Below are 56,859 nucleotides of genomic sequence, written 5' to 3' on the forward strand. Positions count from 1 at the left end.
CCGGCGGAAAATCGGCATGGTGTTCCAGGAGCCGAGTCTCTTCGACGCGAACGTGCGCCGCAACGTCACGTACGGCCTGCGCGTTCGACAGTCGTGGCACGACCGTCTCCGCCACGAAGTCGCGAGTCTCGTCGGCCAGACGAACGGAACCAGCGATGCTATCGACGCCCTCGAGACGGTCGGCATGGCCGAGCAAGCAGAACAGGACGCCTCGTCGCTTTCGGGCGGCGAAGCCCAGCGGGTCGCCTTTGCCCGTGCGCTCGCGTACGACCCCGACGTTCTCCTGCTCGACGAACCCACGTCCGACCTCGATCCACGGAACACGGCGGTCATCGAGGACGCCGTCCAGCAGGCCCGAAATCGCGGGATCGGCGTCGCAGTCGCGACCCACGACATGCATCAGGCCGAACGCATCGCGGATCGGGTGGCCGTCCTGCTCGGAACCGACGTCATCGAGGTCGGCGAGACGGAGCAGATGTTCGACGATCCGGCGGACGAACGGACGCGGAAGTTCATCGACGGAGAACTGATCTACTGATGGCCATCGAGAAAGGATACACCACGACGCTCTCGGTCGACGACGTCACGATCGACCGCCGCGACGTCGAGATGCTCGAGGCGATCGACGAACACGGTTCGATGCACGCTGCAGCCGACGCACTCGGCCGATCCTACGCACGGCTCCAGAATCGGATCGTCGAGATCGAAGACGCCGTCGGGACGATCACCGAGCGTCGACGTGGGGGCAGCGGCGGCGGCGGGACGGAACTCACCGAGACGGCACGCAAACTTCGCCGGCAGTTCGAGCGCCACGACGCCGAACTCGGCGGCGTTGCACGGGTCACCGAGTCCGTCGTCACCGGCACCGTCCAGAAGCGAACGGGCGAACTCGCGACCGTCGACACGCCGATCGGTCCGGTCGTGGCGCTGGTTCCCGCAGAGGCCACGATGGTCCAGGTAAGCGTTCGCTCCGACGCGGTCGTCCTGACCGATCCCATCGACACACCGGACCCCGACGGGACCAGTCTCCGGAACAGCTTCACTGGCACCGTCTCCGGGACCGAGTCCGGTGATGCGATCGTCAGGGTGACGGTTGCGCTCGAGGGCAACACCGACGAGGACGGCGACGGGGTCGAACTACAGGCGCTGGTCACGCAGGCCAGCGCGGATCGACTCTCCCTCGAGCCTGGCCGGGAGGTCGTCGCGTCGTTCAAGGCGACGGCTGCACGGGCGACCCGGATCGACGGCGACTCGTAGCGGATGGGAACGGTTACAAACTGGCCGCTGCTTATCGCGTGCATGTCGCGACTTCTCGAGACGGATCGGGAACGAATCGTCGCCCTGTTCGATCGCCACCTCGAGGCCGGCCTCCATCACGGTGCACAGCTCGCGGTTTTCGTCGACGGTGATCTCGTCGTCGACCACGCCGGCGGCGTGACGGGGCCAGACGGCGAACCGACGACGACGAACACTCGCTACGTTCTCTTCTCCTGTACGAAACCGTACGCGGCCGCGACGTTGCACAGCCTCGTCGACGAGGGAGCACTCGCGTACGACGACCGCGTCGTCGACCACTGGCCCGAGTTCGCCGACGAGGGCAGCGAGAAGGCAGAGATCACGGTCAGGCACGTCCTCAGTCACATGGCTGGCCTCCCACAATGTGGAATCGAGAGCCAGCCCGACGCGTGGACCGACTGGGAGACCGTCGTCGAGGCGCTCGAGGACGCAGAGCCAACCTACCCACCGGGCGAACGAGCGGCCTACCACTCGATCACGTTCGGCTGGCTGGTCGGCGAACTCGTCCGCCGGGTGTCCGGGGAACGGATCGAGGACGCCGCCGCCCGGCGCGTGTTCGAACCACTCGGAATGGACGAGACGGGAATCGGACTCCGGGACGACGAACCGGACGACGCCGCGACGCTCGTCGGATTCGAGTCGTTCGATCGCTGTCGGGACCCTGGGGAAGGACTCGGCGATCACCGGCTGGTCGCGGAGCCGTTCAACGAAGAGCGAGTTCGGCGAGCCGTCATCCCGGCGTCGAACGGGATCGGCACCGCTCGAGACATGGCCCGGTTCTACGCCTGTCTCGGAAACGGCGGCGAACTCGACGGCACTCGGATCCTCTCCGAGGAAGCAGTCGACGCGATGACGACGCTCGAGGCCGAGACCGACGCCGACGGCACCCTCTCGCGGCCGGCCAGGTTCGGCCTCGGCGTCTGGAAGGGCGGAACGACAGTGGATCCGTTCGGCTCCCTGACCCCCGACCACGTGTTCGGTCACGCCGGCCTCGGCAGCAGCGTCGGCTGGGCCGACCCCGAAGCCGACGTCGCGTTCGCCTACGTGACAAACGGCGTCCGGGACGGCTCGTACGAACACGTCGCTCGAGTGCGGGACCTCGCGAACGCGGTTCGACTCGCAGTGGCGTAGCTCGCAGACGCGGAAACCCGGTGAAACAGCCATACGCCTCGAGCGGATAGCGGGTGTATGGCCGATCTCCGGAGCGTCCTCGCGGCGTTGGCCGTCGTCGGCTGGACGGGAACTGCCGTCTCGCAACTTACCGTCCTGCGAACGACCGAGGAACGGGAACGGATCGAGTGGACCGAGCGACGGAATCAGTTCCTGTTGCTCTCGAGTCTCTCGACGAACGCGCTGGTCTTCGCGACAGCGTATCGATACGCGAAGGCGCTTCAGACGCGGAGAGCGTGAATCTCGCCAGTGTTTCTTTGTAGGATCCCGTCCTACGTCCGGTATGGCGATCGACCTTCAGGAGTTCGTGGCCGAGGAACTCTGGCTCCTGATCGGGATCGTGACGTTCGCGCTCATCAGTCTCGTGGGGATACTCGGTCTCGAGGCGGTCGCGGGGATACTCGCGATCGTCGGCTGGTTCTTTCTCGCGCCGATCTTCCTGTTCTGGGGCGAAGAGATCGCCGACTGGTGGTTCGAAGCGGAACCCACGACGACAGCCACGACCGATCGCTCGTCCGAAGACGACGCTATCGACGAACTCAAACGCCAGTACGCGGAGGGGCGGATCGACGACGAGGAGTTCGAACACCGCCTCGAGCGCCTCGTCGGTGTCGAAGAGGCACTCGAGGACGTATTTTCCGGCGGTCGGACGAGCGAATCGATGAACGAGGAACTGGAACGAGAGCGCGAGCGGTAATTGCTGCCGTCCGTATCAGGGATTGACTTCCCAGTTCTGGACGGCAACCGTCTCACCCTCGGGAATTCCCTCGCGGTCGTCGTCGACGACCACCCAGCCGTCCGCCAGCGCGACGCTCGAGAGTACGCCGGAGCCGCTGGCTCGAGTCGGGGTCGCCCCGAACGCGGGTTCGTCCTCCTCGGCGTCGCGCTCCTCGAGTTGCACTCGCGCGAACGTTCGCGTCCCGGGTTCGCTGGGGATCTTGCGCTCGAGGACCGCCTGCGTGGTCGGATGGGGTTCGGGGGTGGTCCCCTCGAGCCAGCGCAGCGTCGGTCGGAGGAACTGGACGGCGTTGACGATGCAGGCGACGGGATAGCCGGGGAGCGCGAGGACGGGGGTGTCCTCGACGATGCCGAGACAGACGGGATGGCCGGGTTTGAGGCCGACGCCGTGGACGAGCACCTCACCCAGGTCGTCGATGACCTCCGGCAGGAGGTCGCGTTCGCCGACCGAAGAGCCGCCGGTGGTGACGACGACGTCTTTCGTCAAGTCGCGCTGGATCGCCACCCGCAGCGACTCGGGGTCGTCGGTGACGATGTCCCGGTAGGTCGCCCGGCCACCCCAGCGTTCGACCAGTCTCGAGACGGTGAGGCCGTTGGTCTCGATCACTTCCCCAGGGCCGGGATCGCCATCGACGAGTTCCTCGCCCGTGGGGACGACACCGACGGTCGGTCGCTTCGCGACGTCGACGCGAGCGTATCCCGCCGAGCGAAGGAGGCCCAGATCCGACGGCCGGAGCCGATGGCCCGCGTCGTAGAGCTGTTGGCCTTCATCGACGTCTTCACCGATCGGTGCGACGTTTTCGCCCTCGGCGACGGCGTCCTCGACCTCGAGTTCGCCGGTCGCCTCGACTCGGTCGACGCGTTCGATCATCACGACGGCGTTCGCGCCGTCTGGAAGTGCGCTGCCGGTGTGGACGCGGGCCGCTGCCCCCGGATCGACGGTCGTCCCCTCGTCTTCGGCGCTGCCGGCCGTCCGAAGCACCTCGGGCGACCGTTCGCTGGCTCCGAAGGTGTCCTCGGCGCGCACGGCGTAGCCGTCCATCGCGGCCCGCCGGTAGTGGGGGACGTTCCGTGCCGACTCGAGGGGCGCGGCCAGAACGCGTCCGTCCGCGCGCTCGACCTCGAGAGTCTCGGTCCCGGTGGCAGGGGTCCCGTCGCCCGCTCGCTCGACGGCGTCCCGGAGCACCTGCCGCGCCTCGTCGACCGGCGTCCGGACCTTGAATCCGGCCTCCGTGCGCTCGCTATCGGTTCCTTTCATACCCTGAATCGGGGCGTCCGAGGGCAAAAGCGTAGGGGACCCGGTGGCAGAACTCGTTCTCGTGAATCGGTCGCTACCGCGGCCTTTTTCGTATCGGCGTTCGAACCAGTAGCTATGTCAGCGCTCCGCGACGCGTTGCGGGATCTCTCCGGTGACGTCTTCTTCGACCTGCTCGAGAGCGACGAGGCCTACCTGCTCGTCGTCGACGTGCCGGGGGTTACCGCCGACTCGATCGACCTCACCATCGAGGACGGCACGCTCTACGTCGACGCCCAGCGAGAGAAGGACCTCCCGGGCGACTACCAGTATCTCGAGGAGAACCGGTCGCTCCTTTTCGACGTCTCGCTGCCGGTTCCCGACGACGCAATCGCCGCCGACGCGTCGACGTCGGTCGATCGTGGCGTCCTCGAGTTGACGCTCCCCAAGCAGGCCCCCGACGGAAAGACGACGATCGAAGTGGTCGACGACGAGGACCGCGACACTCACGACCTACCCGAAAGCGAGGAGACGATCGACGACGAACCGAGGTGACCGAGACTGCCCGCCTTCCGTGCGTACAAACGGTTCGTCCTCGTCGCCTGGCAGTTTCTCCCCCTGTTGCTCGCGTACGCCCGTGACCGTCGTCGGTTCCTCCTGTTCGGGCGTCGAAGACGGGTCGATCCCGAGACACACCGTTATCGTGCCGAAGTCCTGCTCGAGTCGCTGCTCACGCTCGGGCCGACGTTCATCAAACTCGGACAGTTACTGTCGACTCGACCGGACGTGTTGCCCCCGGCGTACATCGACGTGCTCTCGTCGCTGCAGGACGACGTCCCGCCGGCCGACTGGGAAGAAGCGAAGGTGGTGCTCGAAGAAGAACTCGGCTCCGTCGACGATCGGTTCGTCTCGTTCGATACCGATCCGATAAGCGGCGCGAGTCTCGGGCAGGTGTATCGTGCCCGGATCGACGGCGACGGTGACGACGACGGAACGCAGGACGTCGCAGTGAAGGTCCGCCGACCCGGTGTCGAGGAACTCGTCGAGGCCGACCTGCGGGTCATCCACTGGTCGCTACCGATCCTGCTGTACTTCGTCGACGACGCCCGGGCGTTCTCGCTCGAGAACCTCGCCGACGAGTTCTCGAAGACGATCCGCGAGGAGATGGATTACGAGCGCGAGGCGAAGATGCTCCGGGAGATCCAGGCCAACGTCGGTACCGACGACCGTTACGTCGTCCCGGACGTGGTCGACGGCTACTCGAACTCTCGCGTGCTCACGATGGAGTACGTCGGTGGAACGAAGATCAACGACGTCGAGGAACTCGATCGACGCGATATCGACCGCAGCAAGATCGCCGAGGACCTCCAGTGGGCGTATATGCAGATGATCATCGACGACGGCGTCTTCCACGCCGATCCACACCCCGGGAACCTGGCCGTAACCGACGACGGGCGAATCGTCTTCTACGACTTCGGGATGTCCGGCCGGGTCGACGAGTTCGTCCAGGAGAAGATCGTCGACTTCTACATCGCGGTCGCGAACCAAGACATCGACGCGATCCTCGACGCGCTGATCGAAATCGGGACGCTCTCGCCGGAGGCCGACCGCGCGGTGATGGCCGAGGTGATGGAACTGGCCATCCAGGACGCTCGCGGCGAGGACATCGAGCAGTACCGCGTCCAGCAGATCATCGGCCAGGTCGAGGACTCGATCTACGAGTTCCCGCTGCGACTGCCCAAGAACCTCGCGCTCGTCCTCCGGGTCGCGACCGTCGTCGAGGGCGTCTGTGTGACGCTGGATTCGAACTACGACTTCATCGCAACGGCGACCGACTACCTCGTCGAACAGGGGTATCGCGAGGAGTCGATTCGCCAGTACGTAAGCGAGTCGGGAGAGCAGATCCGTCGCTCCGCCGAATCGCTGACCCGAATCACCCCCAAGACCGAACGCGCCCTCGACCGACTCGACCGGGACGACCTCTACGTCCGCATCGGCGTCGAGGACTCGAAGAGCGTCTTCGAGAACCTCGCGAAGCGACTGATCTACGGCATGTTGCTCACGATGTCGCTGTTCTCGATGGGCGTACTCTACGCGCTGGAAGCACCGGAGGCGTCGCTCGTCGCCGCGGCGTTCTCGGTCGTCGTGGCGATTCAGCTCTATCGGTCGTTCCGCCAGTCGCGATCGATCCGCGCGCGCCCGCAGTTCACGCGCCAGAGTCTCCGCCAGCGCCGCGGAGAGGAGTGACACGTCCGGGCCAACGCTCTTTTCGCTGGCCGATGACGGCTGCGTATGAGCTACGAGCGACTCGCCGACCTCCCGCTGACAGTCGATAGCGTCTCGACGGAGCAACTCGAGCGAGAGACCTCGAGCGACTTCGTTCGCGTGACGACGACGGTGATGCTCGCCGGACAGAACGGCGACGGGCAGCACGTATCGGGCCTCGGCGAGGACGTCACCTACGAGGCCGATGAACACGACCGACTCGCCGAGACGGGGCTGCCCGAACTGGCCGGCGAGTACACCCTCGAGTCGTTTTCCGAAACGGTCGCCGATCTGGACCTCTTCCCCGCGAGAGCACCCGATCGCGAGGAGTTTCGAAACTATCGGCGCTGGGCTCTCGAGAGCGCGGCGCTGGACCTCGCCTGCCGGCAGGCCGAAACGGATCTCGCGAGTCGGCTCGATCGCTCCCTCGAGCCGGTAACTTTCGTCGCGAGTACCCGACTCGGCGATCCACCGACGACCGACCGCCTCGAGCGACTGCGCGAACGCGTCCCCGACCTCGAGTTCAAACTCGATCCGACGCCGGAGTGGGACCGCGAACTCGTCGAGGCCATGGACGACGCCGTCGGCGCGGAGAACGTCCGAATCCTCGACCTGAAGGGGCAGTACGAGGGGACCGACGTCGACGTCCCCGCCGATCCGGAGCTGTACGCGCTCGTGCTCGAGGGGTTCCCCGAGGCCGTCGTCGAGGACCCCGCGCTGACCGAGGAGACGCGACCGCTGTTCGACGACCCCGACGTCCGCGAGCGAGTGTCGTGGGACGCGCCGATCCACGGCCGCGAGGACGTCGAGGACCTCCCGTGGGAACCCGGCTGGCTGAACGTCAAACCCTCGCGCTTTGGCTCGCTCGAGTCGCTACTCGAGACGATCGAGTACTGCGAGGAGCGCGATATCCGGCTGTACGGCGGCGGCCAGTTCGAACTCGGCGTCGGCCGCGGCCAGCTCCAGACGCTCGCCGCGCTGTTCTATCCCGACGCGCCGAACGACGTCGCGCCCGGCCCCTACAACGATCCCGAGGTCGGCGAGACGTTGCCGGCGAGTCCACTCGAGCCACCGGCAGAACTGGACGGATTCCGCTGGCCGTCGGCGTAGTTAGGCTGCTTGACGTCAGCCCGGGTCGGGACTGTTTTCGTCCCCGCGACGCTATCGCTGCCCATGCAGATCGAACCCTTCGGCCTCGAGCGGTGGTTCGCCGAGTACGAACACGATGCCGACATCATGCTGGCGGAAAGCGGCGTTCGGAGTCTCTCTGCGGATCGGTTCGACACCGATCCCGGGAAACTGGGATACGTAATCCCGACCGACGGCGGCCTCGATATCCGGGCGCGGATTGGCGAGCGATACGACCGAACGGCCGAGGAAGTCGTCTGTACTACCGGCACGCAAGAGGCGAACTTCCTCGCGTTCCTGTCCGTTCTCGGGAGTGATTCGCCGCCCGGCCTCGAGTCCTCATCCTCGAGCGGTGACGCCCACGCCGTCGTCGTCACGCCGACCTACCAGTCGCTCCACGCGGTTCCCGACGCCTTCGGCGAGGTGACGCGGGTGCCGCTCGAGCCGACGAACTGGGAACTGGACCCCGACGCCGTCGCCGACGCGATTCGCCCGGAGACGCGCCTGATCGTGCTGAACAACCCGAACAACCCGACCGGGCGGTACCACCCGCTCGAGACGGTCGAGACGCTGTACGATCTCGCCGCAGACAACGACGCCTATCTGCTCTGTGACGAGGTGTACCGACTGCTCGCGGAGGATCCGCTGCCGCCGGTCGCCAGCATGGGCCCACACGGGCTCTCGACGGCCAGCCTCTCGAAAGCCTACGGCCTCGCAGGACTGCGATTCGGCTGGCTCGCCGGCGATCGGGCAGTCGTCGAGACGGCCTGCCAGTGGAAGGACTACACGACCATCTCGCCCGGGATTTTCAGCCAGCACGTCGCACAGCAGGCGCTCGAGGAGAGCGAATCGATCCTCGAGGAGAACCGCGACCACGTCGAACGAAACCACGAGATCACGCAGGCGTTCCTCGAGCGCCACGGCCTCGAGTGGTACGACCCCGTCGGCGTCAACGGCTTCGTGACGGTACCGGACGGCTTCGAGAACGGGAAAGCGTTCTGTCGGACCGTCCTCGAGGAAGCGAGCGTCGTCCTCGCGCCCGGGGAGTTCTTCGGTCATCCGGACAGGTTCCGGATCGGGTTCGGGTTACCGACCGACGAACTCGAGGACGGGTTAGCGCGGATCGAGCGCGTGCTCGAGGGCTGAAATCGTCAGCGAAGACAGCGACCGAACAGTTCCGTCTCGCAGTCAGTAATTCCGTACAGTGTGGAGCCGTCGTTCACGTAGAGCCAGCCGTCGCCGACTGCGACGGAGGTCCGCACTCGTTGTCCCGTATCGTATCGCGTCCGAACGTCCCCGGTCTCCCGGTCGATGACCACCAGATCGGCTCCACCGACGTAGATCCGATCGCCGACGACGGCAGGCGTTCCGGTGCGGACGACGACACCCTCGTCCTCGCCGATAGCGTCGTCGTCGATCTCCCTCGAGATCAGTTGTCGACCCGTGTTTTCCCAGCGATGCTCGCCCGTTGCAGTGTCTCTCGCCAGTAGTCGACCGTCAGCATCGTAGTAGACGGTATCCTCGGTCGCCGCCAGATGCCGCGGAGCACCACCGTCGTACCGGTCCTCGACCTGCCACCGGATCTCGCCGGTGTCCGCCTCGAGTGCCGTCGCACCGTACTCGTCGTTACCGTCCCAGGTCGTCACGAACACCGCGTCGTCCGCGACCGTCGGCGTGCTGTCGACGTCCAGCGGGACGCTCCACAGTTCCGTCCCGTCCGCCGTCGAGAGAGCCTTGACCCCCTCGCGGAGTTCCGTGAGATAGACGACGCCGTCCGCTATCGCGGGCGAGAAGACGATCCGCCCGTCCCAGTCGTCGAACTCGTAACGCCAGCGTTCGGTCCCGTCCTCGAGGTCGATCGCGTAGAATACCGGCTCCTGTTCGTCGGGGCCGAGCTGTCGGTAGTGGCCGGTGTAGACGGTATCGTCGCCGATGGCAGGTGCGATCGGCCAGTGGGTGGACTGTCCGTCGCTGACGTTGTCGAAGCACCAGCGTTCGGTTCCGTCGATTCCGACGGCACAGAGCCCGTTTGCGGTCTGAACGAGGATCGTCTCGCCCGCCAGGACGAGCGAGTCGGCGTGGTGATACGTATCGCCGCCCACGCGGGTAGTCGTCGCCGCAGCAGTCCACTGACTGTCGCCCGTCGCCGCGTCGAACGCCTCGATCGTGACCGTTCGGTCGACTTCCGGACCGGTCCGTGGTCCGTCGGTGTAGGCGACGTAGACTGTCCCGTCCTCGAGTAGCGGTGACGTTCTCGGGGGGCTGAATCCTGCAATCGACCGTTCCCACTCGACTGTCAGCGGGCCTCGAGGACCGGACCGATCGTCGTCGACGACTCCTGTCTGGGTGCTGTCGTATCCTGGGTGTGGCCACGATCCACGGACCGTCGGGTCGTCGCGTGACCCGACACAGCCTGCGAGAGTCAGCGTGCCGCAGGCTGCGAGGAGGGCGCGTCTGGAGGGCATCGCTCGTAGCGATTCGTCGGTCAGCTATAAGTTTTCATACTCCGACGGGTTTCCGTCAGCCGGCTACCGCAGACATCGGTCAAACAGTTCGGTCCGACACTCGACCAGCGCCTCGAGTGTGCCCTCCTCGAGCGAGGCGATAACCACGTCGTCCGCTATCGCGGGCGACGCCCTCGTCCAGACGTCGCCGACTCGCTCCCGCAACTCGCCGGCTTCCCGGTCGACGGCGAACAGCGAGGTTCCAGTAACGTAGAGCGTATCTCCGGCGACAGTCGGCACACCCCTGTAGACGTGGTCCTCGTCCGAAGAGTCACTTCCATCGATCGTCCAGATCGAATCGCCCGTGGCCGCGTCTCGAGCGACGAGTCGGTCCATCGCGGCGTAGTAAACGGTCCCGTCGGCGACGGCGGTACCGCTGGGGACGACGGCGTCGTCGTCCATTCGCGTCCACCGTCGTTCCCCCGTTTCGGCAGAGAGGGCGGCGACGCCGCTTTCGTCGGCGGCGGTTCCGACAAATACGCTCCCGTCTGCGACCGTCGGAGCACTGTAGACGGGAAGGCGCTCGCGCCACAGTTCCGTCCCGTCAGCGGCGTCGATCGCCTCGACTCCGCCGCCACCTATCGCGGCGTAGACGACGCCGTCGTCGACTGCCGGCGGGTAGACGAGGTATTCGTCCCAGTCGCCGATCTCGTAACGCCAGCGCAGCTCGCCGTCCTCGAGGTCGATCGCGTAGAACTCCGGTTCGCTTTGCTCTCGTCCGTGACGATGAAAGCCAGTGTAGACGACCCCGTCGCCGACACCTGGCTGTGCGGCAACGGAACCGAGTTGGCCGTCTCCGACGTTGTCGAACCGCCAACGCTCGGTTCCAGCGTCCTCGGTGTCGCCTCTCTCGAGAGCCACCAGTCCGTTTGCGGTCTGGAGCAACACAGCGTCGTCGGCGATCGCGAGCGAATCGGTGTGACTGTGCGTTTCCTGCATCTGCGCGGTCGTGGTCGTGACCGTCGTCGTCCACTGGCGTGCTCCCGTCTCGGCGTCGACCGCATCGAGGACGGCGGCCTGTTCGCCGTCGGCTCGCTGTTCGGTGTACGCGAGAAAGACAGTGCCGTCGACCATCACTGGCGAACAATCCGGGCTGCCGTAGCCCGCGTTCGCGTCGTACGTCCACGCAGTCGTCAGCGGTGAATCGGGGCCGTCGGTCCGCGTCGCGGTTCGAGCGTCATCGCGGCCGCGCTGGGACCAGGTGGCGTCGTCCGACGGGTCGGTGTATCGCGTCGAACAACCGGCGAGGACCGCACTGCCACAGGCCGCAAGGAGCGTGCGTCTGGAGGGCATCGATAGAAGCGACGTTCGAACACTCGCCTGATAAGTTTTGTCGGTCACTCGACGAATCGGCCCGATCGTCCGATCAACACTCCTTCCAGAGCGTCCCGACCTCGTCGTCGCGTTCGTCCACCTGTTCGACGTCCTTCCGGAGGTCGAACGCGCGATACGTCTCCTCCTCGAGCAACCGATCTGCAAACGCCGCGGGAATCGTCACGCGTCGACACTCGCCCTCCACGAGCAGGCCGTCCGGACCGAACGAGAACTCGAGGTCGTACCGTGTGACGTCGCGACCGTCGAGTTCCGGGTGGATCGCCTCGAGGACGTCCGCGACGTAGTCGAAGACGAGTTTCATCCCCGGCGTGTCGGCCGTCTCGAGGTCGATCCGGACGACGGGAACGAGTTGGTCGCCGTCGCGAGTGTCGATCCGTCGAACCCGCGGCGACCGCTCGAGGTGCGTCCCTCGGCCCGCAGGGAGTTCGCCCGCGAGCCTCGACTCGAGAGTGGCGGCGAGTTCGGATTCGCGTCGAAATCGCCGGCGGTACGCTACCGTTCCGACGAGACCCGCCACGAGCAACACAGCGAGCACAACGATCTCGAGTCGGCCGTCTAGCATCGCTCGAGCAGTCGTTCGTGTCGCGTCCGGGAGACGATTTCGCTTTCCGCGTTTGCGTCGAGTGACCTGTTACCGCGCCGAATACTGCCGGAAGATATTCCAAACGGTTTATGCCCGTCGGTTGATTACCCCGGGACATGGCGAAACAGCAAAACGAAGTTCGCGACCTCCAGGAAGGTAGCTACGTGATGATCGACGATGCGCCGTGTAAGATCAACTCTTACTCGACGGCAAAACCCGGTAAACACGGCAGCGCCAAGGCTCGCATCGAGGCCGAAGGCGTCTTCGACGGGAAGAAGCGCTCGCTCTCCCAGCCAGTCGACGCGAAGATCTGGGTCCCGATCATCGAGCGCAAACAGGGTCAGGTCGTCTCCGTCGACGGCTCGGACATGCAGGTCATGGACCTAGAGACCTACGAGACCCTCACGATGCGCGTCCCCGAGGACGCCGACCCATCGCCCGACGAGAACATCGAATACCTCGAGATGGAAGACCAGCGAAAGATCGTCTAATGTTTCCCGGGGCGACTGACGAACGCGGGGGGAGCGACGCGGGAGACGATACCCGTGACGGAGCGAACTTCGTGGTCGTCGGTGCGCCTCTGGACGCGACGACGACCTTTCAGCCGGGGACCCGATTCGGCCCCCGGCGCATCCGGACGTTTGCGGAGACGTTCGACGATTACGACCGGCGGACCGACCAGTACTTTTCCGAACTCGGCGTCGTCGACCGTGGCGACGTTCGTGCCTGGGACGACATTCCCGAGTACCTCGAGTGGCTCGAAGGAACCCTGCGAGATGCCGTCTGGGACGAGGCCGTCCCCCTGCTGCTCGGAGGCGAACACACAGTCTCGCTCGCCGGCGCACGCGCCGTCGAACCCGAGGTGTTCGTCTGTCTGGACGCCCACCTCGACCTGCGCGACACCTACGACGGCAACGACCTCTCCCACGCCTGCGTTACCCGACGTATCCTCGAACTCGAGGGCGTCGAGGAGGCGATAATTCTCGGTGCCAGAACCGGCAGCGAGGAGGAGTGGGAGCGAGCCGAAGCGGACGACGTCACCGTCGTTCCCCCCGAGGAGGTCGCCGACTTCTCGTTCGGCGACCGACTCGAGGGCCGCGAGGTCTACCTGAGCGTCGACATCGACGGCGCCGATCCCGCCTACGCGCCGGGAACGGGAACGATGGAGCCGTTCGGCCTCGAGCCCCGCGAGATGCGCGACGTCGTTCGCGAGGTCGCACCGCAGGCAAACGGGTTCGACGTCGTCGAAGTCAACGATCGCGACGACGGACAGGCGGCGTCGCTCGCTGGCAAGTTGACCCGGGAGTTCGTGTTCTCGAGTGTGGCCCGGGACGAGAACTGACGCGCTCTCGTTTTCGTGTTCGGTTTCGTGTGTTCACTGCTCCAGAAGCGACTCGAACACCTTCCCCTGGGCCTTCCGGAGGTGCTGATGGAACGTCGGCGACGCGATTTCGAGCGAGTCGGCGACCTCTTCGCCGGTCGCGTTCCGCGGCCACTCGAACAGTCCAGCGTGGTAGGCGGCCTCGAGTGTCGCCCGCTGTCGGTCGGTGAGGTCGGACGTCAGTACCTGGTGTACGCGGTCGTCGACGTTTTCCCGCGTGATCTGACGTCGCATCACCATCTCGGCTGCGGGATACGTCGACTGAACGGTGTCGATGACTCGCCTGACGTTTACCGTCGGCGAGAGATGGAGCGTCATCCGGTAGTCGCCGTCCTCGAAGACGGCGCGGTCGACGGTGCCGCCGATCGATGCGATCGTCGACAGCACCGGCGGTTTGGAGAGTCGGACCTCGAACGTCACCTCTCGTCCTTCAGTCCGGAACGTGACGTCAGTCCAGTGCGGGATCGTCTCGACGAGCCGTTCGACGGTGTCGACGTCGTTCGGACCCGCAGTGCCGTAGACGAGGTACGTTTCGTCCTCGAGCGCGACCGTGTGATCGAGCGTGATGTGGACGTCGGTTGGGTCGCCGACGTCGATCCCGAGGTCGTCGAACGTATCGTGAATGCGAAACTCGAGTTCGACGATCTCGTCGCTCATCAGCGCCTGTTTGCGCTCGGTGGCGACGATCGCGTGGCCGACGATCTCTCCTAGCTGGCTAATCACCGTTCCTTCTCCGCCTTCGAACGCGTGTGGGCGGTCGGCGTAGACGTTCAATACGCCGTAGACGGTCCCGCCGTTGACGATCGGGATCGCTGCCGACGAACGAAAGCCGTAGGTTTCGGCTACCTCCCGCCAGGGCTCGTATCTGGGATCGTTCCAGATGTCGTGAGTCGTCTGGATTTCTCCGGTCCGAAGTGCTCTTCCCGTCGGTCCCCCGCTGTGCTCGTCGTCCGGATCGACCGAGATGGTGGCGTCGTCGAGGTACCCCTCGACGCCGGCTTCGGTTCGCAGGGTTACCGTCTGCGAAGCGGAGTCGACATCGCCGATCCAGGCGAACTCGTAGGATTCGGCCTCGGCGAGGCGTTCACAGACGATCCGCTCGATCTCGTCGCGAGTGGATCGGTCGATGATCGCGTCCGTGACGTCACGAACGATGTCGTTGAGGTTGTTGAGTGCGGCCAACTGTTCGCGCTGTCGATCGATCCGACGTTCACGCCCGACGCGGTCGTAGGCTGCGACCGCGTTCGTCGCCAGCAGTTCGATCAGATATCGGGCCTCGTCGTCGAACGACCCTCGTTCGCGCGACCCAGCGACGAGAACGCCGTGTGCTTCCATCGGAACGAACAGCCCCGCTCGCATTTCGGTCTCCGCTGGATCTGCCTGCATTCGCGGTGATTCGAGGACGTCGTCGTAGAGTTGGGTTTCGCCTGCCTCGAAGACGTGACCGGTAATGCTCTCCTCACTCAACGAAACGACTGGAAACTCGGTACGCATGAAATTCGCATCGACCGATCGCGGGCCGGGAACCAGTCGATCCTGCTCGTCGTCGTAGTGATAGACGATCACACCGGAGAGATCGAGAACGGTCGTCGTTTTACTGACGACTGCCTCCCCGACTGCTTCGGCCGTCGTTGCATCGAGCAGTGCTCGAGAGAACCCGTGGAGATCCTCGAAGGTGATCGGCAGTTCGTCGTGGCGATTCCTGCTGTTCCGTATCGACTCTCGAGGTTGCCACCATACCCTGGCGCTCGCGCCGACTTTCTTGGTCTCGAGTTCGCCGTGATCGACGAGTCGCTCGAGTCGTTCGTACGTACTTCGGCGGCCGAGTTCGAGACGATCCGCTACTTCGGTGGTCGTCAGTGGTGTCCCGGTGTCGCCGAAGTACGAGAGCGTCTCGTGAAGCGTTTCGGTCAGCGATCCCCCACTCATACTCCCATCACGATCGCCAGTCGTATCAACCCTCCGCCGGCGGTACTCCACTATCTAGTCCGTAAGAGCGGTATATGCGCCACTTTCCGAACAAGATCTCTGATCAGGCCGATACCGTTGCTAGCCATCTACCTAATTTGTTTTACTATGAGTTTAGGGGGAAACGGGACCTCTCGTAGGTACGAACAGCGGACACAGGAACCCCCTCATGCCACGATCTATGCACGACAGCACCGACGAAACGATCCGAAAACAGAACACCTTGTCCGAAGAAGAGTACCACCGGTTACTCGCTTCGAGACGCCGGAGACTCACGCTCGACGTCCTCTCGGGTCGACTCGATCCGGTCGACGTCGAAGATCTGGCGACCGCAATCGCCGCACGGGAGAACGGCCGCGATGGGGCCGACGACGAGACCGTCCGCGAGGTAGCACTCTCGCTTCATCACGTGCACCTCCCGGCGATGGCGTCGGCAAACACCATCGAGTACGATTCGGAAGACGGACGCGTGGTGTCACAAACGCACCGTCTCGACTACGAGTTCCGAATCGAATAGCAAAAGTGGGGGTACCCGAGGAGTCCGCGTTTTCGACGAGCGTTCGATTTCGACGAAACAACAGCGTTATTTCTCGATTCGGCTAGCCACGGGTATGGCCATCAGACCGTATCGGGCTGAGACGGACGCCGACGCCCTGTGGGAACTAAAACGAGCCTTCGAAACCGAACTCGGCTCTGGCACCGGCGGCGAGGAAAAGGCAGCCAGATACGACGCGAAACTCACCGACGACTACCGAACGGACTACCTCGAGTGGGTCGATCGCTGTCTCGACAGCGACGAACGAAGCGTCCAGGTCGCAGTCGAGGACGGCGATATCGCCGGCTACGTCTTCCTCCTGCCGGAGACGCAGGCGTACATCTGGGACGCGGCAGTCCTGAACGAGATATACGTCCGTGAGGAACATCGCGGCACGGGCGTCGCGGACGACCTGATGGACGCCGCCATCGACGCTGCCCGCGACCAGGACCTCCCGCTCGAGCGGATCGTCCTGGACGTCGACCGAAAAAACGAGCGAGCACAGGCGTTCTACGATCGACACGGGTTCGACCACTGGGGCGAACTGGTCGCTCGGAATCTCTGAGGGCGATTCCCAGAGCGCGCTCGCGGCTCCCTCAGAACGGGTTCGAGAGATACTCCTTCGGAACGGCGTTGCGAACCGTCACCAGCGGGTCGACTACCTGACTGATCTCGAGTCCACCGGTCAGACTCGAGAACGTGTAGGCGTCGGTTTCGTCGAACCCGTGCTCCGCGGCGAGCAGTTCGATCGCGTCCAGATTCGCGAGTTCGCAGGCTTCCTCGAGCGTGTCGGCGCTCGCGACCGTCTTCCAGGCGTCGTCGGTCTCGAGAAGCGGCCGCTCCAGTTCGAGGTCGGGGTCGTCGATCACTTCGACGGTGACGTCGACGTCGGTCGCGATCTCCGATCCCGTCCCGCACATCTCGCCGTCGGCCATGGCAGCCTTGGAGTCGCCCATCGCGAGCATCGCGCCCTCCTGGAAGACGGGGAAGTAGATCGTGTTCCCGCCGGTGACGTCGGTCGTATCGAGGTTGCCGCCGTGATCGTGGGGAATCAGCGTCGTGTACGACTCCTCTGCGGGGGCGACGCCGATCGTTCCGACGACGGGTTCGATCGGCACCTCGAGGTCGTCGAACGTGATCGCCCCGTCCTCGACCGGGGTGATCCGCGTTCGCGGAGCCTCGATCTCGTCGTACTCGTCGAGCAGGCCGAAGCCGTCGATGGTGACCACTCGGCCGTGTTCTTCCGTCACTCGAACGTCTTCGATCTCGACGCGCAGGACGTCGCCCGGTTCGGCACCCTCGACGGCGACCGGTCCCGTCGCGGCGTTTACCTCCTCGGGGACCGACTCGATGACGTCGTCTTCGGACTGGACCGCGCCGTCCAGACTGTCTCGCGTGTCGAACGTCAACTCCGCACCCGACTCGACCGTCTCGATCGGCTCGAGATCGGGCGTGAACTCGTAGATCGCTCCGTCCTCGTGGGAAATCGTCTGGCGAGCCATATCGGATCGTTCGTGACCGTGATATAAATCGGTACCCCGGCGTCCGCGACCGCAAGCATACAAGCCCTCGGCGGCGAAAGAGGGAGACGACCATGGAACTGACGGAACTCGTCGACCGACTCGACGACGAACTGCGAACCGACGACTACGCTGACCTCGACGCGAGCGCGAACGGCCTCCAGGTCGGCCCCGACGAGACGGAGGTCGAACACGTCGCATTCGCCGTCGACGGCGTCGACGCGACGTTCGAACGGGCAATCGATGTCGGTGCCGACGCCCTCGTCGTCCACCACGGTCTCTCGTGGGGCGGCTTCGACCGCGTCACCGGCCGAACCTACGACCGCCTCGAGCCACTTTTCGAGAACGACCTCGCGCTGTACGTCTCGCACCTCCCTCTGGACGGCCACCAGGAACTGGGCAACGCCGCGGGCGTCGCCGACGTTCTCGACCTCGAGAACCGGACCCCCTTCGGCGAACTCGGCCCCGAGTACATCGGCCAGCGTGGGACGGCAGCCGACGCGTACTCGCCAGACGAACTCCGCAAACGCCTCGAGGATTCGCTCGAGACCGGCGGCCAGCCGGTCCAGTCGCTCGAGTTCGGTCCCGAAGAGATCGACGAGGTCGCGATCGTCACCGGCAGTGGCACCGACTGGCTCGACGAAGCCGTCGACGCGGGCGCTGACGCGCTGGTAACCGGTGAAGGAAAGGGGAAGGCCTATCACGAGGCTCGAGAGGCCGGTATCCACGTCTTCCTGGCGGGCCACTACGCGACGGAGACGTTCGGCGTGCGCTCGCTACAGGAACTGGTCGAGGAGTGGGGGCTCGAGACGAGTTACTTCGACGTTCCGACCGGGTTGTGAACCGCCTCGGGGTCAAGTGGTTCGAGACGCGAAGCGTCTCGTCATCAAGCGAGACCAGAGGTCTCGCAGACATCGCGGAGTCTGGCGGGACGAAGTCCCGCTGACCTCGCGGGAGCGCAGCTCCCGCTTATCTTTGCTCCGCTCAGTCACGGAAATCTTCGATTTCCGTCCGACCCCGAGGCACTCGCCTCTTTATCTGTAGACGGTGCGGCCGAGACGAACGGGGTGCCGTCCGGACGGTTGGCAGCCAGTGGAGCGAACGGGTTCGGGCCGAGTATGAACTCGGATAATAAACACCAGATCCGGAACAAGTGTTTATCGTTGAACCATGAAGGTCCACTATATAGGGACCGATAGCGGCTGGATTCGGCAATAACAATTATCTGCTTTCATTGTAAGTACCTCGAACAGGACTGCCATGATAGGCGTCAAAAACTGTCGGGGGGAGAGCAGATGGGGGTAGAGTCGATCGTACCGGAACGAATCCGTCGTCGGTACAGTGCGAAAATTGCCGCGGCGCTCGGGTGTGTCGTCCTCGTTACGCTCGCCTTTGGCGTGCTGTTCGGGGTCTACGTCCAGTCGGGATCGGAGGCCGAGGCCGTCGACCGGGCGACCGCAGCAGTGACCGGATTGCTGGTCGTCTTCTTCATGAACCTGGGGCTGTTCGGGATCGTGATCGGCGGAAACACCGCTCTCGCGCTTCACCAGCTCGGTAGCCGCGCCGAGCGGATCGGTGACGGAGAGTTCGACGTCGACCTCGAGACGGGGCGTATTGACGAGGTCGGGCAGCTATACGATTCGGTCGCGGAGATGCGTGATTCGCTGGAGACGAACCTCGAGGAACTCGAGGCCGAACAGAAACGTGCTCAGCAGGCCCAGGAGGAGGCCGAACAGCGAGCTGACGAACTCGAGGAAGAGCGCCAGCGCGTTCAGGAGGCCCGTCGGGAGGTCGAGGAGAAAAACGAGCGCCTGGTCGCGGAGGCCGAACGGTTCTCCGAAGTGATGGACGCCTGTGCCGACGGCGAACTCGACCGGCGACTCGATCCACAGATCGAGGACGAGGCGCTCGAGGCGATTGCCAGCTCGTTCAACGAGATGCTCGACCGGATCGGCGAACTCATCGCGGAAGTCCAGACGTCGGCCCGGACCGTCGAGGACGTGGCCACGGACCTGCAGAGTTCGAGTCAGCAGATCCGATCCGCGAGCGAGGACGTCGCCGAATCGGTCCAGGAGATCGCCGACGGAGCAGCCGAACAGACGGACGACCTCGACGACGCGGCAAGCGAGGTCAGCGATCTCTCGGCGGCGACCGAGGAGGTCGCGGCCACGACCACGGAGATCGCAGACCAGTCCGAGGAGGTCGCCGAACTCGCCAACGAAGGCCAGGAGATGGCATCGGAGGCGGCGACGAACATCGACTCGCTGGCCGACACTACCGAGATGGTAGTCGAAACGGCCGAAGAACTCGAGCGGGAGACCGAACAGATCGGCGAGATCATCTCGCTGATCGACGACATTGCCGACCAGACGAACCTGCTCGCGCTGAACGCCTCGATCGAGGCGGCGACGGCACAGGGAGACGGCGACGGCTTCAACGTGGTCGCAAACGAGATCAAGTCCCTCGCGGAGGAGACGATGGACGCCGTCGACGACATCGAGGAGACCCTCGAGTCGATCCGCAAGCGGACGTCGACGACGGCCGAGGAAATCGCGACGGTCGACGAGGAGATGAAATCCACTGCGACGCTCGTCGACGACCTCGAGACCCGCCAGGAGACGATCTCTCAGGGAATCGACCAGGTCGACGGGAGCATCCAGGAGATCACGTCGACGGCCGACGACCAGGCGACCGCTGCCGAGGAACTGGCGACGCTCGTCGACACGGTCGCCGAGGTCTCGACGGAGACGAGTTCCGAAGCCGAGCAAGCCGCTGCTGCGGCCGAGGAGACGACCGCGACGATCGACGAGGTGTCGGCGACTGCGACCGACCTCGAGGCCGACGCTCAGAACCTGCGTGAACTGATCGGTTCGTTCACCATAGATCAGCAAGCCACTACTGCGACGTCGTCGGCGACTCCTGCTGGAGGAGACTGAGCGTGTTCGCTCCGTCTACCGTCTACCTGTGGGCAGCGGCCGGTCTCGGCGTGGCTACGCTCGCGTTTCTGGTCGTTGCCCGCCGTCTTCCGGACACCAGCCGTCAGTTCGGCTACGCTGCCGTCGGCGCCGTTGCCGTAATGACGGCCTCGAACGTGGTGATGGCCGGTCTCGAGGCGGGCGGATACGGGACCGATTTCGTCAGGTTCGTCGGGTACACGGGGCTTTGGACCGTTATCTGCTCCGTCATCGTGGCCGTCGCCGGCGTCGATCGCCGGCTGACGGGTGCGCTGTTTGCGATCGTCCTGTCCCGGCTCTGGATAACCTACGGGAGCTGGCAGGTCGAGGGAACGCTCGGTGCAGTGCTCGCGCTCGTCCCGTTTGCACTGCTGCTGATCGGGATCTACCTGCTGTTCGGGCCGTTCATGCGTGCGGTCTCGACCGTCGAAGAGGAACGGCGTCTGCTCTACACGAAACTGCGGAACCTGGTCGTTCTCGGCTGGATCGCGCTGGTCCTCACCGGCATTCTGTCGGAATCGATGGATCTCACCACCGATTTCGTCGGCCAGTTCGCGTCGATCTACGTCGAAGTCGTACTCGTGATCGGCTTCGCTGGCATCGTCGTCCGGAGCGGCCACGCACTCGAGAAGACCGCCGCATCGACGTCGCTCAACCCGTTCGAGGACGACAGAACGGGCGACCCGCGACCGGAGTCGGTCGCCGCCGACTAGCCGTCGTCCATCGACTCGAGCGCGTCGACCGTGAGTGACTCGCTGTCCTCCCAGTATTCGTCGAACCGATCGTTCGCCCACGATCGAACCGTCGGATCGTCGATCTCGATCGACGCCCGCAAGACGCCGTGGTCGTCGCGAACGAGCAGATAGACCACGTCGTCGACGATCATGACTGCGAGCGGAACGTCGTCGCGCCCGACTCGGACAGCCGTCTCGTCCGCGGCGAGCAGATCACGCAACTGGCGTCGCAACGCCGAGTCGTCGGTGAGCGCCTCGATCGCGTACCGAGAGAAGACGCCCCGGAAGGTCACCTCCCCTGCTGTCGTCCGTTCCCGAACGACCTGCAGGGTCTGTTCGTTGAACGCGTGTGAGAACGCCCGGACCTCGTCGGCGTCCTCGAGTAACGCGAGCAATCGCTGTACTGGCGCGTTCGGCCGCGTCTGACTGGGTTTTGTGATCGTCGCGTCCGCCAGGTGACGGAGGTCGAATGCCAGCCCTCGAGTCGGAAGGTAGTCGACGACGTCCCGTAGTTTTCCCTCCGTTTCGAGTATCGTCCGGAGATCGGTAACCCCCTCTGCGACGAGTCGTCCCGTCGCCGTCGCCCTGTACCGACTTCCGTCGCGGGTGATCCACGATCGCTCGTCGAAGTCCCCGAGAATCCGTCCGAGCGTCGCCTGAGATGCACCGGTTTCGTGGGCCAGTTCCGAGCGAGTGTACTCGTCCTCGGCGAGCAACTCGAGGACGTCGACACGGTTCGCCGAGAGCGCGAGGAACTCGATCTCCTCGAGTGGTGATGCCATACGTCCGTTCGTACTCGTTTCGGTAAATCGTTTTCGCAGTGTGAAATTATTTCATAGTGTGAGCGAAGAACACGTCGCTACGCGTTTTCTTGCCGTGAAATGTTTTCTGAATTAATATATGGTGGTTCCTCCCCTACGAAGTATCGATGACTGCCACGCTACCCGTCCCGGTCGCGTTCCGTCCGGGATGTCGTCCTCTGGATAAGGAGGTGATTCTCGAGTGATGGACCGCCGCTCCGCGATCTTTTTCGCCCTCTCGAGTCTCTTCTTCGGTGGGACGTTCGTCGCGGCGAAGGCCGGACTCGAGTACTTCCCGCCGTTGCTGTTCGTTGCGCTGCGGTTCGACGTCGCGGCGGTACTCCTGCTCGGGTACGTCCTCGTTACGTCCTCCAGGGCGGAACTGCTCCCGACGACGCGTGGCGATCTCCTGGGAATCGCCGCGACCGGTATCCTCGTGATCGGACTGGCGAATGCCCTCCTGTTCGTCGGCCAGCAGTACGCCACGAGCGCGGTCGGAGCGATCGTCTTCAGTCTCAACCCGATCCTGACGCCGGTGTTTGCGGCCGTGTTGCTCTCGAACGAACGCGTTTCGGCCCGCGGCGCCGTCGGAATGGGACTCGGACTCGTCGGCGTCGCGTTCGTCGTCAGCCCCGATCCCGCGGCACTGTTCGCCGGCGACGCTCTCGGCAGGGCAATCCTGTTCGCGGGCGCGGTCAGCGCGGCCGTCGGTGCCGTCTTCATCCGCCGTGCCCAACCGACTCTCTCGAGTACGGTCAGGATCGCGTGGGGACTCCCCCTCGCGGCCGCCCTCTCTCACGGCCTCTCGTGGTCCGCTGGTGAGTCGTTCGGATCGATCGTCTGGACGCTCGAGGCGCTCGTCGCGCTGGCGTACGTCAGCGTCTTCGCTGGCGTGTTCGCGTACATCGCCTACTTCGCCTTGCTCGACGAGACCGGTCCGATCCGTGCGAATCTCGTCTTCTACGTCGTCCCCGCCGTCTCGACGGTCGGTGGCTGGGCGCTTCTCGGGGAGTCGATCGCGCCGCTGGCGATTCTGGGCTTCCTGACCATCTTCGCCGGGTTCGCCGTTCTGGGAAGCGAGTCGATCGACGTCCGCTCGCTGGCGCCGACGTCCGTCCACCGCTCGAGCGACGGATCGACGGCAGTCGCCGACGAACCCCGTGGATACCGCTCGGACTGATCGGCCGATCCGGAGAGGTTCGTTGAGGATCGGCGCTCCCTCGAATTGTCGGATTAAAATATATGATGGAACTTCGATATCTGATCGAAGTGCGACGGCGACGGCTCGTCGGTGCGACCTGGCGGCCGGGGAAACGACCTTACTCCGTCCGACAGTCACAGCCACCCTGCTCGAGGAGATCTCTACTCGTATACTGGGTCTTGCACTCCTCACAGGTGATCGTGACGTTGACGACGACGTTGAACTCGCCGACGTCGAGGACGTCGCTGCGTGCGAGTTGGGCGATCGTATCCTCGGTGACTGCAGCGGTCCGGTTCCGGAGCGCGCCGAGTTTGTCCCTGCTTCGCTCGAGTCGTTCCTCGTCGCTGGGCGTCTCGAGTTCGGCCTCGAGGCAGTCTGTGAGATGGTTGTAGACGCTCTGGTGGGAGACGAAGTCGCTCTCGACGTCCTCGACGGGGACGCCCTCGCGCTCGAGTTCCTTGCGCGTCTGGACGCGCGTCCCGCTGCTGACGTCGTCGTCGGTCAGCAGCCGGTAGGTGTTCTCGACCTCGCCGTCTTTATACTGCAGTCCGGCGTCGTCGAGCGCCGCCGCGAGAACCTGCTGGTTTACGTGTTCCGCGAGCTCTCGAGTGCTGTAGCGCTCGTCGGTTCTGTCGGTCCAGTACCGGACGAGTTCGTCGTCCAGTTTCGAGAGGCCGTGCTGATGGGCGATCCGACCGACCTTGCAGCCACACGTTGCACTTCTCCCTTCCTCGCTGGTTCGTTCACTCACGATAGGCGTGTCGGCACCTCTCGTAAAAAAGCGTTCGGGGTTTACAGTGATACGCTCGTAATGCGTTGGCTGTCGAACGTGACGTGAACGCGCTACGGATTATATCCTAATTCTGTTAGGTCCTGGAATATGCCACAGAGAGCATAATTACCGAGGGCGGTCGAACTGCCACGAGGGGGAGCCGATCAGTCGGCCGACTCGATCACGATCACGCGAAGGTCGTTCACGTTGGTTCCCGTCGGCCCAGTCCGGACGACCGCGTTCGCGTCCTCGAGAACGGACGATGCGTCGTGTCGCTCGAGGGCGTTTCGACCGTCTGTTTCGGGAATCGTCGTCGCGTCAGCGATGGCACCTGCGATATCGGTCGCCCCGTCGATCCCGTCCGTATCGACCGCAGAGACGGCGATATCCTCGTCCTCGAGTGCCAGCGCACCGCCGAGGACGAACTCCTGATTCGGCCCACCGCGACCGTACTGGTTGCCAAGCGTCACGGTCGTCTCGCCACCCGACAGCAGGACGGCCGGCGGCTCGACCGGGGCCCCGTGCTCGCGACACTCCTCGGCGATCGCGACGTGGGTGAGTGCGGCCTCCCGTGACTCTCCGCGAACTCGCGAGGACAGGAGCAGCGGCTCGTATCCTCGCTCTGTCGCAGCCTCGCTCGCGGCCTCGAGCGCCGTTCGACTGTTGCCGACGACGTGGACGTGCGTTCGTCCGTCGGCGAAGACCGAATCATCGGCGGGCGGCGTCTCCGGCCGGTCGCCCTCGACGCCCTCTTCCAAGAACTCGCGAACCGAGTCGGGAACCGCAAGGTCGTACCGCTCGACGACCTCGAGCGCGTCGGCGAACGACGACGGGTCCGGCACAGTCGGCCCGCTGGCGATCACGCTCGGGTCGTCACCGACAACGTCGCTCAGGGCGACCGTCGCGACCGTCGCCGGCGCAGCGGTACGCGCGAGTCGGCCGCCCTTGATCGCCGAACAGTGTTTTCGGACGGCGTTTATCTCGTCGATCGACGCGCCACAGGCCAGCAGTTCCTCGGTCACCGTCTGCAGCGCCGAAATCGTCAACGGGTCTGCAGGGGCGGCGAGCAACGCGCTGCCGCCACCGGTGAGAGCGGCGAGGACGAGGTCGCCTTCGTCCGCTTCGCGAGCGTGCTTGAGCACCTCTCGCGCGTTTCGAACGCCCTCCTCGCTCGGAACCGGATGATCGCCGGCGAGCACGTCGACGACCGTCGTCTCGACGGGGTCGTCCGTGACGACGGCGCCGTCGGTCAGGTACTCTCCGAGGACGTCCTCGAGTGCGGCCGCGAACTGGCTCGCGGCGTTGCCGGCACCGACGAGGACGACGTCGTCGTAGGACTGGAGGTCGTACTCAGTGTCCCGGATCGAGAGCGTCCCGTCCCGCAGCGAGACCGTCTCCTCGACACGGGCTTCGGGACGTGCTGCCTCGATTCCGGCGAGCAGACACTCGAGTGCGACCTCCTTCGGCCGCGTGTCGGCGACGGCGTCCCGACGGTGACACCTGATCTCGACCATATGCTGGCATCGGCGAGTGAGGGTATGTATCTACCGCGACGTGGTCGACAGTCGGCTCTCGGAAAGTCTTCCGAAGTAACCGAAACGCTTCTGTGTGTTCCCACTCCTCTCGAATCTATGACGGACACGTCGAATCGATCGGTCGAACGCGGGTTCGCCATCGTCGACGAACTCGCGGCGAACGGTCCGGGTCGCGTCTCGGAACTCGCTGAGCGACTCGAGATGCCCGTCAGCACGGTCCACGACTACCTCCAAGCGCTGGTCTCGACGGGCTACGTGACGGTTGAGGGCAAGGAGTATCGGACCACGGCCCGCTTTCTCGAGGTCGGGCACCGCCACTGCCACCGCCTCGAGATCTACCAAGCCGTCCGCGACCAGCTCGAGACGGTCGCCGAAGAGACCGGCGAGCACGTGACCCTGCTGATCGAGGAGAACGACCAGGCGGTGATCCTCGCCGTCGAGGAGGGGCCGGACGCGATCAACCTGTTCGCGTACCCGGGTGCGAGAATACCGATTCACGCCACGGCTCCCGGGAAGGCGATGCTCGCACACATGGACGATGAGCGAGTCGACGAACTGCTCGAGGAGGAACTCGTCGAGATTACCTCCCGGACCGTCACGGATCCCGACGTGCTGTCCGAGCAACTCGAGGAAATCCGCGAGCGGGGGTACGCGGTCGACGAGGGCGAACGCATCGCGGGGATGGTCTGTGTCGCGGCACCGGTCCTCGACAAAGACGATCGAATCCGCGGTGCGATCTGCGTCTGTGGCCCACAGAGCCGACTCGACGAGTCGCGTCGCGAGGAGATCGCCGACGTCGTCCAGCGAGCCGCAAACGTCACGCAGGTCAACCTGGATTACGTCTGAGCGGCAGCGGCAGTGTCACGACCGATTCCGACCGACCGCGGAGTGAGTTTTAAGATGCTCGATTGTGAAGTCATTCCATGGCATCCGAGAACGCGCCGGACCGATCGGTAGCCGATCGGCTGGTCGCTTACTCCTCCCGGCTCTACGAGGCGTACGACCAGGCCGACGCCAGGGTTCGAAGCTACACGCCCTACCTCGTACGAGCGATCGAGGTCGTGATCGCGATCGCGCTGCTGGCGGCGCTTGCCCACTGGATCCACTGGGTCTACATAGCGTGACCCGATCGACGGCGTCACCGCTCGAGGGGGTACGGGTACTGGACTGTACGCAGATGCTCGCCGGCCCCTTCGCGACGCAGTTGCTCGCCGACCTCGGTGCCGAGGTCGTCAAGATCGAACGGGCCGGCTACGGCGATATCACGCGAACGACCGGCCCCACGGTCGGCGATTCCGGGATCACCGCGTACTTCGCGTCGCTGAACCGCGGCAAACGCAGCGTGGAACTCGACCTCTCGAGCGAGGCGGGCGCGGCAGCGTTCGAATCGCTCGCAGAGACGGCCGACGTCCTGGTCGAGAACTACCGTCCCGGGACGATGGAGAAGTGGGGGCTCGGCTACGAGGAGATCAGCGCGATCAACCCCGAGATCGTCTACTGTTCGATCTCGGGCTTTCTCGAGGGACCGTACCGCGATCTGCCGGCGTTCGACATGGTCGTCCAGGCGCTCGGCGGGAGTATGAGTATCACCGGCCAAGAGGACGGCCCGCCCGTTCGTCCGGGAATTCCCGTCGGCGACGTCTGTGCTGGGATGTACGCGGTCGTCGGCATCGTCACGTCGCTGTACGGCGGTGGCGGCGAGTACGTCGAGGTACCGATGTTCGAGGGACTGGTTTCGTGGCTCACGGAACGGGCCGGACGGACGTTCGTCACCGACGAACCCTATCCGCGACTCGGGACGGCCCACCCCACGCTCGCACCGTACCGTGCGTTCGAGACGGCCGACGGCTGGTTCGCGGTCGCTATCGCGAGCGACAACGTCTGGGAGTCGTTCTGTGCCGCCATCGACCGACCCGACCTCCTCGAGGACGACCGGTTCGCGACGAACGACGACCGCGTCGAGAACCGCGAGCAGTTACGTTCGGAACTCGAGGCGCTGTTTCGCGAGCGCTCGAGCGAGAAGTGGTTCTCCCTGTTTCGTGAACACGAACTTCCGGGCGCGCCGGTCCGGAATACGCGCGAACTGTTCGAGGACGATCACCTGTGCGAGAGCGGGGTGCTCGACGACCTCGAGGTCGGCGGCGTCGAGTTCCCGTATCCGCTCTGTCCGATCCAGTTTTCGGAAGCGACGACGCGGTCCGGACACGGACCGCCACAGCTCGGAGAACACACCGAAGCAGTCCTTTCTGCGGTCGTTCCCGACGCAGAGATGGATCGGTTCGTCGGCGACGACCGGTCGTAACGGGTGGTCGGTCGGATATCTCGAGCGAGCGAAGCCGGTTCATGATGGGATCTCCGGGACTTCGCGAGGTTCACTCGACGCCAATTCGGATCTCGTGAATTATACGACAAACATACATTCTCGAATCTATCTCTTGGAAGAACATCCATTATTTCCGGAATTGTGCTAAATCCTTAGAAGATTATAAATGCTATAGTCACACAATCGGTTAGTGTTACCATGCCAGACCGCAGTTCGAACAGGCGGACGTTTCTGAAAGTAACGGCCGTCACAGGTACGGTGGGAGTTGCAGGGTGCATCGGGGACGAAGACGTCGATCCGGACGAGGAAGATCCGCTGGACGAGGACGGCGACGAGGCCGACGCGAACGGTGAACCGGACGAGGACCGGGAACATCACATCGACGTCGGGACGTCGGCCGGTGGGACGATGGACGTCGGCCTCGCGGTAGAACAGGGTGTTGCGGAGGAGAGCGATACCCTGAGTTATTCGACGGTCGAGAGCCCGGGCTACGTCGGATCGACGTACCGGATGAACGAGGACGCCTTCGACGCGGCGTTCATCGACACCAACACGATGAACAAGGCCCAGGAGGGGCTGGACATGTTCGAGGAGGACCCGGTCGATCAGCTTCCCTGGCAGGGGATGTTGGCGTTCCCGTACAGCATCTACATGATGGCTCGCGACGGGACCGGCATCGAGACGTTCGACGACCTCGCGGGTGCAAGCGTCTATCCTGCCGAGCCGGGGTACTCGACGCGCGCGACGACGCTGGACGTGTTCGAGCAGGACCCGATCGCGGACGTCTACGACGAAATGGACATCGTCGACATGGACGTCGCCGACGCGCCGGGTGCGATGGAAGAAGAGCGGATCGACGCTGCCATCGCTTACGGGACGCCGGGTATCGGCAACACCGGGTGGGTCGTCGAGTACGACGCTCGCGTCGACGTCCACTACGTCGAACACACGGACGCACTGATCGAAGCGATCGAGCAGTTCCCGGGCGCCGGGCTCTCGATCTACGACGACAATCCCGGGGAGGAGTTTGCCTGGGATCAGGACATCGACACCGACGAGATCGCCGCGTGGGACCTCAACGTTACAGTTGCGACCCATCCCGAGACGCCCGACGAGGCGATCTACGAGCTGTGTCGCGTCGGTGCCGAACACGGCGATACCATCCGCAACGCCGAGGAACGGTTCACGCCCGAGAACGCAGAGGATCTCCTGCAGGGCGCACTGGACGATTACCCGTTCCACCCCGGCGCCGCCGAGTTCTACCAGGACGAGGGCGTCTGGGACGACGACTGGGTCGTCGGCGACCGAGATGAGGTCGGCGAGTACTTTGACTAATTAGCGTCTTCCAGCCTCGCCAATTTATATTTGAAGCACGATACCACACACCAATGAGTACCGAAACCGCAAGTCCCGAAACGCCGTCGGGAACAGATACGCTGGCAGTGAAAGCGCTCGACAACGCCATAACCCTCAGTGCGCTCATTCTGTGGGCGATCGTTCTCTGGTGGGCGTGGACCCAGAACATTGGCCGAACCCAGTACGGCGTGTTGTTCCTCGGTGGCATCCTGGTAGTGTACATCATTTCAGAGGTGAAAGAAGCAGTCGCGGAGCAAGACTACCTCGATCTGCTGATCCTCGTTGCCTGTGGGGCAGTGATGGTAACAGCGACCATTTACATCTATACCGACTACGAGGCCTTCTACATCCGACGCCAGGGGTGGGCACCGGACCACGAGTACCGGCTCGCCTGGCTCGTCATCACGGTGATCCTCTATTTGACCTGGCGCTCGTACGGAAACGTCTTCCTCGCGCTCATCGGTGGCGCGATGCTGTACGCGATGTACGGTTACTACGTGCCGGGTCTGTTCGGCCACAGCGGTCTGGATACGATCCACATGTTGCAGATGCTGATCACCGACCTCGCCGGGTTCTACGGCTCGCTCACACAGCTTACAGCTGCCTGGATCGCCCCCTTCCTGCTGTATGCCGGCTTACTGTTCGCGTTCGGGGCCTTTGACCTCATCTTGCGAATCGCGATCGTCAGCGCCAAGTACATCGAATCCGGCGTCGCCCAGACCGCCGTCATTGCAAGCGCAATTATCGGATCGATCAACGGTAGCTACGCCGCAAACGCCGGTATGACCGGTTCCTTCACCATCCCGACGATGATGGATGCCGGCCTCTCTGGACGAACTGCCGCGGGAATCGAGGGAACCGCCTCGACCTCCGGGCAGGTCCTCCCACCTGTCATGGGTGCGTCGGCGTTCGTGATGGCCTCGATGCTTGGAATCCCGTACTGGAACATCATCATCGCAGGGCTCATCCCCGCCGCAATCCTCGTGTTTAGCATCCTCGTCGCCGTCCACTACACCTCGATCAACGAGATCGGGGGACAGGATATGGACTTCGAGGACTACTTCGAGTACGAGATGACGCGCTCGGACAAACTCGTACAGGGGATCCGATTCGGCGTCCCCTTTGCCGTCTTGCTCATTACGCTCGGGTACTTCCAGTATACGGTTATGACCGCAGCACTTTACACCATTGTCACGATGGTAACTCTCGGGATCGCGACCCCCGTGTTGCAGTCGGGATACAACATTCAAACCGGTGCCAGCGAGTCGGCGTACGTCGACGACGTCAATGGCGTCTGGTCTCGAGAGTGGTGGTCCCGCGGCCGCGTTCGTCCAGCCGTCCGGAAGGTCGGTCACGTCCGTCCAATCCACACGGTCCTGGGGACTGCTCGAACGATCCGTCGCTTCAAACCGGTTGAGACGTTCCTCGAGGAAGTCTCGAACACGATCCACGGGTTCCGTCGCGGGGCGATCATCCTCGCACCGATCGCGATCATCCTCGCCGCAGTCAACGGCGTCGTCGACCTACTGATGACCACCGGCGTCCCCTCGAGGATCGCGATCATGCTGATGCAACTGTCGGGCGGTATCCTGCTGATCGCGGTGCTGTTCGGGATGGGCGTCTGTATCATCATGGGCGTCGGGATGCCGACGGTGGCGGCCTACGTCATCGTCTCGACGCTGGTCGCCCCGACGTTCATCAACGTCTTCGAGGTGCCCGAACTGGCGGCCCACTTCATGGTCTTCTACGCCGCGGTGATGGCAGGCGTGACGCCGCCGGTGGCGATCGCGGTCGTGGTCGCTTCGGGAATCGCCGGCTCGAACTTCTGGCGATCCTGTGGGAAGGCGATCACGATCGCCGCACCGCTTTTCGTGTTGCCGATCTCCTTTATTTACCACCCCGAGATCGTCTCCACCGTGATCGACGCCCAGTCGCTGTTTACCGGCGCGCTCGTCATGGGCGGTTCGATCACGATCATCTTCGCACTCAACTACCCGTTCGAGTTGCGACGGCGATTCGGGCTGCCGCTTCGCTTCGGGCTGTTCTGGCTCGGCGCGTTCGTGATGGTCTACCCCGGCTGGATGCTGCAGGCAGCAGGGATCGCCCTGTTCGTTGCCACCTTCGTCAGCGTCCGCTACGTGGCCAACGGCTACGAACTGCCCGTTCCGGCGGCAATCGAGCGGTAAACTCTCTTTTCGCGCTCTCGTCTCACCTGTGATTTCGTACGCGAGACGTCAGAAGCGACGAGCCGAGACGACGAGCGTGGCACTTGCGAGCAGCGAGACGATCAGTCCGCCGAAGGCGACGCCGTACGTACTCAGCTCCGCGATGAACCCGACGTAGGCTGGGCCGAGGCTCCCGATTCCCATGTAAATCGTCCTGAAGCTCCCGACGTCGGCGCCTGCGCTCGAATCAGGTAACGTGGACATCACGTGTGCGAGCAGGGGCGGCGTCACGGACATGAGTCCGATCGCGAAGAGCACGACGGCCCCGAGCAGAGTCCACGTCGATTGGGCGAAACCGAGCGCCACCAGCCCCGCTGCACCGATCGTGAGCGCACAGACTGCAGTCCGAAGTCGTCCGAACCGGTCGCCGAGGTTCCCCGAGATCGGTTTCATCACTATCCCGACGAGAAAGAGCGACGCGAACGCAGTCGCTGCCAGTCCCGCGGACAGTCCCTTTTCGGACTGGAGGAACGTCGGAAGAAAGCTGACAGCACCCTGCCAGGTGAGAAAGAACAGACAGAACGCAAGAATCAGCCGCTGGCTTTCGCGGCCGAAGACGACCCGCTCCAGGGTCTCCCGGACGTCGAAACCCACTCGTGACAGGGCGTACGGTTCGTCGTTCCAGGTGTGAATCAGGAAAGACGTAGCGACGGCGAGGACGATGACCGGTGGAAAGGCCAGTCGCCACTCGCCGGTCGCGAGGGCTGCGGCCGCCAGCCCCGCCGACAGTCCACCGCCGATGTCCCAGAACGCAGTGTAGATACCGAACGCTCTCCCCTGCCGTTCCCCGTACAGCTCCGACAGTAACGTGTAACCGGTCGCCGGATACGTCCCGGAACATAGCCCCAGGACGCCGACGCCGATCAGGTAGCCCACGAACGTGGTCGACGCCGTCACGATGGCGAATCCGGCGACGAACCCAGCTAGTCCGAACACGAGAACCGTCTTGCGACCGGTCACGTCCGACACCCGTCCACCGGGGTACTGCCCGAGCGCGTTCAGCCCCCACATGACCGACAGTCCGAGCCCCGCCTGAAACGGCGAAATTTCCAGGTCGGCGATGATAGCCGGCAACAGCGGTGCCATGACGAGCAGTCCGACAGCGATCGTTCCGAACCCGCCCGACACCGCCGCGAGGACGCGAGTCCGATTCTCGCTGCGCACGTTCCCGGTACCGTCGCTCTCGAGGCTGTCACTCGAGGGCGGATCGCCGTCACCCATCACTCGAATCGGTGTTCGACGATCAGAATCCCTCCGTTCCCTCGAGTCGATGCTCTTCGGCGACGTCTTCGTCGAGTTCGACGCCGAGTCCCGGCTCTTCGGGCACCTCGATGTAGCCGTCCTGGATCAGCGGCTCCTCGCGCTCTATCAGGTCGTCCCACCAGTCGACCTCGAGTGCGTGATACTCGAGAACGTCGAAGTTCGGGATCACAGCGCCGAGGTGGACGCAGGCCATCGTTCCGATTGGGCTACAGACGTTGTGTGGCGAGAGCGGGATGTAATTCTCCTCGGCGCGATCGGCGATCCGCATCGTCTCGCCGAGACCGCCGACGGTGGTCGGATCGGGCGTGACGACGTCGACGCCGTGGTCGTAGAGTAACTCGGAGAACTCGTGGACGCGAAATCGGTTCTCGCCGGTCGCGACGGGTGTTTTCGTCGCCTTCGTGACTTCTTTCTGCGCGCCCATATTCTCCGGTGGAACCAGGTCCTCGAGCCACATGAGATCGTAGGGCTCGAGTTCGTGGGCGAGTCGTTTCGCGCTCTCGACGGTGTAGTCCCAGTGACAGTCGAACGCGAGGTCGACGTCGTCGCCGATCTCCTCGCGGACGGCCTCGACGATCTCGCGTTTGTCGGAGACGGCGTCGTTCGTCAGCCGCCCGTTGAACGGATCGGGTTCGTTGTCCATCTCGAGGTCGAGGTCGAACTTCAGCGCGGTAAAGCCCATGTCGACGACGCGGCGTGCCTCGCGGGCGTACGATTCCGGCGAGTACGCCTCGGCGTCGGCGTACTCGGTGTAGCCGTCGTCGACGGCGTAGGCCTCGCCAGCGTGACAGTCGCAGTAGATTCGTACCTCGTCGCGGAACTTGCCGCCCAGTAGCTGGTAGACGGGTACCTCGAGGACCTTCCCGGCGATATCCCACAGCGCGATTTCGATGCCCGAGGCGGCAGTCACGACCTTGCCGGTCGTCCCGCCGTGGCCGGACATCTCCTGGATTATTCGTCGGTAGAGCCGCTGGACGTCCAGCGGGTTCTCGCCGAGCAGGAACCGCTCGGTGTACTCGACGAGTTCGGGGACACCGCCGCCGCGGTAGGCCTCGCCGATACCGGTGACGCCGGCGTCGGTCTCGATCTGGATTAGGTTCCACTCGAAGTTGCCGTCGACGACACAGGTCCGGATATCGGTAATCTCGACCTCGCGGTCGTCGGCGCGGTTCGTGATCTGATTGGAGAAGTCTTTCATTGCTCTGGTATTGCGAACTGCTCGACCGCAGCCTCGTCCAGTTCGACGCCGTGTCCCGGCCGTTCCGGGAGTTCGATCTGTCCGTCCTCGTCGGGTACGAGCGGTTCCTCGACGACGTCGTCGAACACTTTCACGTCCATGTCCCGGTAGAAGTACTCGACCCACAGCGCGTTCTCGATCGCACCGACCAGCGACGCGTGGAGGTTCCAGTTGTAGTGGGGTGCGATCGGCACGTCGAGCGCGGCCGCATAGTGGGCGATCTTCAGCCACTCCGTGATACCGCCACAGACCGTCACGTCGGGCTGGAGGATGTCCGCCGCGCCGTCGCTGTACAGGCGCTCGAAGTCGTACCGTGGCCCCTCGAGTTCGCCTGTCGCCACCGGGTACGGAATCGTCCGGTTGAGTTCGGTCATCGCCTCGACGCTGTCGATCATCACCGGTTCCTCGATGAAGTAGGGGTCGTAGGGCTCGAATGCGCGACAGGCCCTGATCGCCTCGGTTGCAGTCGACCAGGCGCCGTTGGCGTCGAGCAGGAGGGTTCGATCGTCGCCGATTTCGTCGCGGACGGCCGCGACGCGGTCCACTTCTTCGGGAGTCGACCGACGACCGACCTTCATCTTGACGACGTCGTGGCCCTCGTCGACGTATCGACGCATCTCCTCGCGCAACCCCTCGTGGCCCTTCTCCTCGCGGTAGTAGCCGCCGCTCGCGTAGGACGGCACTTCGTCGGCGTGACCGCCGAGTAGCTTGTACAGCGGCTGGTCGGCCGCTTTCGCCTTCAGATCCCACAGCGCGATGTCGACCGTCGAGATCGCACGCAGGAGCAGGCCCGAGCGACCGATCTGGACGGTTCCGTCGTACATCTCGCGCCACAGGCGTTCGGTGTCCCGCGGATCCTCGCCCTCGAGCATCGGTGCGAGCAGCGACTCGACGGCCTCGGCGATCAGCTCAGCCCCCTCGTAGCCCAGCGAGTAGCCGACGCCCTCGAGTCCCTCGTCTGTTCGAACGTAGGTGATCGCGTGGTCCCGATAGGTCAGCGTCCGGGTCGCGAACGAAACCGGTTCCTCGAGCGGAATCCGTATCGGGACGCTCTCTATTGCTGTGATCTCCACACGCTTCCCACCACGAGGACGGTAAAAAAGGATACACCGCGGTCGGCCGGCTCGCGCCGTCGGCGAGCGCGGAAAGGGGTCACTACCGAGAGAACCGATTCGGAAACGACCGCGTTCCGGCCGACAGGAGGACCGATCACTCCACGACGTGATCGTCCGCTCGCTCGGGTTCGGAGTAGGTGGCGTGTAACTCGAGTTCGTTCGCCGCCGCGAGCAACAGGTCGGGGATGGTCTCCCGGAACCGCTCGCCGGTCAGCCGGTGGGAAGGCCCCGCGACGACGAGCGCGCCGAGGAGGTCGTCGCCCCGTTCGACCGGCACCGCGACGCCGTTGAGTCCGTCGACGTGTTCCTCGCGATTGAACGCGACGCCACGGTCGCGGACCCCCTCGAGTTCCTCGTAGAACCGGTCGCGGTCGGTAATCGTCTGCTCGGTCAGCGCCGGCAGCCCCCACCGATCGAGGATCTGGTCGACGCGCTCTCTCGAGTACGTCGAGAGGATTGCCTTCCCTGCCGACGAGCAGTGGAGGTGGATCTGTCGACCGACGCCGAAGCCGGCACTGACGCCCTTGCTGCCGGTCTCGACGTGGACGTAGATGCCGAGGCCGTGATCCTCGACGACGAACTGCGATCGCTCCTCGGTTTCCTCGGCCAGCGTCCGGACCTGTCGTCGGCTCATTTCGTAGGCAGGGTCTCTCGTCCGGGCGCTCTGGCCCAGCCGGAGGAATCGCAGTCCGAGCTGGTAGCGCTCGCCATCGCGGGAGACGTACCGCAGTTCGGCGAGCGTCTGCAGGTGGCGATACGTCGTGCTCTCGGCCATCTCGAGGTGGTCGGCGATCTCGGAGAGTCGCGAGGGGCCGAGTTCCTGCAGCGCGTGAAGCACCTCGAAGCTCGTTCGGGTTCCCCTGAGCCCGGCCCCTTCGCGCCCGTTGTTCCCGTCCATACGCCCAGTACCACCACGATCGGGTTAAGTAATTCCGCGCTGTGAAATCGACCGGTCGCCGGTCGGTCCGTCGTCGTCGATCCTCCGGTCGGTTCGGTCGCTTCGTCTCCGATTCCGCTGTCCGGAGGATTAGCGGGAGGTAACCCGTCCGATATCGTTCGTTATTACGGGTGTACGTGTGTAAATCGGAAGCAAACCGGTCGGTGGTTCCGACATCGCCGGCACGCCGACTCGAGCAGGCCGAACGACGAGAAGGAGAACATTCCGGAGAGCGGAATTCAGGCGTCCGGCCAGCGTTCGATGTAGACCGTCTCGTCGGTGTAGAAGTGGATCATGTCCTCGCCCTGGGCGTGGAGGTCACCGAAGAACGAGGCTTTCCGGCCGCCGAAGTGGAAGAACGGCATCGGCGCGGCGGTGCCGGCGTTGACGGCGAGATTGCCGACCTCAGCCCGGTGGCGGAACGTGCGAGCGTCCGCACCCCGGCCGGTGAACAGGCTGGCCGCGTTCCCGTACTCGCTGTCGTTGACCCGCTCTATCGCGTCGCCGACGCCGTCGACGGCTGCGAGCGCGACGACAGGTCCGAAAATTTCCTCGCGTGCAATCTGCATTTCGGGCGTCACGTCGCCGAAGACGGTCGGGCCGAGGAAGTTACCATCCTCGTACCCGTCTGGGGAGACCTCACTCCCGTCGAGCAGGAGTTCTGCACCCTCTTCGATGCCGCTGTCGACGTACTCGCGGACCCGTTGCTCGTGGTCGGGCGTCACGAGCGCCCCGATATCGGTCTCCTCCTCGAGGCCGTAGCCGACAGTCTGCGCTCGCGCTTCCTCGACGACGAGGTCGGTAAACTCGTCGTACACGGACCGCTCGACGAGGACGACGTCGTTCGCGAGACAGCGCTCGCCGGCACAGGCGAACGACGACCCGACCGTCTTCTCGGCCGCGAACTCGAGGTCGGCTGTCTCCGTGACGACGACGTGGTTCTTCGCGCCGCCCTGGGCCTGGACGCGTTTGCCGTGGGCGGCCGCGGTCTCGTAGACGTGTTTCGCGACGGGCGTGCTCCCGACGAACGAGACGCCCGCGACGTCGTCGTGTGCGAGTAAGGTGTTGACCGTCTCGGGCCCGCCGTTGACCAGCTGGACGACGCCGTCGGGGAAGCCGGCTTCGTCGATCAGTTCGAACAGTCGCTGGGGGACGAGCGGATCCTGCTCGCTGGGCTTCAGGACGAAGCTGTTGCCGGTCGCGACGGCGTACGGCAGGAACCACAGGGGAATCATCCCCGGGAAGTTGAACGGCGTGATCGCGGCGAACACGCCCAGCGGCTTGCGGACCGCGCTCTCGTCGATCCCAGGCGCGGCGTTCAGCAGCGTCCCGCCCTGCATCATCGAGGGAATTCCGCAGGCGACCTCGACGTTCTCGATCCCCCGCCGGAGTTCGCCACGAGCCTCCGCGAGCGTCTTCCCGTGGTCTCGGACGAGGATCTCGGCCAGTTCCTCCTGGTGGTCCTCGAGCAGTCCCTTGAGTTCGAACAGCGGTTGAATCCGTTCCTCGACGGGGCGAGTCGACCAATCGGCGAAGGCTTCGTCCCCCTTCTCGACGACCCGGTCGACGTCCGCTGGCGAGCTAAAGGGCACGGTCGCGAGTCGGTCGCCGGTCGCCGGATCGACGACGTCCCGTTCGTCCGTTCCCGACGGTCGCCGCCACTCCCCGTCGACGTAGTTCCGTACCTCGTCGGCCTCGGAGAGCGCCTCGAGCTGTATCATGCGGTATGGTACATCGAACCATGAAATAAGAGTTTGGAACGGTCGGCTGTCGTCTTCGATTTCGTCGGTTCAGTGAAACCGTGCAGCGAGGGCTGGAGGGGTGAACAATGCCGTTCTCACAAACTGTTATTGGCCTGGCCGTTGCGTGTTACTCGTACCCATGCAGGCCTCCGACGACGCGACTATCCCACACTGGTACGATCCGGATCGACCACCGGTGTCGATCACGGACGGCGACGGCGTCCACGTGACCGACGACGAGGGCACCCAGTACCTGGACTTCCTCTCACAGCTATATTGCGTCAACGCCGGCCACGGCAACCAGCGGATCGTCGACGCGATGACCGAACAGTTAGAGCGAGTCCAGTACGTCTCGCCGTCGAAACGTACCCCGGCTCGAGCGGAACTCGCCGAGGAACTGCGATCGATCGCGCCCGGGTCGCTCTCGGACGTCGTCTTCTCGGTGTCCGGCAGCGAGGCCAACGAACTGGCGATGCAGTTCGCCCGCGAGTACACGGGCGCGTCGAAAATTCTCACACGCTGGCAGTCCTACCACGGCTCGACGTACGCCGCGGGCGCGCTGACCGGTGACCCCGAGACGCGCAACGCCGTCGAGTCCCACGCCGCGACCACCGGCGTGACGAAGTTCTTGCCGCCGCTGTCGTATCGCTCGCCGTTCGACGCCGACTCACCCGAGGAACTCGCGGAGAAGGCGGCCAACCACCTCGAGTACGTCATCCGAAACGAGGGACCGGACAGCATCGCGGCCATCGTCATGGAGCCGATTGCTGGGACCAGCGGCGCTTACACCGTACCGCCGGGCTACTTCCAGCGAGTGCGCGAACTCTGTGACGAGTACGACATCCTGCTCGTCGCGGACGAGGTCATCGCCGGGTTCGGTCGCTGTGGCGACTGGTTTGGCATCGACACCGAAGGAGTCGAACCGGACATGATCACCTTCGCGAAGGCAGTAACGAGCGGCTACGCGCCGCTTGCCGGGGTCATCGCCAAGCCGGAGATCACGACGGACCTCCGCGAGGACGGGTTCCCGCTCGGCCAGACCTTCGGCGGGCATCCGGTGGCCTGTGCCGCCGCCACCGCCGCGATAGAGGAGTACCGCGACGGACTCATCGAGAACGTCCGGGAACACGAGGCGACGTTCGAGGCAGCGCTGGCGACGCTCGAGGAAGAGCACGACGTCGTCGGCACCGTCCGGGGGCGCGGGTTCCACTGGGGCGTCGAGTTCGCAGATCCCGAGACGGACGAACCGTTCCTCGATCCGTGGACCGAGGACGGACACAACCCCGTCAACGACGTCATCGCCGGGGCTGCCGACCGCGGCGTGCTGGTCGGCAGCGGCCGGCCCACGACGCAGATCGTGCTCTCGCCGCCGTTGCTCGCCGGCGAGGACGAGATCGTGACGGCCGTCGACGCGGTGAGCGAGGCGATCGACGACGCGTTCGAATAGCGTTCGAACGGTCCGCGTCGGGGCCACGACGTTTGATTTACTGGCGCGACAGCGACGCTTGATTTACGGCAGCCAGTCCGAGAGTTCGCGAGTTACCGCAACGTCAACTTTTTTGCCCTTCTCGTCGGGGATTACGGACGAATATGGATCTACAGATCGACGGCAACGCGGCGCTGGTAACGGCGTCATCGAGCGGTCTCGGCAAGGCATCCGCGAAAGCACTCGCGCGCGAGGGGGTCAACGTCGTCGTCAACGGTCGCGACGAGGATCGACTCGAGGACGCGAAAGCGGAGATAGAAGACGTCGCGACGGGCAAGGTCGTCACCCAGCAGGGCGACCTGACGGACGAGGACGACGTCGAACGGCTGGTCGAGACGACCGTCGACGAGTTCGGCGGACTCGACCACCTCGTCACCAGCGCAGGCGGGCCGCCATCGGGCCCGTTCCTCGAGACCGACGACGAGGACTGGTACGAGGCCTACGACCTGCTCGTGATGAGTGTCGTCCGGCTGGCACGCGAGGCCGAACCCTACCTGAAAGAGAGTGATCACGGGACGATCGTCAACATCACCTCTCGCAGCGTCAAGGAAGCCATCGACAGCCTCGTACTCTCGAACTCCGTCCGGATGAGCGTCATCGGCCTCGAGAAGACGCTCTCGAAGGAGTTCGCGCCCGACGTTCGGACGAACGCCGTCCTGCCCGGACCCCACGAGACGGCTCGCATCGAGAACCTCGTCGAACAGGCGGTCGAGCGCGGTGATTACGACTCCTACGAAGAGGGACTCGACGACTGGGCGGGTAACCCGCTCGAGCGCGTCGGCGATCCGATGGAACTGGGTAACACCGTCGCGTTCCTCTCGTCGCCCGCGTCGGGGTTCATCAACGGCGAGAGCGTCCTGATCGACGGCGGCTCCACGGGGGCGAACCTATGAAACCCGTCGAGTTCGACGACGCGGAGACCTACGAACCCGACGAGGGGTGGCAACGCCGCGCGCTCGCCGGCAGCGACCAGTTCAGCTTCGAGTGGTTCGAGAAGCCGCCGGGCCACAGTTCCCCGATGCACTCCCACGAGAACGAGCAGGTGTGTCTCTGTCTCGAGGGCGAACTCACAGTCACCACCGAGGACGGCGACGCCGTCACCCTCGAGAAGTACGATTCGGTACTGCTCGAGTCGGACGAACCCCACAAGGTCGAGAACACCGGCGACGAACTCGCCGTCGGGCTCGACGTGTTCGCGCCCGGCCGCTCCTTCGACTTCTGGACCGACCGAGAATGAAGTACCTCGCACGCACCGCCGACGGCCGACCGCTGCTGGGCGACGACGAAGGGTACGTCCCGCTCTCCGCGGCCGTTCCCGACGCGAACGCCGTCGAGGACGTCCTCTCGCGAGCCGCGGCCGGAACGCTACCGGACCTCGAGGACGTGCCGGCCGACCGTCTCGAGCCCGACCACGTCCGGTTCGGCCCGCCGCTCGAACGGTTCGGCAAACTCTGGGGTATCGGTCTGAACTACGAGGACCACGCCGGCGACCTCGGCGAGGACCGTCCGGAGGAGCCAGCGAGCTTCATGAAGCCCTCGACGGCCGTGATGGGTCCCGGCGGTCCGATCCGGCTGCCGCCGGCCGAGCAGAGCGACGGCGTCACGGCCGAGGCCGAACTCGCGGTCGTGATCGGCCGCGCGTGTCGCGACCTCGAGGACGAGTCGACCGTCGACGACGTCGTCGCCGGCTACCTGCCGGTGATCGACATGACCGCGGAGGACATCCTCCAGCGGAATCCGCGATTCCTGACGCGAGCGAAGAGCTTCGACACGTTCCTCGTCGTCGGGTCGGCTATCGCCGTTCCCGAAGCGCCGCTGGATCTCGAGGAACTGTCGGTCAAGACGATCGTGAACGACGACGTCGCGGCCGAAAACGAAGTCCGGAACATGCTGTTTCCGCCGCGAGAGATCGTCGCCTTCCACTCCCGCGTGATGGCACTCGAGCCCGGCGACCTGTTCAGCACAGGTACGCCCGGCGCGGAACCGATCGAACCCGGCGACCACGTCCGTGCCGAGGTCGAGCGAGTCGGGGCGGTCGAGGCACCTGTGGTTCGCTGAGGTCGCCGCCGAAGCCCCGTTCTTCGGTCGGTGCGTACACTGAACTATCTGGGCCACGAACGCTCGAGACGAGATGGCAGCGGACGACGACGGCCGAACCGGACTCGAGGTGTCGGGACAGCGAGACTGGTTTCGATTCGGCGTCTATATCGCGTTCCTGTACGCGGGGTTTACCCTCGTTATCCTCTACTTGCTCCAGTTCGACACGACCGTCGGTCTCGTCGTCGCCGTCGTCGGGAGTATCCTCTACGGGATCGGGATCATGGTGTACGTGCTGTATTTCACCTGAGGGGCTCCGGAATCGGTACGGGAACCGAGATATCGCTCAGCCCGACCGACTACCGTCGTTGTCGTCCGAAAACGTCGCGATATCGAGTCCGCCGTCCGGGGTGACGTAAACCCCGACACCTCTCGGGTCGTCGTGGACGGTCCACTCGAACGAGGTCGACTGCTGGTCGTTCAGGACGACGGCGAGTTCGTACGTCGTCCCGCTGGAGACGTCGAGCAACTGGGTGAAGCCCGTTTCGCTCGAGAGCGTATAGGCGTCGTCGAGCACTTTCTCGTCACTCGATTTCGTGGCTGGCGTAACGGTAAGCGCGACCTCGTGTTCGCCGTCGTCGAAGTTGAAAACCCGGACGGGATACTCCCCGTCGCCCCTAGTAGTTTCGACGTCGACGCGCTGGAATCGTTCGTCCGTGACCCGGTACGTTCGGGGAACGCTGGCGTATTCGGAAGCTGTGGCCGGTCGAAGCAGCCCCTCGGTTTCGGTACTCCCGGAGCAACGAGAGACGACGTACAAACTCGAGTCCACCTCGCGGTCGAAACGGGCAGAGCACCGTACCGAGATGGAGGTCGGACTGTTTCCCTCGAGGATGGCGTTGTGATAGGCGGCCGTGTCGTACTCCTCGACAAAGTCGACGGCCGCCTCTCGCGTGAGTGGATCCGGGATCTTCGGGTATTCCTTCGAATCCGGCGAACTACTCAAGCATCCTGCCGTCGATAGCAGGAGCGCGGGGGCCGCTCCGGTGAGATACTGTCGCCGGTTCATATCACCACCCATTGTGTCGGCAGATAAATCTCTTCTCTCCGTTCGAAGCGCTTCGACCGGAGTCGGAACTTCGATTCCGTGATCAGTCGATCGCCGTCACCACTGGACAGTCCGCCGAGAGCAACACCGACTGGGTCACGCTGCCGAAGATCGCCTTGCCCGTCGGACTCCGCTCGCGGCCGCTCACCACGATGAAATCCACGTCGAGGTCCGCGGCGGTGTCGACGATCGTCTCCGCGATATCACCGTGAGCCCGCCGTTTCGTCACCGACGTCCCTGTCTCCTCGAGTTCAGCGAGAACCGCCGCTGCGTTCTCGGGGAACGATCCCTCCTCGTACAGTTCCTCGGAGCTAAAGTCTCCGCCTTCGTCGATCACGTCGACCTCTTTGACGACCTCGAGGGCGATTACCTCGAGGTCCGTGGGATCGCCGGGTAGCGATGCGACGACCTCCGCCGCTCGTTCAGTTCGCTGTTCGTCGAAGCCGACCGGGAGCAACACGCGAGTCATGCTAGCCGCCACCACGACCTCGAACTTAAGCGTCGGTCCCGCCGCTCGACTCGAGCGTTCGAACCAGCAAAGCGTTTTAGCGTTCCGTCGAGACCACACGGTAAATGAACCGACGGCTACGATGTTACGACTGCGGGGAGACGTTCGAGGTCGACGAGCGGAAACGCTGTGTCTGTGGCGAGCCGCTGTGGTTCGACGTCGATACAGCGGGGTTCGAGTGGCCCGACGAGGACTGGACAGCCGGAATGTGGCGGTACGTCGACGTTCTTCCGGTCTCCGAACCGATCGGTCCGACGCCCGGAACGACGCCGCTCGTCCGCGCCGAGGAACTCGAGGAGTACGCCGGCTGTCGACTCTCACTCAAGCCCGAGGGACAGAACCCCACGGGCAGTTTCAAGGACCGGGGCACCGCCGTCGGCGTCAGCTACGCCGCGGCGACTGGCTACGACTGGATCGGTACCGTCTCGCACGGCAACATGGCACTGAGCACGAGCGCCTACGCCGCGAGCGCGGGCCTCGAGGCGGCCGTCTTCGTCCCCGCCGACACCCCACCGGAGCGACTCGAGTTGATCGCCCGCCACGACCCCCGTATCTTCCGGGTCGAGGGCGACTACGGGCAACTGTACGCGGACACGCTCGCGCTCGAGCACGGCAGCGATCTCGACGTCACCTTCGTCAACTCCGATACACCGTTGCGAGTGGCCGGCCAGAAGACGGTCGGCTACGAGATTCTCGAGGAGTTCGAGCCCGACGTACCGGACGCGATCGTCCTGCCAGTCAGTAGCGGCGGCCACGCCAGCGGCATCTGGAAGGCGGTCCGGGAACTCGAGGATGCGGGCCTGCTCGAGGAGACGCCGCGACTCTACTTCGTCCAGGCGGGGCCGTGCGATCCGATCGCGACGGCCTACCGTGAGGGTCGCGACGAGGTGACGCCGATCGATCCGGGAGAGACGATCGCCGTCTCGATCGCGAACAGCGATCCGCCGAGCGGCACCCGGACGCTGCGAGCGGCCCGCGAGACCGGCGGGGCGGTCGTTTCCGTCCCGGACGAGGCGACCCGTGAAGCGATGGATCGGCTGGCGACGACCGCTGGCCTCTCAGTCGAGCCCTCGAGCGCCGTCGCGCTCGCCGGCGTCCGGCAACTCTCCGAGTCCAGCAAACTGGCACCCGATGACGACGTCGTCACGGTCCTCACGGGCTCGGGGTACAAGGAACGATACGACGTGGACGTCGACTCTCGGGCGCGGACGATCGATCTCGCAGATCTCGAGGACGAACTCGCCGCTGCAGTCGACGGCTGAACGGCGTCTCGACTTCGCCATCTAACGACGGCCGACTACATCTCGAGTTCGCCCATCGCCGCGAGGTCGTCGGCCACCGCGTTCACGGCGTCGACGACGACCTCGCCGACGGTCTCGACGGTCTCCTCGCCGATCGTCAGCGGCGGCGAGAGCATGAGGTGGTCGCCCGCGACGCCGTCGACCGATCCCGATCCGGGGTAGGTGTAGACGTCGCGGTCCATCGCTTCCTCGTACACTCGCTCGTAGACGTTCAGGTCGGGATCGAACGGCTCTTTCGTCTCTCGGTCGGCGACGAACTCGAGGCCGATCATCGCGCCGGCGCGTCGAATCTCCCCGACCATCGGGTGGTCCCGCAGTGGTTCGAGCGTTTCCTCGAGTTGTGCCCCGCGTTCTCGGCCGGTCGCCAGTACGTCGTCGGTGTACCGCTCGAGGACGTGGTTCGCGATCGCCGCCGACAGTGGGTTGCCCGAGAAAGTGTGGCCGTGTGAGAACGAGCCGCCGTCGTCGGCGTCGAACGCTGCGGCGACCTCCTCGCGGACTAGCGCCGCGCTGATGGGCGTGTAGCCGCTCGAGAGCCCCTTGCCGACCGTCAGGACGTCCGGCACTACGTCGAATCGTTCTGTCGCAAACATCGGGCCGGTGCGACCGAAGCCAGTCATGATCTCGTCGGCGATAAAGAGAACGTCGTACTCGTCGCAGATCCGTCGGACCTCCTGGTAGTAGACCGGATGGGGGTGTGCTGCGGGGATACTCGAGCCCGATATCGGTTCGGCGACGAACGCCGCGACTGTTTCGGGTCCTTCACGGCGGATGGTCCGCTCGAGTTCGCCGGCGGCGGCAATCGCCTGCTCCTCGGGCGTCCCCTCGTACTCCCAGCGGTAGGGGTAGGCAGGCGAGACGTGGGGCCACCCCTTCAGCTGTGACTCGTAGGTCGTCCGGCGACTCGTGTTACCCGAGGCCGACAGCGCACCCAGCGTCGCGCCGTGGTAGGACTGCCAGCGGCCGATAATCGTACTCTTGTGGGGATTCCCCCGTTCGCGGTGGTACGCCCTGGCGAGCTTGAACGCCGACTCGTTCGCCTCGCTACCCGAGTTCGTAAAGAAGACGGCGTTCAGGTCACCCGGTGCTCGTTCGGCGAGAGTCTCCGCGAGTCGCTCCGGTGTCTCGTTCGAGAAGTGTGAGAGACTCAGGTAGGAGACGTCCGCTAGCTGGTCGGAGAAGACGTCCTCGAGGCCAGGCAGGGAGTGGCCGAGGTTGACGACCGCTGCACCCGCCGCGGCGTCGACGATCTCCCGACCGTCGGCCGTCACGAGGAACTCGTCGTACGCCTCGACGATCTCGGGGAAGTCGGGCTCGAGCCCGCCACCCCACTTGTAGAAGACGTTGTTCTCGAGAGTCATGCCAGGTGAACCGACGACTGGCCAATTAATCTTTCCGGACGTCGTTCGCCGCCCGGCTCGACGGCGGACGACTCGGTAGTCATATATTTACAACTTCCCACAAATAAGTTGATATTCGAAACACCGATTTCGTTCACAGACGGTCTACCAAAACCACTGAAGTCATAGTAATAGATTGTGACGTCAAATACTGTGTATCTGCTCAAATTAGCAGCTAAACCGATTTCGGAAGTTAGATTCCGGCGACGAGATCAGCGGTGGTGTCGGTAGATGATCTCGGACAGAATCAAAAGTGTCATATTTGTATCTATGCTTCTAATCTGTTCTTTCTCTCGAATGCCGACGGCAGAGACGACTCGAGGTGACGATAGTCGGCCGTGCTTACGAATTCCGGGCAAGCGACGAAGTGTCGAGGTGTCCAACGAGAGGACCACGCTCGGAGACGCCCCGCGTGGGCGAGAGCGAGACCACTATGAGTGACATCGGATATCACGCGTCTCACGAACAGTTTGCACCCTCGGAATTACTCGAGTACGTCGAGCTCGCGGGTGAGTACGGCTTTACCGACGTGCTCGCCTCGGATCACTTCCACCCCTGGAGCGAACGTCAGGGGGAGTCGGGGTTCGTCTGGTCGTGGCTCGGCTCCGCGATGGAACGAACCGAGATGGCGTTCGGGACGGTCAACGCACCCGGCTACCGCTACCATCCCGCGATCATCGCACAGGCGGCGGCGACCCTCCGGGAGAGCTACCCCGAACGATTCTGGCTGTCCGTCGGGAGCGGCCAGTTGCTCAACGAGGGAATCACCGGAACGAACTGGCCAGTAAAGGGCGATCGAAACGACAGACTCGAGGAGTCAGCCGAGATCATGCGACGGCTCTGGGACGGCGAGGAGGTCACTCACGAGGGACAGATCACCGTCGAACGGGCACGACTCTACACCCGATCGGAGACGCCACCACCCCTCGTCGGAGCAGCACTCTCCGAGAAGACCGCTCGCTGGCTCGGCGAGTGCGAGTGGACCGACGGCATGATCACTATCGGGACGCCGGATCAGGAGGGACTCGAGGGGCGCATCTCGGCGTTCCGGGAGGGCTCGCCCGACGGCGACGTCTACTGCAAGGTCCAGCTCTCCTACGACAGCGACGAGGACGCCGCGCTCGAGGGTGCCTACGATCAGTGGCGGACGAACTGTGTCCCCGGGCCCGTAACGCAGGAACTGCGAACGCCCGAGGAGTTCGACGAACTCGGCGACGAGATCAGTCGAGAGCAGGTCGCGGAGAACGTCCGAATCTCGGCTGACCTCGACGAACACCGCGAGTGGCTCGCGGCGGATCTGGACCTCGGCGTCGACAAACTGATCCTCCACAACGTCAACCGGGAACAGGAGAGGTTTATCGAGGCCTTCGGCGAGTCGGTGATACCGGAACTCGAGTGAGACGGACTGCTGTACCGATTTCCCGGTGTGACCACAAGGTGGGTGGCGGCCGTTCCGGACCAACTTCCAGCAGTCCGAATGGGGCCGAGGCTTATTAGACAGATCGTGGTCCGTTCCGTATGGTCGACAGCAGAACCTACGCGTTCGAGGGAACGGAACCCGACGTCCACGAGGCTGCGGCAGTGAGCCGGGAGGCGACCGTCGTCGGCGACGTCGAAATCGGAGCCGACGCGAGCGTCTGGCCGGGTGTCGTCCTCCGTGGTGACGTCGGGCCGGTTCGCGTCGGCAGAGAGACCCACGTCGGCGACAACGCGACGCTGCACGCCGCCACGCTCGAGGATCGCGTGATGGTCGGTCACGGCGCAGTGCTCAACGAGGCGACCGTCGAAGAAGGAGCGCTGGTCGGATTCAACGCGACGATCAATACGGGTGCGACGATCGGTGCCGGAAGCATCGTCGCCGCCGGGACCGTGGTTCCGGACGGCTACGACATCCCGGCCGAGTCGTTCGTCCGCGGCGTCCCGGCCGAGACCACGCCGCTCGAGGAGACGGGAATCGACGCCGAGGCGGTCTTCGAGGAGTTCTCCTCGGGGGAGTATACGAACCTGGCCCAGCGTCACGAGGAACTGTTCGACGAGTAACCTCCACTACGAGCGGTTTTTTAGCTGGCTGGCAACTCGGCGTCCTCGGGCGGTAACGCTCCGCGTCAGTCGCTGAATTCGACGTCGGCTATTTCGGTGGTCCTGACGACGCGCCGATCTCGAAAATCTCCTCGTACAGCGTTTCGGCGAGTCGGTCCAGGTTCTCCTCGGCTTCGCTCGCGTCCATCGTATCGCCGACGCCCTGCCACTCGACCGATAGCTGGGTTATCGGCGCGACCGGAACGCCCCCAACTGTGACGTCGCCGTCGGGGGTGTGGACGATCCACTCCGTTCTCGAGCCCGCGGTCGTACAGGTGACGTCTTCGATGGTTCCGCCGGCCTCGTCCCACCGGGAGACGAGTTCGTCGGTAATGCGGCGGAGTTTTCGTTCGCCGAGGAGGTGGACGGCGAATCCGGTTCCCAATAGTACGAGGAAGGCGACGGCTGCCACCGGGAGCCCTCCATACGGGACGTTGACCGACGCTGCGAGTGTTGCGACCACGACGATCAGGCCGACGACCCGGAGGTCGAACGCGGTCGGGACCGTTCCGCCCCAGTTGCTTGCCGTCTCCCCTGCGGACTGCTCGAGTTGCATCTTGTTCGAGTCTGGTGGGGTCGTACGGGTAGTCGTTCGCCTGTCCCACTGCTGTCTTTATACGTGTCTCACAGCTGTTACTCGATTCTGAGTAGTCGCTAAAACAGGACTGTCCCGACTGCTCGAACGTGGGATTTCGAGTCGGTTTTATTACCTGTCCGTCCGAACGGTCGACCATGTATCGCGTACTGCTGCCCGTCGACACCAGCGAAGACCGCGCACTCGCACAGGCTGAATACGTTTCGTCGTTGCCCGAGGCGAGCGAAGACGTCGAGGCGTACATCTTGTTCGTCTTCCAGGGCGACGACGAGGACCTGCCCGACGAACTCGAGCAGTTCAAGTCCGCCTCGCGGGTCGGCTCCGTCCGCCGTGCGCGCGAACGACTCGAGGAGGCCGGCATCGAGACGACAGTCCTCGAGGACAGCGGTGACGCTGCAGCGGACATCCTCGACGTCGCCGAGGAGTACGACGTCGACTCGATCGTCCTCGGTGGCCGGAAACGTTCGCCAGTCGGCAAAGCCATGTTCGGGAGCGTGACCCAGTCGGTCATTCTCAACACCGACCGACCCGTGGCCGTAACGGGAAGCAGTGGCGAGTGAGTGGTTCCCGAACGGCCGATGAAACGTCGTGGTAGACGCCTGCAACGGGGAAATCTATTTCTCCGGTCGTGTCGACGTGATGGTTGTTACCGATGTACGACCGAATTCTCGTTCCGACCGATGGGAGCGAAGCGGCGACGACTGCGACCGAAGAGGCAGTCGACCTGGCCGATCTGAACGATGCGGAGGTTCACGCTCTGTACGTCGTGGAACCAATCCCACTCGGTGGGTTCACTGCCGGCGCTGAACCGGCGTCGGCCGGCTGGGACGACGTCGTCGAAGAACAACGGGCAGAAGGAGCGACCGCAACTGCGTCGGTCGCCGACCTCGCAGCCGACCGCAGCGTCGACGTCGTCGAGGCCATAGAACACGGCAAACCGAACGAACAGATCCTCGGGTACGTCGACGAACACGCGATCGACGCGATCGTGATGGGGACACACGGCAGGTCGGGCGCGGATCGACTCGTCGTCGGCAGCGTCACGGAGAAAGTCGTTCGCAAGAGCGACGTGCCAGTCCTCACAGTCCGAAAGGGGTGAGCTGTCCGCTATCGCTCGAGCAGGAAACCGACGCGGCTCTCTTAAGCGAGCCACTGGTGAAGTCCAATCCCCTTCCGGCTCGAGTTCGAACCACGCCACCAGCATGGCTCGACGATACGCCGGCGACGTTCGATGGGGGTGGACCTGTCCGCGCTGTGACTCGGAGGCACCCGTTAGGAAGGATCCGTCGTCGGAGACGTTCCGGTGGGAGTGTTCTCGAGACGACTGTCCGGCGGTCGGATTCGGGTTCCGATCGCGACGCCGCGCACGGATCGCGCTCCGGAAGTACTGCGACCGGTACGAGAGTATTTATCGATAACCGCTCCAACCGATTGCGACACCGATCGGTTTCCGGGCAGACAGTGTCTTGTTCCAGCCGAAGGGGGACTCTCCAAACATATTTGTTGTTCGTCATAATCCAAATACTACCCTATTACATATATTTATCGAGACGGTGTTTCGATATAGCGTACTCTTGTTCGAATTCGTACCGATAGAGACGTACAAGAGCTACATTAGAGGTCTTACGGGCGCTGACTTCTCGGTCGATCGTCCGGAATGTCGGAGACGAACTGTACTCCAATAAATCGTCGAACGGGGTTCGAAAACGGCTTTATTATACGACAGGTGAAATAGACGTCTGGTTGTTCGACTGTATTATATGTCTCTAAAAATATGTGCTATTTTATCCGACTGCTTCGGCAGTCAGCGGTTGCAACTCGAGTCAGTTCAGTAACTCGTCCTACAACTTTGGCGTCGGCATGTGTCTCGAGTCCTCGACGCTGACTTTCGTGATTCTGTGGTTCCGGATCCGGGAATTTCGAGTGCGAGAGGATCTCGAGGGCCGCTGTGAGTGAGACGATCGCATCTCAACCGACGTTGGTCGCATCGGCCTGCTGGAGGTCCTCGTACTCGACGATCCGGGATGCCTTCGTCTCGATGGCCTCGCCGGTCTCCGGTTCGAACAGGTAGAGGTCGTCGGGAGCGAAGTCGATCCGGACCCGATCGCCACGCGAAAACCGGACGTGAGAGTCGATGCGACCAGTCAGTTCGACGCCGCCGGTCTCGAGGTAGACGACGTTCTCGTCGCCCATCGCCTCGACCACGGTCACCTCGACCGGGACCCCACCGCTCTCGACGATCGAAACGTCTTCCGGCCGGATACCGACGGTCACCCGATCGTAGCCCTCGAGGGTTGCGGAGAGCGAGTCGATCGACCGCTCGTACGTGAACTCCCCTGGCCCGTCGAATCTGGCCGTTCCGTCGACCGATTCGACCGACGTCTCGAGGAAGTTCATGCTCGGACTCCCCAGGAACCCGGCGACGAACTCGTTTGCGGGATCGAGGTACACCTCCTCTGGCGGCCCGACCTGCTGGAGTTCGCCTTCGTTCATGACGGCGATTCGGTCGCCCATCGCCATCGCCTCGGTCTGGTCGTGGGTGACGTAGACGGACGTCACGTCGAGTTCCCGCTGGAGGCGGAGGATCTCCTTTCGCATGTCGTCTCTGAGCTTCGCGTCGAGGTTGCTGAGCGGTTCGTCGAGCAGGAAGACGGTCGGATCGCGGACGATCGCGCGTCCGAGCGCCACGCGCTGTTGCTGGCCGCCCGAGAGTTCGCCGGGCCGATCGCCGAGCAAGTCTTCGATGCCGAGCATCTCGGCGGTCTCCTCGACCCGGCGTTCGATCTCCTGCTCCGAGTAGTCCGACGACAGTCGGAGCCCGAATCCGATGTTCTTCCGAACGGTCATGTGCGGATACAGCGCGTAGTCCTGGAAGACCATTGCCACGCCGCGTTCCCGGGGCCGTACGTCGGTGACGTCCTCGTCACCGAAGACGATCGATCCCGACGTGACGCTCTCGAGGCCCGCGATCATCCGTAGCGTCGTCGTCTTCCCACAGCCACTCGGTCCGACGAAGACGAGGAATTCGCCGTCCTGGATCGAGATGTTCATATCGTCGACCGCCTGTACCGCTTGCCCGCTCGGGTCGTATATCTTGTCAACGCTCTCTAGTTCGATCGACGTCATTCGCGTATATGCTATCACTCCATCAGTATTAATGTGTAGGGTTATTCACCGGTGCACTCGAGGCGAGAGAGGGGAGAACGAGGAAGTCGAGGCGATCACATCGAGTTCGTGAACCCGCGGACGAAGTGTTCCTGCAGCCACAGGAACAGCACGATCATCGGGACGATCGCGATCGTCGCTGCCGCCATGATCTGGTCGAAGTAGATCCGGTGGTGGCCCGTTAGCCGTTCGATGGCCAGCGGGATCGTGAACAGTTCCTCGCTCTCCAAGATCACCAGCGGGTAGAGGAACATGTTCCACTGAGTGATAAAGAGAATGATCGCGAGCGCCGCCAGCATCGGCTTCATCGCCGGCAACACGACGCGGTAGAAGATCTGGAACTCCGATGCGCCGTCGATCCGTGCGGCGTCGAGCCACGAGTCAGGAATCGACAGCATGCTCTGGCGCATCAGGAAGATCCCGATGGGATTGGCGAGAAACGGCAGGATCAACGCGATGTGTGTGTCCAACAGACCGAACTGCGCCATCAGCAGGTACATCGGGATGATCATGATCTGGACCGGCAACACCAGTGTCGCCAGGATGAAGTAAAACAGCGGCTCCCGGTACTTGAACTCGTACTTCGCGAACGCGAAGCCGGCGAGCGCACACAGGAACAGCGAGATCACGGTGTAGACGGTCGCGACGAACACGCTGTTCCAGACGCTTCGCAGGTAGGGAAACCGCGCCTCGAGCGCCTGGACGTTCTCTATGAAGTGCGTCCCGGGCAAGAGTCGCGGCGGGAGCGTGAAGAACTCCTCCTGTGGCAGCGACGCCGCGACGATCATCCAGTACAGCGGGACGAACGTGATCACGACGACTACGAGTAGCGAGATGTACACCGCGAATCGAACGGGAAGCGATTCCTTGGAGTTCGTTGTCGACATACTTACTCACCTCCGACCTTCAGCTGGACGTACGCCAGGATGGTGACGAACACGACGAGCGCGTAGGTGATCGCGCTCGCGTATCCGAGGTTGAATCGGCTGAACGCTTCCTCGTACATGTACATCACGACCGTTATCGTCTGGTTCGCTGGTCCGCCGTCGGTGATGATCATCGGTTCCGCGAACAGCTGTAACGAACCGATCGTCGAGAGCACGATCACGAACAGCAGGATCGGTCTGAGCTGGGGAAGGGTGACGTACCGGAACTTCTCCCAGCGGTTCGCGCCGTCGATCTCTGCAGCCTCGTAGAGTCGCCTGTCGATGCCCTGGAGCCCGGCAAAGAGGATGAGCATGTTGTAGCCCATCCACCGCCAGTCCAGTGCCATCGCCAGGGAGACTCTCGACCAGAAGCCGTCGGTTCGCCACGGGATCGTCGGCAGTCCTGCGGCCGTGAGCACGTAGTTGATGAACCCGAAGTTCTCGGCGAACATCACCAGGAAGATCGCCGAGTACGCGACGTAGTTCGCGGTGACCGGAATCGCGATAGCTGTCCGGAAGTACCCCGAGTACTGCATGAACTTCGCGTTCAACATCAGCGCGACCAGCAGCGACACAAGTACCATCAGCGGCATCTGCAACAGCGTGATGACGAGCGTGTTCTCCACCGACTGGATGAACAGGGCGTCGCCGAACAGCCGCTGGTAGTTCGCCAGCCCGACGAACTCGAGGTTGGAGATCCGGGGCACGCCGAACTCGAACACGAACAGGTCGAACTCGAGGATGTAGCCGGAGCCTCGGCCGTGGTACCTGAAAAACGACAGGTAGAACGTGTAGGCGACCGGAAACGCCAGGAACAGACCGAACAGTACGTAGAACGGAAGGATGTACAGGTACGGAACGCCCGGGAAGCTCGGTAACGCGTCACGGACGGCGTTGCGTTTGGTCCGGACGCTGGTTCTTACCGACTGCACTCGCCGTTTGTCCCGCAGCGACATGTGTTAGGCGATCTCCCTGTTGAGGTCGCTGGCGAGCGTTTCTTCGGCGTCTTCGGCCATCTCCTCGGCCGAATCGTACTCGTCGACGACGTAGTCCGCGATGAAATCACCCATCCGTTCGTACACTTCGCGGTGGTCGGCAGTCATCCGCATCGTCGGAACGTCCGCAGCGATGTCGACGATCGGTTCGTAGGTGTCTCCACCGAAGAACTCCTGTTCTTGCTCCCACCACTCGTCGTCGTAGACTGTCTCGAGCGGCGGGAAGATCCCTGCTTCCTCGGCGATCGTCATGACTTGCTCTTCGTTCGTCAGCGCGAACTCGAGGAAGTCCCAGGCGCGAGCGATGGTCTCGTCGTCCTTGTGGTTGGGGATGACCAGATTGGAGCCGCCGTGGTTCGTCGCCCGGCCACCACCCTCGGTGACCGCCGGCGGGAGGTGGATCCCCCACTGACCCTCCATGTCCGGCACCGTGTCGATGAGTGCGCCGGCCATCCACGCACCGCTCGTAACCGTCGCGATCTGATTGCCGGCGAGCCCGGTGGTCCACGGTTCGGTGAACTCCTCCTCGTCGACTGCGGTATCCGTCTCGTACAGTTCCTTGATGATCTCGGCCGCCCGACGGGTCTCCTCGGTGTTTATCATCAGTCTCCCCTCCTCGTCGTAGACCTCGCCCCCCTGCTGGCGCACCAGCATTTCCCAGCGCCACTCGAGGACGCCACTGCCCATCCCCATCCAGTAGGTGTCGTCGGGGAGTTCGTCGGCGTACTCGATGACGTCGTCGTAGGTCTCGATGTCGTCGGGCGAGATGCCGAGGTCGTCGTAGATCTCCCGGTTGTAGAACGTGACGACCGGCGCGATGTCGATCGGGATACCGTACCGGCCGTCACCGGTATCGTCCGAGAGCCTGTCCCACGTCCAGTCGACCATCGCGTCTTCGGTCTCCGCGTCGATTTCGTCCTCGAGGTCGACGAGCCCTCCTGTTCCGACGAGTTGGTTCGTCCAGCGACCCTCGTACGCGCCGATGTCCGGCCCGCCGTCACCCGCAGCGACCGCCGCTTGCTGGGAGTCGTGGAGTTCGTCGTGGCCGAGTTCGTCGATCTGGATGTCGACGTCGTCGCCGGTCTCCTCGACGTACTGTTGGGCAACCACCTCGAGACCGTCGGGCTGGGTTCCGAGGCTCCAGACCTGGAGGCTGTCGGACAGGTCCGCGTCGTCCGGGACGCCGACGACTTCCCCGTCGCCCGGGTCGTCCCCGAGGCCGACACACCCTGCGAGCGCCGCTCCTAACGTGCCTGCTCCCATCGCACTCACGACTTTACGTCGCGAGATGCTGGAGTCACATCTGTGTGACATACACTACCTCGATCAGAGGCCTCAAATATAAAAGTTACTAATATAATGATTGATACCTGGGGACGGTGGATGCGGTGTTTTCGACGGTAGAACCCCCGAAGTAGGACAGTTCGGCGATATCGATGGTAGTTCACCGTGGGGGATGCCGCCTGTGAATCGGTAACCATTCGGGGGACCACAGTCTTTATTTCCTACGTGGGTATGTATCCGGTATGGTTCAGCACCGAGCCGGTAGCTCGGAGCCTGTAGTCCGGGATCCGGACGCGATCCTGGACGGGCTCTCGCTTTCGGAAAAAGTCGGCCAGCTCGTCGGCACGTGGATCGGATCGATGGGTGAAGACGTCTCGCTCGAGGACGCGAAGACGATGGTCCGAGAGGGCAATCTCGGGACCGTCGCTGCGTTCGGCATCGGCGTCTCGTGGTTCCACGATCCGGAGCGCGTCGCCGAAGTAGCAAACGAGATGCAACGAACCGCCGTCGAAGAAACCGATCACGGAATCCCGCTGTTGCTCCCGGTCGACGGCGTCCACGGTCACGGGTACGTCGACCACGCGGCAGTCTTCCCGCACGGACTGGGCGTCGCGGCGACCCGCCGCCCCGATCTCGCGCGAACAGCGGGGCAGGTCACCGCGACCGAGATGCGCGCCACCGGCGCCAACGTCAACTACGCGCCTACCGGAGACGTCGTCCGCGATCCGCGGTGGGGTCGCACCTTCGAGACCTACGGAGAGAGTCCGCTGCTCTGTAGCGAGTTCGCCGCCGCCACGGTCCGCGGTCTCGAGTCCGAAGCCGACGGCGAACGCGTGGCAGCGACGATCAAGCACTTCCCGGCGTACGGCGATCCGACCGGCGGCGAGGACACGGGTGCCGTCGAGTGCGACCTCGCGACGCTCTACCGGGACTACCTGCCGCCGTTCGAAGCCGCGATCGACGCCGGTGTCTCGCTCGTGATGCCGTGTTACAACGCCGTCAACGGCGAACCAGCCCACGGCTCGGAGTTCATCCTCACCGAACTGCTCCGGGAGCGACTGGGATTCGACGGGGCCGTCGTCTCCGACTGGGGTGGCGTCGATCACCTCCACGAGGACCACCGCGTCACCCGCGACCAGCGCGACTCCGCACGGCGAGCGATCGACGCGGGACTCGACTCCATCTCGATCGGCCGCGACGAACACGCCGCGCACCTGCACGATCTCGTCGAGAGCGGCGAACTTCCGGAGGAACGTATCGACGAGGCCGTTCGTCGCATCCTCGAGCTCAAAATCGATCTCGGGCTGTTCGAGGACCCCTACGTCGACCCCGGGGCAGCATCGAAAATCGTCGGCGCACCCGACCACCGCGACGCGGTACTCGAGGCCGCTCGCGAGTCCCAGACCCTGCTGAAAAACGACGACCTCCTCCCGCTCGACTCCGACCTCGAGGAGGTCCTCGTAACCGGACCGAATGCCGACTCGCTGCGCAACCAGCTAGGTGGCTGGAGCGTCCAGCAGCCCAAACCGGACGCAGGGACGACCCTCCTCGAGGGGGTCGAAGCCGCGACCAGCGATCGGACGACCGTCCGGTACGAACGCGGTGCGGGCATCGACGAACCGGACGACGTCGACGCCGCGGTCGACGCGGCCGCCGACGCTGACGTCGCCGTCGTCGCACTCGGCGAGAACTGGTACTACCACGAGTTCGGCCCCCAGGAGGTCGCGGGCGAGACCGGTTCTTTCCCCACCAGGACCGAACTCGGGCTCCCCGACGCCCAGCGCGAACTGCTCGAGCGCGTTCACGAGACGGGGACGCCGACGGTGCTCGTCCTGATCACCGGTCGACCGCTGGCGATCGAGTGGGCGGCCGAGGAGATTCCCGCGATCCTCATGTCCTACTATCCCGGCAGCGAGGGTGGCACTGCGATCGCGGAGACGCTGTTCGGCACCAACAACCCATCCGGACGGCTCCCGATCACGGTGCCGCGGTCTGTAGGGCACTTGCCTTCCCACTTCGATCAACTCGCTCACCCGACGCCCATCGGCGACGACGAGCATCCCGACTCGTACGATCCTCTCTTCGAGTTCGGCCACGGGCTGAGCTACACCGAGTTCGACGTGT

56 protein-coding genes (2 of these 56 only partly in view) are annotated in these 56,859 nt (G+C 64.1%); 34 read left to right on the top strand and 22 right to left on the bottom strand.

Translation table 11 applies throughout. From position 1 onward, the window contains the following. The 5 genes in view from BLR35_RS09865 to BLR35_RS09885 are tightly spaced (at most 57 nt apart) and all read left to right on the top strand, a layout consistent with a single transcriptional unit that may run on beyond the window. Positions 1–538, top strand: partial view of an amino acid ABC transporter ATP-binding protein gene (locus BLR35_RS09865; RefSeq protein ID WP_090381107.1) — the 3' portion only. 230 nt of this gene lie to the left of the window's left edge; 538 of the gene's 768 nt are visible here — the last part of the coding sequence; its start codon lies beyond the left edge, outside the window; it ends in the stop codon at positions 536–538. Then, positions 538–1,257, top strand: a complete 720-nt coding sequence (locus tag BLR35_RS09870) for a TOBE domain-containing protein (RefSeq protein ID WP_090381110.1) — start codon at positions 538–540, stop codon at positions 1,255–1,257. The genes BLR35_RS09865 and BLR35_RS09870 overlap by 1 nt, the downstream gene beginning before the upstream one ends. 42 nt (positions 1,258–1,299) lie before the next feature. Next, positions 1,300–2,427: a serine hydrolase domain-containing protein gene (locus tag BLR35_RS09875; RefSeq protein WP_090381112.1), complete on the top strand. Its 1,128-nt coding sequence runs from the start codon at positions 1,300–1,302 to the stop codon at positions 2,425–2,427. A gap of 57 nt (positions 2,428–2,484) precedes the next feature. Beyond that, on the top strand, positions 2,485–2,706 hold the full coding sequence (locus BLR35_RS09880; RefSeq protein WP_090381114.1) for a hypothetical protein: 222 nt from the start codon (positions 2,485–2,487) through the stop codon (positions 2,704–2,706). A 43-nt stretch (positions 2,707–2,749) separates the two neighbouring features. Continuing rightward, on the top strand, positions 2,750–3,163 hold the full coding sequence (locus tag BLR35_RS09885) for an SHOCT domain-containing protein (protein ID WP_090381117.1): 414 nt from the start codon (positions 2,750–2,752) through the stop codon (positions 3,161–3,163). Between the two features lie 15 nt (positions 3,164–3,178). Here the strand turns inward: BLR35_RS09885 and BLR35_RS09890 are convergent, their stop codons facing one another. Beyond that, positions 3,179–4,462 carry a molybdopterin molybdotransferase MoeA gene (locus tag BLR35_RS09890; RefSeq protein ID WP_090381119.1) on the bottom strand — a complete coding sequence of 428 codons (1,284 nt, stop codon included), beginning with the start codon at positions 4,460–4,462 and terminating at the stop codon, positions 3,179–3,181. 114 nt (positions 4,463–4,576) lie between these two features. On the opposite strand from BLR35_RS09890, the gene BLR35_RS09895 reads away from it, so the two are divergent. The 4 genes from BLR35_RS09895 to BLR35_RS09910 all read left to right on the top strand — a co-directional run bounded on the left by BLR35_RS09895 (position 4,577) and on the right by BLR35_RS09910 (position 8,977). Next, positions 4,577–4,993 (top strand): Hsp20/alpha crystallin family protein, encoded by a 417-nt coding sequence (locus tag BLR35_RS09895; RefSeq protein ID WP_090381122.1) that lies wholly within the window; start codon positions 4,577–4,579, stop codon positions 4,991–4,993. 66 nt (positions 4,994–5,059) lie between these two features. After that, a complete protein-coding gene (locus BLR35_RS09900) occupies positions 5,060–6,685 on the top strand; it encodes an ABC1 kinase family protein (RefSeq protein ID WP_090381124.1) in 1,626 nt (541 codons plus the stop codon). Between the two features lie 45 nt (positions 6,686–6,730). Next, entirely contained in the window at positions 6,731–7,813 is a 1,083-nt protein-coding gene (locus tag BLR35_RS09905; RefSeq protein ID WP_090381127.1) for an enolase-like domain-containing protein, read from the top strand. 63 nt (positions 7,814–7,876) lie between these two features. Next, positions 7,877–8,977 carry an aminotransferase class I/II-fold pyridoxal phosphate-dependent enzyme gene (locus BLR35_RS09910; protein ID WP_090381129.1) on the top strand — a complete coding sequence of 367 codons (1,101 nt, stop codon included), beginning with the start codon at positions 7,877–7,879 and terminating at the stop codon, positions 8,975–8,977. 5 nt (positions 8,978–8,982) lie between these two features. Here the strand turns inward: BLR35_RS09910 and BLR35_RS09915 are convergent, their stop codons facing one another. The 3 genes from BLR35_RS09915 to BLR35_RS09925 all read right to left on the bottom strand — a co-directional run bounded on the left by BLR35_RS09915 (position 8,983) and on the right by BLR35_RS09925 (position 12,232). Beyond that, entirely contained in the window at positions 8,983–10,296 is a 1,314-nt protein-coding gene (locus BLR35_RS09915) for an outer membrane protein assembly factor BamB family protein (protein ID WP_090381132.1), read from the bottom strand. A 63-nt stretch (positions 10,297–10,359) separates the two neighbouring features. Further along, positions 10,360–11,628, bottom strand: a complete 1,269-nt coding sequence (locus BLR35_RS09920; RefSeq protein ID WP_090381134.1) for an outer membrane protein assembly factor BamB family protein — start codon at positions 11,626–11,628, stop codon at positions 10,360–10,362. 73 nt (positions 11,629–11,701) lie between these two features. After that, positions 11,702–12,232, bottom strand: coding sequence for a hypothetical protein (locus tag BLR35_RS09925; protein WP_090381138.1), 531 nt, complete (start codon positions 12,230–12,232; stop codon positions 11,702–11,704). A 137-nt stretch (positions 12,233–12,369) separates the two neighbouring features. Between BLR35_RS09925 and BLR35_RS09930 the strand changes: the two genes are divergently transcribed. Continuing rightward, positions 12,370–12,744 (top strand): translation initiation factor IF-5A, encoded by a 375-nt coding sequence (locus BLR35_RS09930; RefSeq protein ID WP_090381141.1) that lies wholly within the window; start codon positions 12,370–12,372, stop codon positions 12,742–12,744. Next, entirely contained in the window at positions 12,744–13,595 is an 852-nt protein-coding gene (gene speB, locus BLR35_RS09935; RefSeq protein WP_090381144.1) for an agmatinase, read from the top strand. Before BLR35_RS09930 ends, speB begins: the two co-directional genes overlap by 1 nt. A gap of 33 nt (positions 13,596–13,628) precedes the next feature. Here the strand turns inward: speB and BLR35_RS09940 are convergent, their stop codons facing one another. Continuing rightward, on the bottom strand, positions 13,629–15,563 hold the full coding sequence (locus BLR35_RS09940) for a bacterio-opsin activator domain-containing protein (protein WP_170831006.1): 1,935 nt from the start codon (positions 15,561–15,563) through the stop codon (positions 13,629–13,631). Positions 15,564–15,783: 220 nt separating this feature from the next. Between BLR35_RS09940 and BLR35_RS09950 the strand changes: the two genes are divergently transcribed. Further along, on the top strand, positions 15,784–16,119 hold the full coding sequence (locus BLR35_RS09950) for a DUF7344 domain-containing protein (RefSeq protein ID WP_244510221.1): 336 nt from the start codon (positions 15,784–15,786) through the stop codon (positions 16,117–16,119). A 94-nt stretch (positions 16,120–16,213) separates the two neighbouring features. Then, complete coding sequence (locus BLR35_RS09955) at positions 16,214–16,702, top strand: GNAT family N-acetyltransferase (protein WP_090381151.1); 489 nt, start codon at positions 16,214–16,216, stop codon at positions 16,700–16,702. A 31-nt stretch (positions 16,703–16,733) separates the two neighbouring features. On the opposite strand, the gene BLR35_RS09960 is transcribed toward BLR35_RS09955, so the two are convergent. Next, entirely contained in the window at positions 16,734–17,639 is a 906-nt protein-coding gene (locus BLR35_RS09960; RefSeq protein WP_090381153.1) for an acetamidase/formamidase family protein, read from the bottom strand. 92 nt (positions 17,640–17,731) lie between these two features. On the opposite strand from BLR35_RS09960, the gene BLR35_RS09965 reads away from it, so the two are divergent. The 3 genes from BLR35_RS09965 to BLR35_RS09975 all read left to right on the top strand — a co-directional run bounded on the left by BLR35_RS09965 (position 17,732) and on the right by BLR35_RS09975 (position 21,324). Next, positions 17,732–18,499, top strand: a complete 768-nt coding sequence (locus BLR35_RS09965; RefSeq protein WP_090381156.1) for a Nif3-like dinuclear metal center hexameric protein — start codon at positions 17,732–17,734, stop codon at positions 18,497–18,499. Between the two features lie 453 nt (positions 18,500–18,952). Continuing rightward, positions 18,953–20,593, top strand: coding sequence for a methyl-accepting chemotaxis protein (locus BLR35_RS09970; protein WP_090381158.1), 1,641 nt, complete (start codon positions 18,953–18,955; stop codon positions 20,591–20,593). A 2-nt stretch (positions 20,594–20,595) separates the two neighbouring features. After that, entirely contained in the window at positions 20,596–21,324 is a 729-nt protein-coding gene (locus tag BLR35_RS09975) for a bacteriorhodopsin (RefSeq protein ID WP_244510222.1), read from the top strand. Here BLR35_RS09975 and BLR35_RS09980 read toward each other — a convergent pair. After that, positions 21,321–22,127 (bottom strand): helix-turn-helix transcriptional regulator, encoded by an 807-nt coding sequence (locus BLR35_RS09980; RefSeq protein WP_090381163.1) that lies wholly within the window; start codon positions 22,125–22,127, stop codon positions 21,321–21,323. The genes BLR35_RS09975 and BLR35_RS09980 overlap by 4 nt on opposite strands. Before the next feature lie 220 nt (positions 22,128–22,347). Between BLR35_RS09980 and BLR35_RS09985 the strand changes: the two genes are divergently transcribed. Then, entirely contained in the window at positions 22,348–23,325 is a 978-nt protein-coding gene (locus BLR35_RS09985; protein WP_090381165.1) for a DMT family transporter, read from the top strand. A gap of 139 nt (positions 23,326–23,464) precedes the next feature. Here BLR35_RS09985 and rdfA read toward each other — a convergent pair whose 3' ends face one another. After that, positions 23,465–24,097 (bottom strand): rod-determining factor RdfA, encoded by a 633-nt coding sequence (gene rdfA, locus BLR35_RS09990; protein ID WP_090381167.1) that lies wholly within the window; start codon positions 24,095–24,097, stop codon positions 23,465–23,467. A 185-nt stretch (positions 24,098–24,282) separates the two neighbouring features. Next, positions 24,283–25,632, bottom strand: coding sequence for a glycerate kinase type-2 family protein (locus BLR35_RS09995; protein ID WP_090381170.1), 1,350 nt, complete (start codon positions 25,630–25,632; stop codon positions 24,283–24,285). A gap of 117 nt (positions 25,633–25,749) precedes the next feature. On the opposite strand from BLR35_RS09995, the gene BLR35_RS10000 reads away from it, so the two are divergent. From BLR35_RS10000 to BLR35_RS10020, 5 genes are all read left to right on the top strand, one after another. Then, positions 25,750–26,499, top strand: coding sequence for an IclR family transcriptional regulator (locus BLR35_RS10000; RefSeq protein WP_090381174.1), 750 nt, complete (start codon positions 25,750–25,752; stop codon positions 26,497–26,499). Between the two features lie 77 nt (positions 26,500–26,576). Next, complete coding sequence (locus tag BLR35_RS10005) at positions 26,577–26,777, top strand: hypothetical protein (protein ID WP_090381177.1); 201 nt, start codon at positions 26,577–26,579, stop codon at positions 26,775–26,777. Continuing rightward, a complete protein-coding gene (locus BLR35_RS10010; RefSeq protein WP_090381179.1) occupies positions 26,774–27,955 on the top strand; it encodes a CaiB/BaiF CoA transferase family protein in 1,182 nt (393 codons plus the stop codon). The genes BLR35_RS10005 and BLR35_RS10010 overlap by 4 nt, the downstream gene beginning before the upstream one ends. Positions 27,956–28,174: 219 nt before the next feature. Then, positions 28,175–29,311: a TAXI family TRAP transporter solute-binding subunit gene (locus tag BLR35_RS10015; RefSeq protein ID WP_244510223.1), complete on the top strand. Its 1,137-nt coding sequence runs from the start codon at positions 28,175–28,177 to the stop codon at positions 29,309–29,311. 53 nt (positions 29,312–29,364) lie between these two features. Then, entirely contained in the window at positions 29,365–31,518 is a 2,154-nt protein-coding gene (locus BLR35_RS10020; protein WP_090381182.1) for a TRAP transporter permease, read from the top strand. A 48-nt stretch (positions 31,519–31,566) separates the two neighbouring features. On the opposite strand, the gene BLR35_RS10025 is transcribed toward BLR35_RS10020, so the two are convergent. The 5 genes from BLR35_RS10025 to BLR35_RS10045 form a co-directional block, all read right to left on the bottom strand. Then, on the bottom strand, positions 31,567–32,778 hold the full coding sequence (locus BLR35_RS10025; RefSeq protein WP_090381184.1) for an MFS transporter: 1,212 nt from the start codon (positions 32,776–32,778) through the stop codon (positions 31,567–31,569). 22 nt (positions 32,779–32,800) lie between these two features. Then, positions 32,801–34,018, bottom strand: a complete 1,218-nt coding sequence (locus BLR35_RS10030; RefSeq protein ID WP_090381186.1) for a mandelate racemase/muconate lactonizing enzyme family protein — start codon at positions 34,016–34,018, stop codon at positions 32,801–32,803. Then, positions 34,015–35,130, bottom strand: coding sequence for a mandelate racemase/muconate lactonizing enzyme family protein (locus tag BLR35_RS10035; RefSeq protein WP_090381189.1), 1,116 nt, complete (start codon positions 35,128–35,130; stop codon positions 34,015–34,017). The genes BLR35_RS10030 and BLR35_RS10035 overlap by 4 nt, the downstream gene beginning before the upstream one ends. Before the next feature lie 136 nt (positions 35,131–35,266). Further along, on the bottom strand, positions 35,267–36,070 hold the full coding sequence (locus BLR35_RS10040) for an IclR family transcriptional regulator (RefSeq protein WP_090381191.1): 804 nt from the start codon (positions 36,068–36,070) through the stop codon (positions 35,267–35,269). Positions 36,071–36,348: 278 nt separating this feature from the next. Further along, entirely contained in the window at positions 36,349–37,830 is a 1,482-nt protein-coding gene (locus tag BLR35_RS10045) for a CoA-acylating methylmalonate-semialdehyde dehydrogenase (protein ID WP_090381193.1), read from the bottom strand. Between the two features lie 160 nt (positions 37,831–37,990). Here BLR35_RS10045 and BLR35_RS10050 point away from each other — a divergent pair, with 160 nt between their 5' ends. The 5 genes from BLR35_RS10050 to BLR35_RS10070 all read left to right on the top strand — a co-directional run bounded on the left by BLR35_RS10050 (position 37,991) and on the right by BLR35_RS10070 (position 41,684). Continuing rightward, positions 37,991–39,298 (top strand): aminotransferase family protein, encoded by a 1,308-nt coding sequence (locus BLR35_RS10050; protein WP_090381195.1) that lies wholly within the window; start codon positions 37,991–37,993, stop codon positions 39,296–39,298. A 143-nt stretch (positions 39,299–39,441) separates the two neighbouring features. Next, the gene (locus BLR35_RS10055; protein ID WP_090381199.1) at positions 39,442–40,230 is read left to right on the top strand and encodes an SDR family oxidoreductase; all 789 of its coding nucleotides are present in this window, start codon (positions 39,442–39,444) and stop codon (positions 40,228–40,230) included. After that, positions 40,227–40,574 (top strand): cupin domain-containing protein, encoded by a 348-nt coding sequence (locus BLR35_RS10060; protein WP_090381202.1) that lies wholly within the window; start codon positions 40,227–40,229, stop codon positions 40,572–40,574. The genes BLR35_RS10055 and BLR35_RS10060 overlap by 4 nt, the downstream gene beginning before the upstream one ends. Then, complete coding sequence (locus BLR35_RS10065) at positions 40,571–41,395, top strand: fumarylacetoacetate hydrolase family protein (protein ID WP_090381204.1); 825 nt, start codon at positions 40,571–40,573, stop codon at positions 41,393–41,395. Before BLR35_RS10060 ends, BLR35_RS10065 begins: the two co-directional genes overlap by 4 nt. A gap of 73 nt (positions 41,396–41,468) precedes the next feature. After that, positions 41,469–41,684, top strand: coding sequence for a hypothetical protein (locus BLR35_RS10070; protein ID WP_090381207.1), 216 nt, complete (start codon positions 41,469–41,471; stop codon positions 41,682–41,684). A 36-nt stretch (positions 41,685–41,720) separates the two neighbouring features. Here BLR35_RS10070 and BLR35_RS10075 read toward each other — a convergent pair whose 3' ends face one another. Continuing rightward, positions 41,721–42,443: an Ig-like domain-containing protein gene (locus BLR35_RS10075; protein ID WP_139169267.1), complete on the bottom strand. Its 723-nt coding sequence runs from the start codon at positions 42,441–42,443 to the stop codon at positions 41,721–41,723. Between the two features lie 82 nt (positions 42,444–42,525). Beyond that, positions 42,526–42,951, bottom strand: a complete 426-nt coding sequence (locus BLR35_RS10080) for a universal stress protein (protein ID WP_090381212.1) — start codon at positions 42,949–42,951, stop codon at positions 42,526–42,528. Between the two features lie 104 nt (positions 42,952–43,055). On the opposite strand from BLR35_RS10080, the gene thrC reads away from it, so the two are divergent. Continuing rightward, positions 43,056–44,252 (top strand): threonine synthase, encoded by a 1,197-nt coding sequence (gene thrC, locus BLR35_RS10085; protein ID WP_090381215.1) that lies wholly within the window; start codon positions 43,056–43,058, stop codon positions 44,250–44,252. A 35-nt stretch (positions 44,253–44,287) separates the two neighbouring features. Here thrC and BLR35_RS10090 read toward each other — a convergent pair whose 3' ends face one another. Then, positions 44,288–45,652, bottom strand: a complete 1,365-nt coding sequence (locus BLR35_RS10090; protein WP_090381218.1) for an aminotransferase family protein — start codon at positions 45,650–45,652, stop codon at positions 44,288–44,290. Between the two features lie 472 nt (positions 45,653–46,124). On the opposite strand from BLR35_RS10090, the gene BLR35_RS10095 reads away from it, so the two are divergent. Next, on the top strand, positions 46,125–47,090 hold the full coding sequence (locus BLR35_RS10095; protein WP_090382925.1) for a TIGR03885 family FMN-dependent LLM class oxidoreductase: 966 nt from the start codon (positions 46,125–46,127) through the stop codon (positions 47,088–47,090). A 119-nt stretch (positions 47,091–47,209) separates the two neighbouring features. Continuing rightward, positions 47,210–47,731 (top strand): gamma carbonic anhydrase family protein, encoded by a 522-nt coding sequence (locus BLR35_RS10100; RefSeq protein WP_090381221.1) that lies wholly within the window; start codon positions 47,210–47,212, stop codon positions 47,729–47,731. A gap of 88 nt (positions 47,732–47,819) precedes the next feature. Here the strand turns inward: BLR35_RS10100 and BLR35_RS10105 are convergent, their stop codons facing one another. After that, positions 47,820–48,326 (bottom strand): hypothetical protein, encoded by a 507-nt coding sequence (locus tag BLR35_RS10105; protein ID WP_090381224.1) that lies wholly within the window; start codon positions 48,324–48,326, stop codon positions 47,820–47,822. A 176-nt stretch (positions 48,327–48,502) separates the two neighbouring features. Here BLR35_RS10105 and BLR35_RS10110 point away from each other — a divergent pair, with 176 nt between their 5' ends. The 3 genes from BLR35_RS10110 (at position 48,503) to BLR35_RS20975 (ending at position 49,783) form a co-directional block, all read left to right on the top strand. Further along, on the top strand, positions 48,503–48,925 hold the full coding sequence (locus tag BLR35_RS10110; RefSeq protein ID WP_090381226.1) for a universal stress protein: 423 nt from the start codon (positions 48,503–48,505) through the stop codon (positions 48,923–48,925). Between the two features lie 92 nt (positions 48,926–49,017). Further along, positions 49,018–49,464, top strand: coding sequence for a universal stress protein (locus tag BLR35_RS10115; RefSeq protein WP_090381229.1), 447 nt, complete (start codon positions 49,018–49,020; stop codon positions 49,462–49,464). Positions 49,465–49,567: 103 nt separating this feature from the next. Then, a complete protein-coding gene (locus BLR35_RS20975) occupies positions 49,568–49,783 on the top strand; it encodes a hypothetical protein (protein ID WP_090381231.1) in 216 nt (71 codons plus the stop codon). A 550-nt stretch (positions 49,784–50,333) separates the two neighbouring features. Here the strand turns inward: BLR35_RS20975 and BLR35_RS10125 are convergent. From BLR35_RS10125 to BLR35_RS10140, 4 genes are all read right to left on the bottom strand, one after another. Then, a complete protein-coding gene (locus BLR35_RS10125; RefSeq protein WP_090381234.1) occupies positions 50,334–51,491 on the bottom strand; it encodes an ABC transporter ATP-binding protein in 1,158 nt (385 codons plus the stop codon). Positions 51,492–51,586: 95 nt separating this feature from the next. Continuing rightward, positions 51,587–52,417 (bottom strand): carbohydrate ABC transporter permease, encoded by an 831-nt coding sequence (locus BLR35_RS10130; protein WP_090381239.1) that lies wholly within the window; start codon positions 52,415–52,417, stop codon positions 51,587–51,589. 2 nt (positions 52,418–52,419) lie between these two features. Further along, positions 52,420–53,412, bottom strand: coding sequence for a carbohydrate ABC transporter permease (locus BLR35_RS10135; protein WP_090381242.1), 993 nt, complete (start codon positions 53,410–53,412; stop codon positions 52,420–52,422). Between the two features lie 3 nt (positions 53,413–53,415). Beyond that, positions 53,416–54,714, bottom strand: coding sequence for an ABC transporter substrate-binding protein (locus BLR35_RS10140; protein WP_170831007.1), 1,299 nt, complete (start codon positions 54,712–54,714; stop codon positions 53,416–53,418). A 263-nt stretch (positions 54,715–54,977) separates the two neighbouring features. Here BLR35_RS10140 and BLR35_RS10145 point away from each other — a divergent pair, with 263 nt between their 5' ends. Beyond that, positions 54,978–56,859 carry the 5' portion of a glycoside hydrolase family 3 N-terminal domain-containing protein gene (locus BLR35_RS10145; RefSeq protein WP_090381246.1) on the top strand. Its footprint extends 332 nt past the window's final position, so only the first 1,882 of its 2,214 coding nucleotides appear in the window; the start codon lies at positions 54,978–54,980; the stop codon falls past the right edge of the window.

It is taken from the genome of Natronobacterium texcoconense, from assembly GCF_900104065.1.
GTDB lineage: Archaea > Halobacteriota > Halobacteria > Halobacteriales > Natrialbaceae > Natronobacterium > Natronobacterium texcoconense.

Coding starts and splice junctions, on each gene's coding strand:
- BLR35_RS09870 (WP_090381110.1), top strand. CDS start 538: ATGGCCATCGAGAAAGGATACACCACGACGCTCTCGGTCGACGACGTC.
- BLR35_RS09875 (WP_090381112.1), top strand. CDS start 1,300: ATGTCGCGACTTCTCGAGACGGATCGGGAACGAATCGTCGCCCTGTTC.
- BLR35_RS09880 (WP_090381114.1), top strand. CDS start 2,485: ATGGCCGATCTCCGGAGCGTCCTCGCGGCGTTGGCCGTCGTCGGCTGG.
- BLR35_RS09885 (WP_090381117.1), top strand. CDS start 2,750: ATGGCGATCGACCTTCAGGAGTTCGTGGCCGAGGAACTCTGGCTCCTG.
- BLR35_RS09890 (WP_090381119.1), bottom strand. CDS start 4,462: ATGAAAGGAACCGATAGCGAGCGCACGGAGGCCGGATTCAAGGTCCGG.
- BLR35_RS09895 (WP_090381122.1), top strand. CDS start 4,577: ATGTCAGCGCTCCGCGACGCGTTGCGGGATCTCTCCGGTGACGTCTTC.
- BLR35_RS09905 (WP_090381127.1), top strand. CDS start 6,731: ATGAGCTACGAGCGACTCGCCGACCTCCCGCTGACAGTCGATAGCGTC.
- BLR35_RS09910 (WP_090381129.1), top strand. CDS start 7,877: ATGCAGATCGAACCCTTCGGCCTCGAGCGGTGGTTCGCCGAGTACGAA.
- BLR35_RS09915 (WP_090381132.1), bottom strand. CDS start 10,296: ATGCCCTCCAGACGCGCCCTCCTCGCAGCCTGCGGCACGCTGACTCTC.
- BLR35_RS09920 (WP_090381134.1), bottom strand. CDS start 11,628: ATGCCCTCCAGACGCACGCTCCTTGCGGCCTGTGGCAGTGCGGTCCTC.
- BLR35_RS09925 (WP_090381138.1), bottom strand. CDS start 12,232: ATGCTAGACGGCCGACTCGAGATCGTTGTGCTCGCTGTGTTGCTCGTG.
- BLR35_RS09930 (WP_090381141.1), top strand. CDS start 12,370: ATGGCGAAACAGCAAAACGAAGTTCGCGACCTCCAGGAAGGTAGCTAC.
- speB (WP_090381144.1), top strand. CDS start 12,744: ATGTTTCCCGGGGCGACTGACGAACGCGGGGGGAGCGACGCGGGAGAC.
- BLR35_RS09940 (WP_170831006.1), bottom strand. CDS start 15,563: ATGAGTGGGGGATCGCTGACCGAAACGCTTCACGAGACGCTCTCGTAC.
- BLR35_RS09950 (WP_244510221.1), top strand. CDS start 15,784: ATGCACGACAGCACCGACGAAACGATCCGAAAACAGAACACCTTGTCC.
- BLR35_RS09955 (WP_090381151.1), top strand. CDS start 16,214: ATGGCCATCAGACCGTATCGGGCTGAGACGGACGCCGACGCCCTGTGG.
- BLR35_RS09960 (WP_090381153.1), bottom strand. CDS start 17,639: ATGGCTCGCCAGACGATTTCCCACGAGGACGGAGCGATCTACGAGTTC.
- BLR35_RS09965 (WP_090381156.1), top strand. CDS start 17,732: ATGGAACTGACGGAACTCGTCGACCGACTCGACGACGAACTGCGAACC.
- BLR35_RS09970 (WP_090381158.1), top strand. CDS start 18,953: ATGGGGGTAGAGTCGATCGTACCGGAACGAATCCGTCGTCGGTACAGT.
- BLR35_RS09980 (WP_090381163.1), bottom strand. CDS start 22,127: ATGGCATCACCACTCGAGGAGATCGAGTTCCTCGCGCTCTCGGCGAAC.
- BLR35_RS09995 (WP_090381170.1), bottom strand. CDS start 25,632: ATGGTCGAGATCAGGTGTCACCGTCGGGACGCCGTCGCCGACACGCGG.
- BLR35_RS10000 (WP_090381174.1), top strand. CDS start 25,750: ATGACGGACACGTCGAATCGATCGGTCGAACGCGGGTTCGCCATCGTC.
- BLR35_RS10005 (WP_090381177.1), top strand. CDS start 26,577: ATGGCATCCGAGAACGCGCCGGACCGATCGGTAGCCGATCGGCTGGTC.
- BLR35_RS10015 (WP_244510223.1), top strand. CDS start 28,175: ATGCCAGACCGCAGTTCGAACAGGCGGACGTTTCTGAAAGTAACGGCC.
- BLR35_RS10020 (WP_090381182.1), top strand. CDS start 29,365: ATGAGTACCGAAACCGCAAGTCCCGAAACGCCGTCGGGAACAGATACG.
- BLR35_RS10025 (WP_090381184.1), bottom strand. CDS start 32,778: ATGGGTGACGGCGATCCGCCCTCGAGTGACAGCCTCGAGAGCGACGGT.
- BLR35_RS10030 (WP_090381186.1), bottom strand. CDS start 34,018: ATGAAAGACTTCTCCAATCAGATCACGAACCGCGCCGACGACCGCGAG.
- BLR35_RS10040 (WP_090381191.1), bottom strand. CDS start 36,070: ATGGACGGGAACAACGGGCGCGAAGGGGCCGGGCTCAGGGGAACCCGA.
- BLR35_RS10045 (WP_090381193.1), bottom strand. CDS start 37,830: ATGATACAGCTCGAGGCGCTCTCCGAGGCCGACGAGGTACGGAACTAC.
- BLR35_RS10050 (WP_090381195.1), top strand. CDS start 37,991: ATGCAGGCCTCCGACGACGCGACTATCCCACACTGGTACGATCCGGAT.
- BLR35_RS10055 (WP_090381199.1), top strand. CDS start 39,442: ATGGATCTACAGATCGACGGCAACGCGGCGCTGGTAACGGCGTCATCG.
- BLR35_RS10060 (WP_090381202.1), top strand. CDS start 40,227: ATGAAACCCGTCGAGTTCGACGACGCGGAGACCTACGAACCCGACGAG.
- BLR35_RS10065 (WP_090381204.1), top strand. CDS start 40,571: ATGAAGTACCTCGCACGCACCGCCGACGGCCGACCGCTGCTGGGCGAC.
- BLR35_RS10070 (WP_090381207.1), top strand. CDS start 41,469: ATGGCAGCGGACGACGACGGCCGAACCGGACTCGAGGTGTCGGGACAG.
- BLR35_RS10075 (WP_139169267.1), bottom strand. CDS start 42,443: ATGAACCGGCGACAGTATCTCACCGGAGCGGCCCCCGCGCTCCTGCTA.
- BLR35_RS10080 (WP_090381212.1), bottom strand. CDS start 42,951: ATGACTCGCGTGTTGCTCCCGGTCGGCTTCGACGAACAGCGAACTGAA.
- thrC (WP_090381215.1), top strand. CDS start 43,056: ATGAACCGACGGCTACGATGTTACGACTGCGGGGAGACGTTCGAGGTC.
- BLR35_RS10090 (WP_090381218.1), bottom strand. CDS start 45,652: ATGACTCTCGAGAACAACGTCTTCTACAAGTGGGGTGGCGGGCTCGAG.
- BLR35_RS10095 (WP_090382925.1), top strand. CDS start 46,125: ATGAGTGACATCGGATATCACGCGTCTCACGAACAGTTTGCACCCTCG.
- BLR35_RS10100 (WP_090381221.1), top strand. CDS start 47,210: ATGGTCGACAGCAGAACCTACGCGTTCGAGGGAACGGAACCCGACGTC.
- BLR35_RS10105 (WP_090381224.1), bottom strand. CDS start 48,326: ATGCAACTCGAGCAGTCCGCAGGGGAGACGGCAAGCAACTGGGGCGGA.
- BLR35_RS10110 (WP_090381226.1), top strand. CDS start 48,503: ATGTATCGCGTACTGCTGCCCGTCGACACCAGCGAAGACCGCGCACTC.
- BLR35_RS10115 (WP_090381229.1), top strand. CDS start 49,018: ATGTACGACCGAATTCTCGTTCCGACCGATGGGAGCGAAGCGGCGACG.
- BLR35_RS20975 (WP_090381231.1), top strand. CDS start 49,568: ATGGCTCGACGATACGCCGGCGACGTTCGATGGGGGTGGACCTGTCCG.
- BLR35_RS10125 (WP_090381234.1), bottom strand. CDS start 51,491: ATGACGTCGATCGAACTAGAGAGCGTTGACAAGATATACGACCCGAGC.
- BLR35_RS10130 (WP_090381239.1), bottom strand. CDS start 52,417: ATGTCGACAACGAACTCCAAGGAATCGCTTCCCGTTCGATTCGCGGTG.
- BLR35_RS10135 (WP_090381242.1), bottom strand. CDS start 53,412: ATGTCGCTGCGGGACAAACGGCGAGTGCAGTCGGTAAGAACCAGCGTC.
- BLR35_RS10140 (WP_170831007.1), bottom strand. CDS start 54,714: ATGGGAGCAGGCACGTTAGGAGCGGCGCTCGCAGGGTGTGTCGGCCTC.